Origin of the sequence: Streptomyces sp. NPDC006655, from assembly GCF_040703965.1 — a bacterium.
In the GTDB taxonomy this organism is placed as follows: Bacteria; Actinomycetota; Actinomycetes; order Streptomycetales; family Streptomycetaceae; genus Streptomyces.
The window spans coordinates 57,672-115,342 of sequence record NZ_JBEYJU010000013.1 but is presented as its reverse complement, the minus strand read 5'-3'; the positions used below and the strand labels follow the sequence as shown (position 1 = coordinate 115,342).

The 57,671-nt window shown below is 71.9% G+C and carries 47 protein-coding genes and 1 tRNA gene (2 of these 48 cut by a window edge); 20 read left to right on the top strand and 28 right to left on the bottom strand.

Annotation, left to right across the window (positions count from 1 at the left end):
* The 7 genes from AB0958_RS10780 to AB0958_RS10750 all read right to left on the bottom strand — a co-directional run.
* On the bottom strand, positions 1–974 hold the 5' portion of the coding sequence (locus AB0958_RS10780) for a cytochrome P450 (RefSeq protein WP_366890005.1). Its footprint begins 298 nt before the window's first position; only the first 974 of its 1,272 coding nucleotides appear in the window; the start codon lies at positions 972–974; the stop codon falls past the left edge of the window.
* Between the two features lie 3 nt (positions 975–977).
* Positions 978–1,979, bottom strand: coding sequence for a nucleoside triphosphate pyrophosphohydrolase (locus AB0958_RS10775; protein ID WP_366890004.1), 1,002 nt, complete (start codon positions 1,977–1,979; stop codon positions 978–980).
* 104 nt (positions 1,980–2,083) lie between these two features.
* Positions 2,084–2,731 carry a SurA N-terminal domain-containing protein gene (locus AB0958_RS10770; RefSeq protein WP_366890003.1) on the bottom strand — a complete coding sequence of 216 codons (648 nt, stop codon included), beginning with the start codon at positions 2,729–2,731 and terminating at the stop codon, positions 2,084–2,086.
* Between the two features lie 171 nt (positions 2,732–2,902).
* Positions 2,903–3,727 carry a glycoside hydrolase domain-containing protein gene (locus AB0958_RS10765; protein WP_366890002.1) on the bottom strand — a complete coding sequence of 275 codons (825 nt, stop codon included), beginning with the start codon at positions 3,725–3,727 and terminating at the stop codon, positions 2,903–2,905.
* A 79-nt stretch (positions 3,728–3,806) separates the two neighbouring features.
* On the bottom strand, positions 3,807–5,294 hold the full coding sequence (locus AB0958_RS10760; RefSeq protein WP_366890034.1) for a serine/threonine-protein kinase: 1,488 nt from the start codon (positions 5,292–5,294) through the stop codon (positions 3,807–3,809).
* A gap of 38 nt (positions 5,295–5,332) precedes the next feature.
* Positions 5,333–5,926 carry a hypothetical protein gene (locus AB0958_RS10755; protein ID WP_366890001.1) on the bottom strand — a complete coding sequence of 198 codons (594 nt, stop codon included), beginning with the start codon at positions 5,924–5,926 and terminating at the stop codon, positions 5,333–5,335.
* Between the two features lie 181 nt (positions 5,927–6,107).
* Entirely contained in the window at positions 6,108–8,156 is a 2,049-nt protein-coding gene (locus AB0958_RS10750; RefSeq protein ID WP_366890000.1) for an N-6 DNA methylase, read from the bottom strand.
* Positions 8,157–8,730: 574 nt separating this feature from the next.
* Between AB0958_RS10750 and AB0958_RS10745 the strand changes: the two genes are divergently transcribed.
* From AB0958_RS10745 to AB0958_RS10735, 3 genes are all read left to right on the top strand, one after another.
* Complete coding sequence (locus AB0958_RS10745; protein ID WP_366889999.1) at positions 8,731–9,453, top strand: hypothetical protein; 723 nt, start codon at positions 8,731–8,733, stop codon at positions 9,451–9,453.
* Positions 9,454–9,549: 96 nt separating this feature from the next.
* Positions 9,550–11,337: a M48 family metallopeptidase gene (locus AB0958_RS10740; protein WP_366889998.1), complete on the top strand. Its 1,788-nt coding sequence runs from the start codon at positions 9,550–9,552 to the stop codon at positions 11,335–11,337.
* Positions 11,338–11,424: 87 nt separating this feature from the next.
* Entirely contained in the window at positions 11,425–12,543 is a 1,119-nt protein-coding gene (locus AB0958_RS10735) for a hypothetical protein (protein ID WP_366889997.1), read from the top strand.
* A gap of 6 nt (positions 12,544–12,549) precedes the next feature.
* On the opposite strand, the gene AB0958_RS10730 is transcribed toward AB0958_RS10735, so the two are convergent.
* The 4 genes from AB0958_RS10730 to AB0958_RS10715 form a co-directional block, all read right to left on the bottom strand.
* Positions 12,550–13,266: an HNH endonuclease family protein gene (locus AB0958_RS10730; RefSeq protein ID WP_366889996.1), complete on the bottom strand. Its 717-nt coding sequence runs from the start codon at positions 13,264–13,266 to the stop codon at positions 12,550–12,552.
* A gap of 173 nt (positions 13,267–13,439) precedes the next feature.
* The gene (gene mfd, locus AB0958_RS10725; RefSeq protein ID WP_366889994.1) at positions 13,440–16,973 is read right to left on the bottom strand and encodes a transcription-repair coupling factor; all 3,534 of its coding nucleotides are present in this window, start codon (positions 16,971–16,973) and stop codon (positions 13,440–13,442) included.
* A 275-nt stretch (positions 16,974–17,248) separates the two neighbouring features.
* Positions 17,249–19,828: an FtsX-like permease family protein gene (locus AB0958_RS10720; RefSeq protein ID WP_366889993.1), complete on the bottom strand. Its 2,580-nt coding sequence runs from the start codon at positions 19,826–19,828 to the stop codon at positions 17,249–17,251.
* Positions 19,825–20,613 (bottom strand): ABC transporter ATP-binding protein, encoded by a 789-nt coding sequence (locus AB0958_RS10715; protein WP_366889992.1) that lies wholly within the window; start codon positions 20,611–20,613, stop codon positions 19,825–19,827. The genes AB0958_RS10720 and AB0958_RS10715 overlap by 4 nt, the downstream gene beginning before the upstream one ends.
* 518 nt (positions 20,614–21,131) lie before the next feature.
* On the opposite strand from AB0958_RS10715, the gene AB0958_RS10710 reads away from it, so the two are divergent.
* Positions 21,132–21,542, top strand: a complete 411-nt coding sequence (locus AB0958_RS10710) for a DUF485 domain-containing protein (RefSeq protein ID WP_366889991.1) — start codon at positions 21,132–21,134, stop codon at positions 21,540–21,542.
* A gap of 26 nt (positions 21,543–21,568) precedes the next feature.
* Complete coding sequence (locus AB0958_RS10705; protein ID WP_366890033.1) at positions 21,569–23,149, top strand: cation acetate symporter; 1,581 nt, start codon at positions 21,569–21,571, stop codon at positions 23,147–23,149.
* Positions 23,150–23,207: 58 nt separating this feature from the next.
* On the opposite strand, the gene AB0958_RS10700 is transcribed toward AB0958_RS10705, so the two are convergent.
* The 3 genes from AB0958_RS10700 to AB0958_RS10690 all read right to left on the bottom strand — a co-directional run bounded on the left by AB0958_RS10700 (position 23,208) and on the right by AB0958_RS10690 (position 28,083).
* Complete coding sequence (locus AB0958_RS10700) at positions 23,208–24,095, bottom strand: cellulose-binding protein (protein WP_366889990.1); 888 nt, start codon at positions 24,093–24,095, stop codon at positions 23,208–23,210.
* Positions 24,096–24,325: 230 nt separating this feature from the next.
* Positions 24,326–27,091 carry an SUKH-4 family immunity protein gene (locus AB0958_RS10695; RefSeq protein ID WP_366889988.1) on the bottom strand — a complete coding sequence of 922 codons (2,766 nt, stop codon included), beginning with the start codon at positions 27,089–27,091 and terminating at the stop codon, positions 24,326–24,328.
* 8 nt (positions 27,092–27,099) lie between these two features.
* Positions 27,100–28,083, bottom strand: a complete 984-nt coding sequence (locus AB0958_RS10690) for an SMI1/KNR4 family protein (protein ID WP_366889987.1) — start codon at positions 28,081–28,083, stop codon at positions 27,100–27,102.
* Between the two features lie 297 nt (positions 28,084–28,380).
* Between AB0958_RS10690 and AB0958_RS10685 the strand changes: the two genes are divergently transcribed.
* Together AB0958_RS10685 and AB0958_RS10680 are read left to right on the top strand one after the other, a co-directional pair.
* Positions 28,381–28,917 carry a YwqJ-related putative deaminase gene (locus tag AB0958_RS10685; RefSeq protein WP_366889986.1) on the top strand — a complete coding sequence of 179 codons (537 nt, stop codon included), beginning with the start codon at positions 28,381–28,383 and terminating at the stop codon, positions 28,915–28,917.
* A gap of 98 nt (positions 28,918–29,015) precedes the next feature.
* Positions 29,016–29,549, top strand: coding sequence for an SUKH-3 domain-containing protein (locus tag AB0958_RS10680; RefSeq protein WP_366890031.1), 534 nt, complete (start codon positions 29,016–29,018; stop codon positions 29,547–29,549).
* 34 nt (positions 29,550–29,583) lie between these two features.
* Here AB0958_RS10680 and AB0958_RS10675 read toward each other — a convergent pair whose 3' ends face one another.
* On the bottom strand, positions 29,584–30,996 hold the full coding sequence (locus tag AB0958_RS10675; RefSeq protein WP_366889985.1) for a histidine kinase: 1,413 nt from the start codon (positions 30,994–30,996) through the stop codon (positions 29,584–29,586).
* Between the two features lie 166 nt (positions 30,997–31,162).
* Between AB0958_RS10675 and AB0958_RS10670 the strand changes: the two genes are divergently transcribed.
* The 7 genes from AB0958_RS10670 to AB0958_RS10640 all read left to right on the top strand — a co-directional run bounded on the left by AB0958_RS10670 (position 31,163) and on the right by AB0958_RS10640 (position 36,826).
* Positions 31,163–32,023: a helix-turn-helix domain-containing protein gene (locus tag AB0958_RS10670; RefSeq protein WP_366889984.1), complete on the top strand. Its 861-nt coding sequence runs from the start codon at positions 31,163–31,165 to the stop codon at positions 32,021–32,023.
* A gap of 15 nt (positions 32,024–32,038) precedes the next feature.
* Positions 32,039–32,111: transfer RNA gene (locus AB0958_RS10665), tRNA-Gln, on the top strand.
* Positions 32,112–32,225: 114 nt separating this feature from the next.
* Positions 32,226–33,674: a bifunctional UDP-N-acetylglucosamine diphosphorylase/glucosamine-1-phosphate N-acetyltransferase GlmU gene (glmU, locus tag AB0958_RS10660; protein WP_366889983.1), complete on the top strand. Its 1,449-nt coding sequence runs from the start codon at positions 32,226–32,228 to the stop codon at positions 33,672–33,674.
* A gap of 141 nt (positions 33,675–33,815) precedes the next feature.
* On the top strand, positions 33,816–34,796 hold the full coding sequence (locus tag AB0958_RS10655; RefSeq protein WP_358977031.1) for a ribose-phosphate diphosphokinase: 981 nt from the start codon (positions 33,816–33,818) through the stop codon (positions 34,794–34,796).
* 198 nt (positions 34,797–34,994) lie between these two features.
* On the top strand, positions 34,995–35,591 hold the full coding sequence (locus AB0958_RS10650) for a 50S ribosomal protein L25/general stress protein Ctc (protein WP_366889982.1): 597 nt from the start codon (positions 34,995–34,997) through the stop codon (positions 35,589–35,591).
* Positions 35,592–35,665: 74 nt separating this feature from the next.
* Positions 35,666–36,283, top strand: a complete 618-nt coding sequence (pth, locus tag AB0958_RS10645) for an aminoacyl-tRNA hydrolase (protein WP_366889981.1) — start codon at positions 35,666–35,668, stop codon at positions 36,281–36,283.
* 42 nt (positions 36,284–36,325) lie between these two features.
* Positions 36,326–36,826, top strand: a complete 501-nt coding sequence (locus AB0958_RS10640; RefSeq protein ID WP_366889980.1) for a hypothetical protein — start codon at positions 36,326–36,328, stop codon at positions 36,824–36,826.
* 64 nt (positions 36,827–36,890) lie between these two features.
* On the opposite strand, the gene ppc is transcribed toward AB0958_RS10640, so the two are convergent.
* The gene (gene ppc, locus AB0958_RS10635) at positions 36,891–39,632 is read right to left on the bottom strand and encodes a phosphoenolpyruvate carboxylase (protein ID WP_366889979.1); all 2,742 of its coding nucleotides are present in this window, start codon (positions 39,630–39,632) and stop codon (positions 36,891–36,893) included.
* 302 nt (positions 39,633–39,934) lie between these two features.
* On the opposite strand from ppc, the gene AB0958_RS10630 reads away from it, so the two are divergent.
* Together AB0958_RS10630 and AB0958_RS10625 are read left to right on the top strand one after the other, a co-directional pair.
* Positions 39,935–40,945 carry a fatty acid desaturase gene (locus AB0958_RS10630; RefSeq protein ID WP_366889978.1) on the top strand — a complete coding sequence of 337 codons (1,011 nt, stop codon included), beginning with the start codon at positions 39,935–39,937 and terminating at the stop codon, positions 40,943–40,945.
* On the top strand, positions 40,942–41,619 hold the full coding sequence (locus AB0958_RS10625) for a TetR/AcrR family transcriptional regulator (protein WP_366889977.1): 678 nt from the start codon (positions 40,942–40,944) through the stop codon (positions 41,617–41,619). Before AB0958_RS10630 ends, AB0958_RS10625 begins: the two co-directional genes overlap by 4 nt.
* A gap of 59 nt (positions 41,620–41,678) precedes the next feature.
* Here the strand turns inward: AB0958_RS10625 and AB0958_RS10620 are convergent, their stop codons facing one another.
* The 3 genes from AB0958_RS10620 to AB0958_RS10610 form a co-directional block, all read right to left on the bottom strand.
* Positions 41,679–41,852, bottom strand: coding sequence for a CsbD family protein (locus AB0958_RS10620; protein WP_366889976.1), 174 nt, complete (start codon positions 41,850–41,852; stop codon positions 41,679–41,681).
* 80 nt (positions 41,853–41,932) lie between these two features.
* Positions 41,933–42,295 carry a glyoxalase gene (locus tag AB0958_RS10615; protein WP_366889975.1) on the bottom strand — a complete coding sequence of 121 codons (363 nt, stop codon included), beginning with the start codon at positions 42,293–42,295 and terminating at the stop codon, positions 41,933–41,935.
* Positions 42,295–43,110, bottom strand: a complete 816-nt coding sequence (locus AB0958_RS10610) for a trans-aconitate 2-methyltransferase (protein WP_366889974.1) — start codon at positions 43,108–43,110, stop codon at positions 42,295–42,297. Before AB0958_RS10610 ends, AB0958_RS10615 begins: the two co-directional genes overlap by 1 nt.
* An 89-nt stretch (positions 43,111–43,199) precedes the next feature.
* Between AB0958_RS10610 and tamR the strand changes: the two genes are divergently transcribed.
* Positions 43,200–43,697: a MarR family transcriptional regulator TamR gene (tamR, locus tag AB0958_RS10605; protein ID WP_366889973.1), complete on the top strand. Its 498-nt coding sequence runs from the start codon at positions 43,200–43,202 to the stop codon at positions 43,695–43,697.
* Between the two features lie 119 nt (positions 43,698–43,816).
* On the opposite strand, the gene AB0958_RS10600 is transcribed toward tamR, so the two are convergent.
* Positions 43,817–44,590: a response regulator transcription factor gene (locus AB0958_RS10600; protein WP_366889972.1), complete on the bottom strand. Its 774-nt coding sequence runs from the start codon at positions 44,588–44,590 to the stop codon at positions 43,817–43,819.
* Positions 44,591–44,861: 271 nt separating this feature from the next.
* On the opposite strand from AB0958_RS10600, the gene AB0958_RS10595 reads away from it, so the two are divergent.
* Complete coding sequence (locus tag AB0958_RS10595) at positions 44,862–45,308, top strand: GNAT family N-acetyltransferase (RefSeq protein WP_366889971.1); 447 nt, start codon at positions 44,862–44,864, stop codon at positions 45,306–45,308.
* 3 nt (positions 45,309–45,311) lie between these two features.
* Here AB0958_RS10595 and galK read toward each other — a convergent pair whose 3' ends face one another.
* Genes galK through galT form a run of 3 tightly spaced genes read right to left on the bottom strand, consistent with a single transcriptional unit; the run spans position 45,312 to position 48,495 of the window.
* The gene (galK, locus tag AB0958_RS10590) at positions 45,312–46,466 is read right to left on the bottom strand and encodes a galactokinase (RefSeq protein ID WP_366889970.1); all 1,155 of its coding nucleotides are present in this window, start codon (positions 46,464–46,466) and stop codon (positions 45,312–45,314) included.
* A complete protein-coding gene (gene galE / locus AB0958_RS10585) occupies positions 46,466–47,437 on the bottom strand; it encodes a UDP-glucose 4-epimerase GalE (RefSeq protein ID WP_366889969.1) in 972 nt (323 codons plus the stop codon). Before galE ends, galK begins: the two co-directional genes overlap by 1 nt.
* Entirely contained in the window at positions 47,437–48,495 is a 1,059-nt protein-coding gene (gene galT / locus AB0958_RS10580) for a galactose-1-phosphate uridylyltransferase (RefSeq protein ID WP_366889968.1), read from the bottom strand. The genes galE and galT overlap by 1 nt, the downstream gene beginning before the upstream one ends.
* Before the next feature lie 125 nt (positions 48,496–48,620).
* On the opposite strand from galT, the gene AB0958_RS10575 reads away from it, so the two are divergent.
* Positions 48,621–50,321 carry a sodium:solute symporter family protein gene (locus tag AB0958_RS10575; RefSeq protein ID WP_366889967.1) on the top strand — a complete coding sequence of 567 codons (1,701 nt, stop codon included), beginning with the start codon at positions 48,621–48,623 and terminating at the stop codon, positions 50,319–50,321.
* A gap of 27 nt (positions 50,322–50,348) precedes the next feature.
* A complete protein-coding gene (locus AB0958_RS10570; RefSeq protein ID WP_366889966.1) occupies positions 50,349–50,690 on the top strand; it encodes a hypothetical protein in 342 nt (113 codons plus the stop codon).
* Positions 50,691–50,766: 76 nt separating this feature from the next.
* Here AB0958_RS10570 and AB0958_RS10565 read toward each other — a convergent pair whose 3' ends face one another.
* From AB0958_RS10565 to AB0958_RS10545, 5 genes are all read right to left on the bottom strand, one after another.
* A complete protein-coding gene (locus tag AB0958_RS10565; protein ID WP_366889965.1) occupies positions 50,767–51,459 on the bottom strand; it encodes a response regulator transcription factor in 693 nt (230 codons plus the stop codon).
* A gap of 234 nt (positions 51,460–51,693) precedes the next feature.
* Positions 51,694–53,451, bottom strand: a complete 1,758-nt coding sequence (locus AB0958_RS10560) for a PQQ-binding-like beta-propeller repeat protein (RefSeq protein ID WP_366889964.1) — start codon at positions 53,449–53,451, stop codon at positions 51,694–51,696.
* Between the two features lie 80 nt (positions 53,452–53,531).
* Complete coding sequence (locus tag AB0958_RS10555) at positions 53,532–55,271, bottom strand: PQQ-binding-like beta-propeller repeat protein (RefSeq protein ID WP_366889963.1); 1,740 nt, start codon at positions 55,269–55,271, stop codon at positions 53,532–53,534.
* A 255-nt stretch (positions 55,272–55,526) separates the two neighbouring features.
* Positions 55,527–57,329 carry an ABC-F family ATP-binding cassette domain-containing protein gene (locus AB0958_RS10550; protein WP_366889962.1) on the bottom strand — a complete coding sequence of 601 codons (1,803 nt, stop codon included), beginning with the start codon at positions 57,327–57,329 and terminating at the stop codon, positions 55,527–55,529.
* Positions 57,330–57,430: 101 nt separating this feature from the next.
* On the bottom strand, positions 57,431–57,671 hold the 3' end of the coding sequence (locus AB0958_RS10545; protein ID WP_366889961.1) for an SDR family NAD(P)-dependent oxidoreductase. Its footprint extends 710 nt past the window's final position; 241 of the gene's 951 nt are visible here — the last part of the coding sequence; its start codon lies off the right edge, out of view; it ends in the stop codon at positions 57,431–57,433.

The window sequence follows — 57,671 nt, the reverse complement described above, 5'->3', positions numbered from 1 at the left end:
GCCCCGATGTGCTGCCCGCCGATGACGAGCGGCTCGGTGGCGAACCGCCAGGTGGCCAGCTCCACCGGCCCGTCGAAGCGCAGCAGTTCCTCGACTCCGGTCTCCAGGAGGCCACGCTCTCCCGCGGCCAGGGAGTCCTGCAGGCGAGCCCGCTGCTCGGGGTGGGTGAGCAGGGCGTACGTGCCGTTGCCCACGAGGTTGACCGTGGTCTCGAAACCTGCGAACAGCAGGATGAAGGCCATGGCGGCGGCCTCGTTCTCGGTGAGGTGCTCGCCGTGGTCCGAGGCCCGGATGAGCCCGGAGATCAGGTCCTCCGCGGGGTCCGGCTCGGCGGGCAGCGCCTCCCGCTTGCGATGGATCAGCTCGGCCAGATACCCGCGCATCTTCTTCACGGACCGCGCGACACCGCCGCGGGGTCCCCCGCCGTGACGGATCATCATGCCCGCCCAGTCCCGGAAGTCGTCCTGGTCCTCGCGGGGGACGCCGAGCAGATCGCAGATGGCGTAGATGGGGAGCGGAAAGGCGAACTCGTGGATGAGGTCGGCGGATCCACGGTCCGCGAAGCCGTCGATGAGCCCGTCCGCCAGCTCCTGCACCCGGGGCGCGAACTCGGCCACCCGACGTGGTGTGAACGCCTTGCTGACCAGCCGCCGCAGCCGGGTGTGGTCCGGCGGGTCGATGTTCAGCAGGTGTGTCATCAACTCGGCCTTGCGCTCGCCGGGGATCCCGGTCTTGCCCTTGGCGTGCGCGGGCTCGTCGTGATGCGCCGGGTTCTTGCTGAGCCGCGGATCGGCGAGCGCCTGCCTGGCGTCGCCGTACCGCGTGACCAGCCAGGCCTCCACCCCGCTGGGCAGGGTGGCCCGGTGCACGGGGGCGTGCTCGCGGAGCCAGGCGTAGGCGGGATACGGATCGGTGGCGAACTCCCAGGTGAAGAGTTCCGGGGCGGTGGTGTCCCGAGGGGGCCGGCCGGTCACGCCTCAGTCCTGCCCCTCGGTCCGCCTGATCGCGTCCCGGTACGTGCGGGCCGCTGCTCTGAGGGCTGCTTCCGGGTCCACGCCCTCCGTCTCGGCGCGGGCGGCCAGGGCCAGGAGTTCGTAGCCGATGCCCTCGCCCGTCGGGAGGGGGACGTCCAGGCCCGCGGTGCGGACGCGGGAGGTGAGTTTGGCGGCGAGGGCGAGGCCGGGCTGGCCGAGGGGGACGCCGTCGGTCACCGACTTCCGCTGCTTCTCCGCCGCCTTGGTCCGCAGCCAGTGCTCCTTGACCTCCTCCGGCGTCGACGCGGTCTCGTCGCCGAAGACGTGCGGGTGGCGGTGGATGAGCTTGGCGACGATGCCGCCGGCCACGTCGTCCACCGAGAACGGGGCCTCGGGGTCCTCCTCCGCTATCCGTGCGTGGAAGACGACCTGGAGGAGGACGTCGCCCAGTTCCTCGCGCAGTTCGTCGCGGTCGCCGGCCTCGATCGCCTCGACCAGTTCGTAGGCCTCCTCGATGGCGTACTTCGCCAGGCCCTCGTGGGTCTTGCGGGAGGACCAGGGGCACTCCTCGCGGATGCGGTCCATGACCTGGACGAGGTCGAGCAGGCGGGCGCCCGGCAGGTCGTAGGAGGCGGGGAGCAGCTCCAGCTCGGGCATCCGGACCCGGCCGGAGCCGGCGAGGCGGGCCAGGCCGTCGGTGAGAGCGGGTTCGCCCTCGCCCGTCGCGACGACCACCACGGTGCGGCCGCCGGCGCAGGCGTCGACCAGTTCCCCGGCGGTGGGGGCGGCCTCGTCCACGGCCGTCCCGGCCTCCCGCAGGTAGGGCAGCTGCGGATGCGCGCCGTCGGCGCACAGCACGCGGTCCGCGGTGCGCAGTGCCTGCCAGGCGGGCCAGGACAGCAGGCCGGGCGCGACCCGGTGGCTGGTGGTGAGCAGGACGATGCGGCCGGGGTCGGTGCCGGTGCCGGTTTCCGGGGTGGGGGGTTCGGGGCTGGTGGTGTTCACGCTCCGAACGTAACGCACGGCCGTCGCCGACCTCGCGCTTTGTCCACAGCCCCAGAGTGATCAAGAGATCGTATGACCGCCATCTCGCCCGGGTGTCGGCCGCCCTACGCCGACACCCGGGTCCCCGCCGAGGTGACCTCCCGTACCCACGGTGTCTTGGCGTCCACCCGGCTGCTCTTCTGGACGTCCCAGGCGCCGTAGCGCGGGTTGAGGTCGACGTGGAGTTCCTCGGAGGCCCGGGAGAGGGCCTTCCAGAAGGCGGGCTGCGAGGTGTCGGTGCCGAGGACCTGGGCGAGCTTGTTGGCCTCCACCTGGAAGCGGAGGTTGTCGTCCAGCTGCCGGGGGGCGATGCCGTACTTCTGCAGCCAGGCGGCCTGGAGCGCCTTGGCGCCGCCCGCCTGCCGTTCCAGGCGGGCGCGCATCTCCTCGACGTCCTTGCGGGAGACGGTGACGCCCGCGTCCTGGGCGGCCCGGTGCAGCACCCGGTCGAGGACCATGTTGTAGAGGGTGTCCCGGGTGAGGCTGCTGGTGGCGGAGAGGACCTGCTGGTACTGCGCCTGGTCCGGCACCGCGGCCCGCTGGGCCCGGCGCACCTCGTTCACGCGGTTCTCCAGCTGCGCGACGGTGATCCGCTGCCCGCCGACGACGGCCGCCGCGCCCGGGTGCGCGCCGCCCGAGCAGGCGGTGAGGAGGGGGGCCGCGGCGGCGATCGCGGCGGACAGGACGAGCGCGGTGCGACGGCGGCGGTGCAAGGAGGCCTCCCGAGGAGATTGTGCGACGGTGCACAAGGTCTTGCGGTGATCGATGGTAGGCAGTGGGCAGGCTCTGGCCAACCCATTCGACCAACGATTCACACACGCATCCGGCACCGCCGCGCCACCCCCCGGAAGGGTTTGCGGGTCGTCCCTCCCCGTGAACCGGGCTCAGCCCGTGATCGCCACCGGGGCGTCCCACGCGTCGCGGTCCACGGTGATCGTGTAACCGCCGCGGCTCTCCTTGCTGTTGACCATGTACTGGTGCGCCCGGCTGTGCCCGGTGAACTGGGTCGAGCCGAACGGCCAGTCCGCGGTGGTGGTGTTCTGCTTGTCCCACAGCGCGTACCAGAGGTTGCCCGGCAGGTCCGTCTTGTCCGTGGCGTTCGCGATCGCCTTGGCGCTGGAGCTGGTGAAGCCGTAGAGGCCCGCGCGGTAGGTCTTGGCGCGCAGTTCCTTGTCGAAGGCGCGGACGTACGTCAGCACGGCGTTGTTGCACGACGTGTTCGTCGTGTCGTACGCCTCCATGTCGAGGTAGATCGGGCTGCCTGCCTTCATCCCGAGGGCGGCGGCCTTGGCCACGGCGTCGTCCGCCTCGGACGTGCCCACGGCGGCCGCGGTGGAGGCGCTGATCTTCACGGAGCCGCCGGATCCGCAGGACGGCTGGGAGCCGACGTAGAGCGGGACGAGCTTCCAGCCGAGCGTGGAGACGGACTTGACCCAGGAGGCGGTGAGGTTGGGCTGGTTGCAGCCGCGGTTCTTGCCGCCGATGTAGACGGCGGCGGCGCCGTAGAAGCCGGTGTTCCAGGCTTTCATCGCGGCGAGGGAGGGCGCGGCGCAGGTGTCGAAGGCGCGGCCGGTGAACGTCTTCTGGGCGGGCCAGGTGGTGGCGGCCATGGAGGTCTGGGCGGTTATCCCGGCTCCGGCGGCGACGGCGGCGCCCGCGACGCCCCAGGTGATGTATCTGCGCTTCTTCGACTGGCGATGGCTGGACATACCGGATCCCACCCCTGTGTGTGCACTATGCAAGAAAGTCCTGAGGAAAACGGACGGCAACCTATCAGGCGCGGTGGGGCTAGCCGCGCACCTGCCCCAGCCACTGCAGCGTCCGCCGGACCTCCGCCGCCATGGGGTGCCCGGGTCCGTGCAGCCGTTCCACGTCGAAGAGCAGCCGGGTGAGGGTGTCGTGGGCGGCCGGCCGGTCGCCGAGGGCGAGCAGCAAATGTCCGATCCGGCGGCGCACGTCGTGGGCGAGCTGGGGGTCGCCGGCCACGTACTGGTTCTCGTAGTAGGGCAGCAGCGCGCGGTACTCCGCGAGTGCCGCCGCCGGTTCGCCGAGTTGTTCCAGGCACTGGGCGATCTCGTAGCGGAAGCGCAGGGACTGCGGGTCGGCCTGGCCGGCCTCGGCGGCGCGTTCGTCGGCGAGCCGGCGCAGTTCGGGCAGCGCGCGCCGGTACTGCCCGTCGTCCATGAGCGTGGCCGCGTACTGCTTGCGCAGGGTCCGTACGACCGTGGAGCGCTCCCCGTGCTGGTCGGCGGCTACCGGCAGGATCGCGCCCAGGATGTCGACGGCCTGGGTGATCCGCCCCTCTCCGAGCAGCCGTTTGACCTCGTCGACGGCGGTGACGACGTCGGGTCGGCCGGGGACGGCGGCCACGGGGGCGGCGGGCTGCGGCGCGGGTGTGCGGGCGCGGTCCGGCCAGGGGGCGTGCGGGCGCAGGAAGGGGCGCGTCGGGTCCAGGGGCGCCCCCGAGGGCGTCCCGCGCGCGGGCAGGAGGGGCGCCAGGTCCTCGTAGACCTCCTGCGCGGACTCCGGCCGGTGCTGCGGGTCCTTGGCCAGCAGGCGCAGGACGAGGTTTTCGAGCAGCTCCGGGACCTCGGGGCGGGTCCGGCGCACCGGCACCGGCGGTTCGTACAAGTGACGGTGCAGCACGCCGAGGGCCGTGGAACCCGCGAACGGCACCTCGCCGCTGAGCAGTTCGTGCAGCAGTACGCCGAGTGCGTACAGGTCGGTGTACGGGCCGACCGCGCCGCCCATCGCCTGCTCGGGCGCCATGTAGGCGGGTGAGCCGATCGGGGAGCCGGTGTGGGTGAGCCGGGTGGTGTCCGTGTCCATGACGGAGGCCACGCCCAGGTCGAGGACGGTGACCGTGCCGTCCTGCTTCACCATCACGTTGCGGGGCTTGAGGTCGCGGTGGACGATCGGCACCGCGTGCACGGCGCTCAGCACGGCGCACAGTTGCGCGGCCACCGCCACCGCCCACTGCCACGGGTAGGGCTCGTGTTCCGCCAGGTGGTCGGAGAGGTCGGCGCCGTCCACGTACTGCATGACGAGGAACAGTTCCTCGCCCTCGCTGCCCGCGTCGTGCACGGTGACCAGGCCCGGGTGGTCGACCTGTGCGGTCACCCGGCACTCGCGCAGGAACCGCCGGCGCAGCTCCTCCGCCTCCGCGCCCGCCACCTTGTCGGGGCGCAGCAGCTTCACCGCCACCCGCCGGTCGAGCCGCTGGTCGTACGCCGTCCACACCTGGCCCATGCCGCCCTGCCCGATGAGCGTGGACAGTTCGTAGCGGCCGGCGACGAGCCGTCCCGTCGCCACGGTCACCTTCCGCTCTCGTGGTGGCCGTCGTGCTTGCGCAGGTAGTCACTGAGTTCGTCGAGTTCGGCGCGCACCTGCTCGATGCGGGCCGGTGCCGGACGCTGGGGCGGGGCGGGTATCGGGGGGTGCGCCGGCGGCTGCCGGAGGACCGGGGGCGGGGTGTGCGGCGGCCGCGTGTCCGGGGGCACCGTCCCCGTGGTGTACGGCGAGGCGGGGGGCGCGTACGCGTACGTCTGTGCCGCGTACTGCGCGCGCCGGCGCTGGAAGTGGCGTACGTCCGCGGCGAGGTAGTAGACGACCGTGGCCAGCAGCGTGCCGAACAGCAGGGTGATCCCCAGGTAGCCGCCGGGGGTGTGCACGTCGTCGCCGGGTTCGCTGCCCAGCAGCACGAGGCTGAGGACGTCGGCCGCCGCGACCGCCACCAGCAGGCCGTAATCCACCGACCTGCGGGTCACGACGGCCAGCCGCAGCATCATCACCCACGTCAGGAAGCCGAGGCTGAACAGGCCCGTCGCCACGAACACCACGCGCCACAGGACCAGTACCGCGTCGTGCGGCGGCCGCTGCACCGGCTGCGCATGGCCCTGGCCTTGCATGATCGCTCCTGTGTCGCCGGGAAAAGGGGCGTACGTGCCCGTCCGGTGCGGCCCGCTCACGGAGGCACCGGTCGTACGGTGGTCGTCCCGAGCATATGGCCCGGCACGGACATACGGTCGGGGTTGTACCGAACCGTTGTGCGCGGCCCGGCCGGGGGCCGCGTCCCGCCCGGGTGGTGGCTCAGTCGGGTGCGACCGTGCCGACGGTGAGACCGTCGTACATCCCGCGTACGAGCTGTTCCCCGAGTCGGCTCGTGTGGCGCAGCGCCCGCTCGAACTCGTCGAGCGCGCGGAACCGCGCGCCGTAGCGCCGCTGTTCCTCCAGGGGGAGCCGCGGCAGTTGCAGCCGGCGCACGTCCAGCCGGGTCGCGGTGGAGGCGTAGCTGCTGGCCTGCCGGTTGTTGGCGCTGCCCCGCAGGAAGCCGGCGAGGAACCAGGGGTCGAGCGCCGTGCGGTCGGGGCGCAGCAGGACGAGGTTGCGGCCCAGGGCGGCGCCCGCCGTGGCGTCGTCGATGACGCGCGCCACCGAGCCCCCGCCGAGGACCGGCACGACGACGTCGCCCGGCTCGGTCAGCACGGCCGCCTCCTCGCTCTCGGGAAGCGTGCCGGAGGGCGCCGTGCCGGCGAGGACGTCCTGGTCGGTGAGGACGGGCACGCGCGCGTGCCCGCCGTGTCCGCCGGTGCGCAGCACCAGGGCGCCGCCACGGGCGAGTTCGCCGACGGTGGTGAGCGGCCAGCGCGCGGGCGACGCCTGGCCGGCCGGGGGCGGGGTGAGGTCGGCGGTCAGTCGCAGGGTCTCGCCGAGCCGTTCGCGGACCGCCGTGAGCTGCTCCGCGCCGTCGGCCGCGGGCTCCGGCGGCAGGTGGCGGGCGGGTGCGAGGTCCACGTCGTCGTCGAGGAGTTCGATGACCGGCACCACCCGGGCCAGTCCGGGCCGTTCCCCCGTGCCCCCGCCGCGCTCGAAGGCACGCCAGGCGTCCAGCACGGCGTCCCGTACCGCCGCCCGGTCGGGGCCGCCCCGCCCCTCCCCCGCGAACCTCCCGGTGTCCACGAGCAGCACCTCCGGCGCGGCCGGGGTCCGGTCGGGTCTGCGCAGCACCCACAGGTGCAGCGGGATGTTGTACGGCGGCGCCGTCCCGACCGGCAGCGCCACCACCGCGCGCAGGGCGCCCCGGCGCAGCAGGTCGGCGCGGATCCGGCGGCCGGAACGGCGGGACGCGGCGGCCGGCGGCATCAGCAGGACCGCGGTGCCGCCGTCGGCGAGCCGGGCGAGGGCGTGCTGCACCCAGGCCAGCTCCGACTCGGTGCGGGCCGGGAAGCCGTACTCCCAGCGGGGGTCGTAGGCCAGTTCGTCGTGGCCCCAGTTGCGCTCGTTGAACGGCGGATGGCACAGCACGGCGTCGGCGCGCAGCTCGGGGTGGGCGTCGGCGCGCAGGGTGTCGCCGGTGGCGGCGTGCACGCGGGCCCGGGAGTGCAGCGCGAGGCGCAGCGCGGTGAGCGCGGCGAGGTCGGGGGCGCTGTCCTGGGCGTACAGCTGCCGGTCGGGACCGGTGGGCACGGCCCGCAGCAGGGCGCCGGTGCCGCAGGCCGGGTCCAGGACCGTGCGGGCGGGCCCGGCGAGGTCGGCCATGAGACCGGCGAGTTCGGGCGGGGTGAGGGTGTACTGGCGGGGGTTGGCGTCGAGGTACCGGCCCAGCAGGAACTCGAAGCACTGCCGGGCCCCCGAGTCGGCGGCCAGTTCGGCGACCCCGCGCAGGAGAGGGACGGAGGGCAGCAGCTGCGGGCCGGTGGGGGTGCGCGGTTCGACGTTCACGGCCCTGGCCGCCGCCTCGCTGCCGCCGAAGCGGGAGGTCAGCACCTGCTCCAGCGTGCCCGGCAGCATCGCGGCCAGGCGTTCGTCCGAGCCGGCGCTCACGTCGAGCCAGGCGGTCGGGCGCTCATGGATCAGCAGCAGCGCGCAGCCGGCGTGCACCAGCGCGGTGAGCGGGCCGCCGGGGTGCCCGGCGAGTTGCTGCCAGACCCGTTCGCGCAGCGGGACCTCGGCGAGTTTGCCCTGGCCCCGCAGCCAGGCCTCGACCTCGGCGAGCGCGAACGAGGGGCTGGTCTCGGTGCCGCCGACCGGCTTGGGGAAGTCGGCGTGCCGACGGCGCCAGTTGCTGACGGCGGCCCGGCCCACTCCGGCGAGTCGTGCGATACCGGCCGCGGTCACCTCTGTGGCGTTGTCCTGCACGCGCCCCCGCTTCCCTCGTTCCGTGGTGCCGCGAGCATACCGGCGTACACAAGATCCATCGATTCACGTCGTGTACGTGGCACACCCAAGTCGTCGTGTTGACTCGGTTCACAGGCTCTGCTCTCATTGACCCCGCGAACAACGGCGGCCGGAGGGGTGGCCGCCGCGGGAAGGGGATTCCGCCATGGGCATGAAAACCAGGATGGGACTGAGCGCCCTCGTGGGATTCGTCATCATCGGCTCCGTGTCCGCCAACGCCGACAGCGGCGCCGCGGGCGGCGCTCCGGGCGGCGCGTCCAACAGGACTTCAGGCGGCGCACCGGCCTCCGTCGGCCGTGCCCCGGACGCAGGGAAGACCCCGGCCCCGAGAGCCCGCGGCCTGCCTGCGCCGGACCCGACCTCCGCCGGGCCGACCCGGCGATGAAACCGGCCCGGCGATGAAGCCGACCCCGCGATGAAGCCGACCCCGCGATCAAGCCCGCCCCTCGATGAAGCCCGGCCCCGCGATGAAACCCCGCCCCGGCCGCGAGGCCGTCGCGCACACCACCGTTCCACCCACCCGAGAAGGACTCCGATGCGTCTCCCGTCCCGCGCCGTCGTACTGATGGCCGTCGCCGCACTCCCGCTGGCCCTGTCCGCCTGCTCCTCCGGTTCCTCCTCCGACTCCGGTACCGGCGCGGGCACCGGCAGCGGCGCGAGCGCCGAACCCGCCAAGGCGAAGGACCCCAACGCCGCTCTGCTCACGGGTACGCAGCTGAAGAAGGCGCTCGCCCCCGCCTCGGCGTTCCCGGCCGGGCTCACCCTGGAGTCCGACGGTTCCGCCGACAGCGGTGGCCGGTTCCTCTCCCCGGCCGCCCGGAAGACCGGCAAGCCGGACTGCACCCGGCTGGAGACCACGTCCTGGATCCAGGTCTCCGGGTACAAGGGCGGGGTGTCGTTCGCGCAGAACGGCTACGCGAACCAGACCGAGGAGGTGGACCAGGAGATCGACGCCTTCCAGGGCACCACGGCGACCGAGGTGATGAAGGCCCTGCGGTCGGTGGCCGCCGCATGTGCCACGTTCACGGACACCGACGCGCACGCCAAGGTGAAGCTCACCGGCACCGCCACGCCGGGACTCGCCGACGAGGCCTACACGATGACGCTGACGAGCGGCTCCTGGGAGAACGGCACCACGCTGATCGCGGCCCGTTCCGGGAACTCCGTGGTCACCGTGCTGTCCACGGCGGGTGGCGACGACGGCGCCGCGTCGGCGAAGAAGGTGACGACAACGGTCCTGGCGGCGCTGAAGAAATAGCCGGGGCGTGACGTCCCGGCCCCACGACCGTTCCGCCGCCCTCAAACACCCCTGAATCACCCCTGAAGAGCCCTGAAACACCCCTGAAGGATGCCGATGCGCCAGTCGTCCCGCGCCGCCGGCCGGGCAGCGGCCGTACGGGCTCCCGCGCGGCGGCCCGCCGTACCCGGAACAGCCCTGCGCGCCGGGCTCGCTCTCGCCCTGCTGATCGGGTTCTACGTGCTGGCGCTGCTCGTCGTCGTCGTGCTGGCACTCCTGGACGTGTTCCTGGCCCGCGGCCCGGGCGTCACGGTCATGACCGTCGAGGGCTGGCTCGGCTCGCTGGCCGTCGCCTGGTGCGTGGTGCGGGTCGTCCTGCTCAGCCTCCGCCCCGGCGACGGCGAGGACGAGATCGCCGGTGTGCCGGCGACGCCGGTGGAGCAGCCCGAGCTGTGGCGGCGCGTGGGCGAGCTGGCCGAGCGGGTGGGCACGCGGCCGCCCACGGAGATACGGGTGATCCCCGGAGCCGGCGCCATGGTGCAGGAGGAGGCACGGTGGCTGGGGCTGGTCACCGGCGAACGGCGGCTCTTCCTCGGCGTGGCCCTGCTGATCGGTCTTCCGGAGAACGAACTGGACGCCGTGCTCGTCCACGAGCTGGGCCACTACGCCCGGAGCGACACCCGTCTGGGCGCTCTGGTGTGGGCGCTGCACCGCAGGCTGCTCGGGACCGTGCGCACGTTGCGGCAGCGGGCCGCACGCGAGGAGGCGCAGGAGCAGGCGGCGTCCGCCGCACGGGCCGCACGGCGCCGGGCGGCCGGCAAGCCACCGCGGCCGAAGCGGGAGCCCACCCGGGGCCCGGACCACTATCTCGCCGTCGTCTTCTCCGCGTACGCCGGGCTGTGCCTGCGCCTGACCGAGGCCGTCAGCCGCCGGCAGGAGTACGCGGCCGACGACCTGGCCGCCAGGATCGCCGGACGGGACGCCATGGTCGCCGCGCTGCGCCGCGTCCCCGCTCTCGAAGCCGTGGACGACCTCTACCTGCGCGACTACGCCCTGATGGGCCGCAAGGCACACCTGCTGCCGCCCGAGGGGCAGTTCCACGGCGGGCTCTGGCGCCTCCTCGCGGACGACCACCGCCGTGCCGGCCTGGAATCCTGGCTACGGACGCCGTCCCCCGAGGACCCGCACGAGGAGCGGTCCCCCTACGACAGTCACCCGCCCACCGCCGACCGCATCGCGGCGCTGTCGGCGCTGCCCGACGACGGGCGCGGCACCGCGTCCGTACGACGCCCCGCTCTCGCGCTGCTCCGCGCGCCGGACCGCCTTCTCGCCGCACTCGAAGAGCGGGTGCTGGGCGAGGAGATGCTCTCCTGGCGGCGGGTGCCCTGGGCCGAACTGCCCGCCCGGGTCCGGCACGAGAGCTGGACACGGGAGGCGGCACCCCTGTGCGAGGCCATGGCCCGGGTGACCGGACCGGGCGTCCTGGCCGCGCCCGCGGCCGCCCAGCTCGGCCACCTCATGGACCTGCTCGACCACGGCCTGCTGTACGACATCGCGGACCGGCTGCCCCGGTCGGAGCGGGCCGCCCTCAGCAGCGGGCGTGCGGCACGCGAGTTCACCCGGACGGCCTTCCGTTCCGCCCTGCGCCGACTGGCCCTGCTCGCCGCGCTGGAGACGGGGCTGTGCCGTTGGGAGCTGTGCTGGTCGGGGCCCGCGGTGCGCACGGCGGCGCCCGAACGGTTCATCGAGGCGCTGGAGGAGACCCTGGACCACGCGGTCGCGGAGCCGCCCCGCACGGCGCCCCTGCGCGCCCTGCTGCTGCCCGGCGGGGGCGGTCACCCGGCCGGGGGCGCGGCACCGCAGCCCGCCGCCCGGCCCTGGCCGCCGCCCCCCGTCCCGTACTGACGGACCGCCAGTTCTCCGCCTCCCCCGGTCGCTTCGACCGCCTTCAGAACCGCCACCTCAAGCGGCCCCGACCCCGAAAGACCCGTCATGAACGTCCTGATCGACATAGCCGGTGCCGGCGCCCTCGCCTACGCGGCCGTCACCGTTCCGCGCAACGCCCGCAAGGCGCGGGCGATGCGGGCGGAGGCGAAGGCCGCGGCGCCGGTCACCATCGACCCCGCCACGTACGGGCTGGTGCCGGCCGCTCAGCTCGACAGCCGGTTCGCGGGGCCGGATCCCGAGGCGGACGCGGTCGCCGCGGCCGCCCTCGCCGGTGACTGGCGGCGGGCCGCCGGCTACCTGGCCGCGGCGGGCCGCGACTGGGACCTGCGGTGGTACCGGCTCGGCATCCTCGTGCACGCCGCCGCCGAGGACGACGCCTGGGTCACGGCGTGGCGCACCGAGTACCCGGGCGACCCGTCCGCCGCCCTCGTGCACGCCGACGGGCTCGTCGTGCTCGCCGGCAAGGTGCGCGGCGCGAAGTCGGCCAAGCACACCACCGCCGAGCAGTTCGAGGGCTTCCACCGGCTGCTCGCGGAGGCGCTGCCCGCCTGCCAGGAGGCCGCCTGGATGGCGCCCGAGGACCCCAGCCCCTGGGTCGCGCAGCTCACCATCGCCCGGGGGCTCGGCTGGTCGAACGACGACTTCCGGGCGCTGTGGGCCGAGGTCACCGCGCGCGACCCGTACCACTTCGGTGCCCATGCCAGTGCCCTGCAGTACTGGTGCGCCAAGTGGCAGGGGTCGCACGAGCTGATGTACGCGTTCGCCGAGCAGGCCGCGGCCTCGGCACCGGTGGGGAGCCTGCTGCCGGTACTGCGCCTGGAGGCGTTGATGGAGCACGCGTGCCGCGAGCCTCAGGCGCCGGTCTACGACCAGCCGTTCGCGCACGCGGCCGTGGACGCCACCCTGGACGCCGTGGACCGGGTGCCGGCCGGGCACCACCGGCTGCCGGCGGTACGGCACCTGCTGGCGGACGCGCTGTTCCGGACGAAGCGGTACGCGGAGGCGGTGGAGCAGTTCAGGGCGGTCGGCGGCTACGTCGGCAGCGCGCCGTGGACGTACTCCGCCAACCCGGTCAAGGCGTTCGTCTTCGCCCGTACCCACACCTTCGTCGCCTGGGAGAAGGCGGGCCGCCCCGCCCCCGGGCCGCGCGGCGGGGCGCGGTGAGCCGGGTCAGCGTGCCGTGAACCGCGAGGGTGCCTTCGTCGGGTTGCCGCCCGTGGGGAGCTTCTGGCCGGGGCAGGTGGCGAGGACCTTCTTCATGGCCGCCTTCTCGGCGGCGGTGACCCACAGCCCGTACTTCTTCTTCACGGCGATCTGAGCGGCGACATAGGTGCAGCGGTAGGACTTGTTGGGCGGCAGCCAGGTGGCCGTGTCGCCGTCGCCCTTGCCGCGGTTGGCGCTCGCGCCGACGGCCAGCAGGTTCAGCGGGTCGTTGGCCAGGGCTATCCGCTTGCCCGCGTCCCAGTACTTGGCGCCCTTCTGCCAGGCGTCCGACAGCGCGACGAGGTGGTCGATGTCGACCAGGCTGTGGCCGCGCCGGTAGGTGACCTCCTTGCCCGAGTAGGGGTCCGGGTCCAGGACCCCGTAGGAGACCTTGCAGTCGCCGTCCGTGAACTTCACGCTCTCCAGGTCGCGCTTGAGTATGTCGCTCCGGGTGTCGCACGAGTTGGAGTCGGTGTCCGCCCAGGCGGAGCCGAACCTGGCCCGGGTGTAACCGGTCTTCGGCGCCCGCCCCTTGACGGTGAGCGAGTCGGCGGCGGTCATGGCCGCTCCCCCGCTCGCGGTGCCCGGGGCTCCGGACGTCCCTTTGTCCTGAAGGTCCTTGCATCCGGTCACCGCGAAGATCATGACGACAGCGGTGACCGCCCCGCCCCTGAGCCGCGCCACGTGCGCCCCCTCGTACTTTCCCTCTGCCGCCGCTGGACGGGCGGATCTCTGCCGGCCCCACCGTAACCGGCCGGGTGGCCCGGGCCGGGCCTCGGAGGACGGATGCCCGCAACCCCCTCGGGTAGTCGGGGCGGTCAGGCGACGAGGGGCCGGTGCGAGGGGGCGCCCGCCGGTCAGGACCCCAGCACCGACGCTAGGAACTCCCCGACCCAGCCCAGCAGTTCCCGGCCGACCAGCGGCTTGCCGCCCACCTTCGCGGTCTTCGGGCGCGGCACCAGCACCTGGTGGACCGTCGGCTTGATGACCGTCCCCGGGTACAGCCTCTTGAGGCGCAGCTCCTGCGACTCGCGCAACTCCACCGGCGCGAACCGGATGTTGGTGCCCTGGAGGACGATCTCGCCGACCCCGCAGGCGCGCGCGAGCATCCGCAGTCCGGCGACGAGCAGCAGGTTCTCCACCGGCTCGGGCACCTTGCCGTAGCGGTCGGTGAGTTCCTCGCGGACCGCCCGGATGTCCTCCTCCGAGTTGGCGGAGGCGATGGCCCGGTAGGCCTGGAGGCGCAGCCGCTCGCCGGGCGCGTAGTCGTGCGGGACGTGCGCGTCGACGGGCAGCTCGATCTTGACCTCGAGCGGCGGCTCCTCCTCGATCTCCCCGGTCTCCAGCTGCCGCCGGTAGTCCGCGACGGCCTCGCCGACCATGCGCACGTACAGGTCGAAGCCGACGCCCGCGATGTGCCCGGACTGCTCGCCGCCGAGCAGGTTTCCGGCGCCGCGGATCTCCAGGTCCTTCATCGCCACGTACATGCCGGCGCCCATCTCGGTGTGCTGGGCGATGGTCGCGAGCCGCTCGTGCGCGGTCTCGGTCAGCGGCTTCTCCGGCGGGTACAGGAAGTACGCGTAGCCGCGCTCGCGGCCGCGGCCGACCCGGCCGCGCAGCTGGTGCAGCTGGGACAGGCCGAAGGTGTCGCCGCGCTCCACGATCAGGGTGTTGGCGTTGGAGATGTCGATGCCGGACTCGACGATCGTGGTGGAGACGAGGACGTCGAACTTCTTCTCCCAGAAGTCGACGACGACCTGTTCGAGCGCCGACTCCGACATCTGGCCGTGGGCGGTCGCGATGCGCGCCTCGGGGACGATGTCGCGGAGTCGGGCCGCCGCGCGGTCGATGGACTCCACCCGGTTGTGGATGTAGAAGACCTGGCCCTCGCGCAGCAGTTCGCGGCGGATGGCGGCGCCGATCTGCTTCTCCTCGTACGGCCCGACGAAGGTGAGCACCGGGTGCCGCTCCTCGGGGGGAGTGGTGATCGTGGACATCTCGCGGATGCCCGTCACCGCCATCTCCAGGGTGCGGGGGATCGGGGTGGCCGACATCGTCAGCACGTCGACGTTGGCGCGCAGCTTCTTCAGCTGCTCCTTGTGCTCGACGCCGAAGCGCTGCTCCTCGTCGACGATGACCAGGCCGAGGTCCTTGAACTTGGTCTCCGAGGAGAACAGCCGGTGGGTGCCGATGACGACGTCGACCGCGCCCTCCCTGAGGCCCTCCAGGGTGGACTTCGCCTCGGTGTCGGTCTGGAAGCGGGAGAGCGCCTTCACGCTGACCGGGAACTGCGAGTACCGCTCGGAGAACGTCCCGAAGTGCTGCTGCACCAGCAGGGTCGTGGGCACGAGGACGGCGACCTGCTTGCCGTCCTGGACGGCCTTGAAGGCGGCCCGCACCGCGATCTCCGTCTTGCCGTAGCCGACGTCGCCGCAGATCAGGCGGTCCATCGGGACCGACTTCTCCATGTCCTCCTTGACCTCGGCGATCGTGGTCAGCTGGTCGGGGGTCTCGGCGTACGGGAACGCGTCCTCCAGCTCGCGCTGCCACGGCGTGTCCCCGCCGAACGCGTGCCCGGGGGCGGCCATGCGCGCGCTGTACAGCTTGATCAGGTCGGCGGCGATCTCCTTGACGGCCTTCTTGGCGCGCGCCTTGGTCTTCGTCCAGTCCGCGCCGCCGAGGCGGTGCAGGGTGGGGGCCTCGCCGCCGACGTACTTGGTGATCTGCTCCAGCTGGTCCGTCGGGATGTACAGCCGGTCGCCGGGCTGGCCGCGCTTGGCGGGCGCGTACTCGACGACCAGGTACTCGCGGGTGGCGCCCTGGACGGTGCGCTGCACCATCTCGATGTAGCGGCCGACGCCGTGCTGCTCGTGGACGATGTAGTCGCCCGCCTCCAGAGTGAGCGGGTCGATGGTCTTGCGGCGGCGGGCCGGCATCCGGGCGCCGTCCTTGCCCGCCGCCTTCTGGCCGGACAGGTCGGTCTCGGTGAGGACGGCGAGTCTGAGCGCCGGGTCGACGAACCCGTAGTCGATCGAGCCGCAGGACACGTGCACGACCGAGGGGGTCACCTCGCCGAGGTCGACGTCCAGGCGGGCCGCGACGCCCTCGCCGCCGAGCACCTCGACGGTGCGGGCGGCGGGGCCGTGGCCCTCGGTGACGAACACCGTGCGCCAGCCGTCGGCGAGCCAGCCCTTGGTGTCGGCGAGGGCCTTCGCGGTGTCGCCGCGGTAGGTCTCCGGGGCGTGCATGCCGAGCTTGAGGGTGTCGGCGGACAGCTCCTCGTCCGCCGCGAACGGCGACACCGACCACCACATCATGTCCAGCTCGCGCGCGCGGTCGCGGACGTCGGCGATGGACCACAGGGAGGCCGCGCCGACGTCGATGGGCGCCTCGCCGCCGCCCGCGGTGGCCGCCCAGGACGCCTGGAGGAACTCCAGGCTGGTGGCCACCAGGTCGGCGGCGCGGGTGCGGACCCGCTCCGGGTCGCACACGACGGCCATCGCGCCCTTGGGCAGCACGTCGAGCAGCAGCTCCATGTCGTCGACCAGGACCGGCGCGAGGGACTCCATGCCCTCGACCGCGATCCCCTCGGCGATCTTGTTGAGCAGTTCGCCGAGCTCCGGGTGCTCCTCGGCGAGGGCACGCGCGCGTGCGCGGACGTCCTCGGTGAGCAGCAGCTCGCGGCAGGGCGGTGCCCACAGGCCGTGCTCGGCGACTTCGAGGGAGCGCTGGTCGGCGACCTTGAAGTAGCGGATCTCCTCGACGTCGTCGCCCCAGAACTCGATGCGCAGCGGGTGTTCCTCGGTGGGCGGGAAGACGTCCAGGATGCCGCCGCGCACGGCGAACTCGCCGCGCTTCTCGACGAGCTCCACGCGCGCGTAGGCGGCCGCGGCGAGGGCTTCCACGACCTCGTTCAGGTCGGCGCTCTGCCCGGTGCGCAGGGCCACGGGTTCCAGGTCGCCGAGGCCCTTGACCTGCGGCTGGAGCACGGATCGCACGGGTGCCACGACCACGGAGACCGGGCCGGTCTCGGGGTCGTCGGGGCGGGGGTGGGCGAGGCGGCGCAGGACGGCGAGGCGGCGGCCGACGGTGTCGCTGCGCGGGCTGAGCCGCTCGTGCGGGAGCGTCTCCCAGGAGGGGTACTCCACGACGCCCTCGGAGGGCAGCAGGGTGCGCAGGGCGGCGGCCAGGTCCTCGGCCTCGCGGCCGGTGGCGGTGACCGCGAGCACCGGGCGGCCGGTCTCGCGGGCCAGGGCGGCGACCGCGAAGGGGCGGGCCGCCGGGGGGCCGACCAGGTCGACGTGCATGCGGTTGCCGTCCCCGGCCGCCTTGATCGCTTCCGTGAGGGCGGGGTCCTTGACGACGGCGTCGAGCAGACCGTGCAGGCTCATTCTGGGCGGCTTTCGTCCGGGGGCGGGCAACGCGAACGGCCCGGCGCGGGGTGCGACCGGGGGGTGTCCAGCCTACGACGACGGGGGCGCGTGTGCCGGGGGCTGTGGACAACCCCCGGTGAGCCGACGGAAGGACACGGCACACGTGCCCGGCGCCGGGAAGTCCTGGGACTCCCCGGCGCCGGGCCTTTCCCCCGCAACCCCCGTATGCGGTGGTCTGTGTCTGCGTCGTCCGCGTCTGCGTCGTCTGCGTCGTCCGCGTCGTCTGCTTCCCGTCAGTCCGTCGCGATGGCGTTCAGGACGTTCATGCGGCCCGCGCGGAACGCCGGGACCAGGGCGGCGAACAGGCCCACGAAGGCCGAGCCGACGAAGACCCCGATGATCGTGGGCCAGGGGATCTCCAGGACCTTCAGGCCCTGCAGGGCGAGCAGCTGCTGGGCGGTCGCGCCCCAGCCCATGCCGAGTCCGAGGCCCAGCAGGGCGCCGAACAGGGCGATCACCACGGACTCCATGCGGATCATGCGGCGCAGCTGGCGGCGGGAGAGTCCGATGGCCCGCATGAGGCCGATCTCGCGGGTGCGCTCGACGACCGACAGGGCCAGGGTGTTCACGACACCGAGGACCGCGACGATGATCGCCAGGGCGAGCAGGCCGTAGATCAGGTTCAGCAGCTGGCCGATCTGGTCCTTGAGCGCCTGCTTGTAGTCGGTCTGGTCGCGCACGGTGTACTGCGGGTAGTCGTGCAGCGCGGTCTTGAGCGCCTTGTAGGCGCTGTCCTGCCGGCCGTCCTTGGCGGTGGCGAAGACCAGTTGGTCGAGCGGCATCCGGTCGGCCGGGACGTACTTGGCCAGGGTGGCGATGGAGGTGTACTTGGCGCCCTGGTCGATGACGACGTCGCTGCTGGTGATCGCGCGGACCGTGAGGTGCGCGGTGCCGCCGTCCTTGAACCTGACGGTGATCTTCGAGCCGAGGTGGATGCCGTGGGCCTCGGCGAACTTCTGGTGCACGGACATCGAGTCGGGCAGGTAGGCGTCCTTGAGGTCGCCGGCGACCGTCTTGGTGCGCAGGTCGGTCGCGTAGGTCGGGTCGGCCGCCGTGATGTCGGTGTCCTTGAGCGTCCTGCCGTCGGGGGTGGTGTAGTCGGCGGTGGTGGTGCGGTACTCGGTGACCCGGGCGAGGCCGGGTACGTCCTTGACGGCCCTGACCGCCTGCGGGGTGACCCGCTGGCCGCTGTCGGACTGGATGATGAAGTCGGTGCCGACGGTCTTGTCGAGCTGGTCGGAGGCGGAGGCGACCATGGAGGAGCCGACCACCGAGAGGCAGGCGACCAGCGCGAGGCCGATCATCAGGGCGGCGCCGGTGGCGCCGGTGCGGCGCGGGTTGCGCAGCGCGTTGCGTTCGGCCAAGCGTCCGACGGGGCCGAACATCCGCAGCAGGACGGCGCCCAGGACCCGTACGACACCGGCCGCGAGCAGCGGGCCGACGACGACGAACCCGATGAGCGAGGCCACGATGCCGAGGCCCAGCCAGAGCGAGCCCTCCTTGGCCTGGTCGGCGGTGGAGGCGAGCCACAGGCTGTAGCCGCCGCCCGCGGTCAACAGGAGGCCGACCAGGGCGCGTACGACGCCCGCCCTGGCGTCGGCGGGGGCGCCCGCGTCGCGCAGCGCGGCCATCGGCGAGACCTTGCCGGCGCGGCGTGCGGGCAGGTAGGCGGCGAGGACGGTGACGACGACGCCGAGGACGAGGCCGACCACCGGGGTCGTCCAGGCGACCGTCAGGTCACTGGTGGACAGGTGCATGCCCATGGAGCCCATGAGCTTCATCAGGCCGATCGCGATGCCGACGCCCGCGCCGACGCCCAGGACCGAGCCGACCACGCCGAGCAGCAGTGCCTCGACGAGCACGGAGCGGTTGACCTGGCGGCGGCCGGCGCCGATGGCCCGCATCAGGCCGATCTCGCGGGTCCGCTGGGCGACCAGCATGGAGAAGGTGTTGATGATCAGGAAGATGCCGACCAGGAAGGCGATCCCGGCGAAGCCGAGCATCGCGTACTTCATGACGTCCATGAAGCTCTCGACGTCCTTCTGGTTGGCGTCGGCGCTCTCCTTGGCGGTCTGCACCTTGTAGGCGGTGCCGAGTTCGGCGAGCACGTTCCGCTTCAGCTGCGGGTCGGTCACGCCGGGCGCCGCGGTCACGTTGACGTTGGTGAAGACACCGGTCCGTCCGACGAGCGTCTGCTGCGCGGTCCTCGTGTCCAGGTAGAAGATCGCGGCACCGGGGTTGGTGACGGTGAAGTCGGCTATGCCGGAGATCCTCGCGGTGTGGGTGCCGACCGCGCTGATCACGCCGATCGCGTCGCCGAGCTTCAGGTGGTGCTTGTCGGCGGTGTCGGCGTCCACCATGACCTGGCCGGCGTTCTTCGGCGCCGTACCGGAGGTGATCTTCATGGTGCGGGCGTCGTTGGAGTTCCAGCTGCCCACGATGGTGGGGGCGCCGCTGGACGGCGACAGGCTGTCCTTCCGGGCGTCGATGACGGTCACGGACGTCGAGAAGACCGTGCCCTCGGCCGCCTCGACACCGCGTGCCGCGCGGACCTTCGCCACCACCGAGGCGGGCATGACCGGCGGCCTGCCGTTGTCGGAGGTGGTCTGACCGGTGTCGGAGGCGCTCTCGGCACTGACCGTCACGTCGGACGAGGTGGCCGCGAAGAGCTTGTCGAACGTCGTGTTCATCGTGTCCGTGAACACCAGCGTGCCGCACACGAACGCCACCGACAGCAGCACGGCGACCGCCGACAGGGCCATGCGCCCCTTGTGCGCGAAGAAGTTGCGCATCGAGGTCTTCAGGACGGTCATGACGTACGCCCCCGGGCGTCGAAGTCCTTCATGCGGTCGAGGACGGTGTCCGCGGTCGGCTCGAACATCTCGTCGACGATCCGGCCGTCGGCGAGGTAGAGGACGCGGTCCGCGTAGGAGGCGGCCACCGGGTCGTGGGTGACCATGACGATCGTCTGGCCCAGTTCGTCCACGGAGCGGCGCAGGAAGCCGAGGACCTCCGCGCCCGCGCGGGAGTCGAGGTTTCCGGTCGGCTCGTCGCCGAAGATGATCTCCGGGCGGGCGGCCAGGGCGCGCGCCACGGCCACCCGCTGCTGCTGACCGCCCGAGAGCTGGGTGGGACGGTGCTTGAGCCGGTCCGCGAGCCCCACGGTGGTGACCACGCGCTGGAGCCACTCCTTGTCGGGCCTGCGCCCGGCGATGTCCATGGGCAGCGTGATGTTCTCCAGCGCGTTCAGGGTCGGCAGCAGGTTGAACGCCTGGAAGATGAAGCCGATCCGGTCCCGGCGCAGCTTGGTGAGCTTCTTGTCCTTCAGGCCGGTGATCTCGGTCTCGTCCAGGTAGATCTGACCGCTCGTCACGGTGTCGAGCCCGGCGAGGCAGTGCATCAGGGTGGACTTGCCGGACCCCGAGGGGCCCATGATCGCGGTGAACTGCCCCCGCGCGATGTCCACGTCGACATGGTCCAGGGCGACGACCCGGGTCTCCCCGGACCCGTACGCCTTGACGACCTGCCGCGCCCGCGCGGCAACGGCCGTACGCCCTCCAGTACCCCCGTGCCTGGGAATGGTCACAGCCGATGTCACGGTATGTCTCCTAAGTCGGTCAGCGAGCGGGCAGCACGGTGCCACCCTTTGCTGTGCGCGTTTCGGTACGACGATGAGTCTCGCGGTCGGCGGGGTCCCTCCGCGCTGGTGCGAAGCCCCGTCTCGCCCGGGGGAAAACCCCACCTCCGCGGGTTCGGTCAACCGCCCCCCGGCGGCGTAAAGCCAGGTTAAGGACGACCGGGGCGCCGTCTCGTCCTCCGGGGGTACGACCCCGCCCCGAGCCGTGGTACGGAGAACCCCCTAGGGGTCCTCCACCGCCGGGTGGAGACCTTCTAGGGGTCCGGCTCCACCCTTGCCCCCGGGAGCCGCCTCCCACGTCAGGGTTAACGCGGGTAACACCCGAGGTCAGACACGTTCTGATGAAGCAAGCGCATACCGACCGGCCAGTTCGGGGAAAACTGCGCGCACTCCGGATCCCTCCGAGTAACGTGCGTGCCCCGCTCCCCCTCTCCCTGCGGTCCGCCGCCACGGACCCGAGCCACGCAAGGAGCACCGGGATGTCCCACGACCCCTGCCCACCGGACCCGCCCCACCACACCTACCCCTGGCGGCCGGTGCCGCCGCAGCCGGCGCAGCCCCGGCACGTGCCGCACCGGGAGCCGGTCGGCCACCACAGCGACCTGCGCGTGCTGCGCGGCGCCTACCGCCTCCAGCGGCGCGCCGCGACCCTCACCGCCCTCGGCTACTTCACGCTGTTCCTGCTGCTGTCGGCGTTCGCCCCGCGCGTGATGACGCGCACGGTCGCCGACGGCGTGCCCGCGGGCCTGCTGCTCGCCCTCCTGCAACTCCCCGTCACCTGGCTGGCGATCGTCCTGTACGAGCGCACCGCGCGCCGCCACGTCGACCCCCTCGCCGACCGGATCCGCAGAGCCGCGGAACTGGACGCCAGACGGGGGGCCGTACGGTGACCGGACTGAGCGGCTCCGCGCACTCCATGTCCCTGGTCGCCTTCACCGCCGTCGCCACGCTCACCCTGCTGCTGTGCGTGCTGGCCGGCCCGGACCGCGACGACCTCGACGAGTTCTACACCGGCTACGGCTCCCTCTCACCGCTGCGCAACGGCCTCGCCATCGCCGGCGACTACATCTCCGCGGCCGGCGTCCTCGGTACCGGCGGAGTGATCGCCCTGTGCGGCTACGACGGCGTCGTCCTCGCCCTCAGCACGGCACTGTCCCTGCTGGTGCTGATGTTCCTGCTCGCCGAACCGCTGCGCAACGCGGGCCGGTTCACCATGGGCGACGTGCTGGCCCGGCGGATGCCCGGCCGTTCGGTACGGATCGCGGCCTGCGCGGTGACCATCGCCGCCCTGCTGCCGCTGATGCTGGTCCAACTCGCCGGAGCCGGACAGCTGATGGCCTTCGTCCTCGGCTTCTCCGACAGGTCCGTGGGGACCGGCTGCGTCATCGGCCTCGGCACCCTGATGATCAGTTACGCGGCCATCGGCGGCATGAAGGGCACCGCCCTCATCCAGATCCTGAAGATCGTCATGCTGCTCGGCTCCGGCACCGTGGTCGCCCTGCTGGTCCTGCGCCGCTTCGACTGGGACCCGGGCGCCCTGCTCACCGCGGCGGCCCGGGGCAGCGGCGCCGGTGACGCCTTCCTGCACTCGGGCCTCCAGTTCAGGGGCGGTCCCGCACCCCGGCTGGACATGATCAGCTCGGAGCTGACCATCGTCCTCGGCGGCGCCTGCCTGCCGCACGTCACCATGCGCATGTACACGGCCTCCAGCGCCCGCCAGGTACGCCGCTCGATGTCCTGGGCCGTGTCCTGCGTGGCCCTGTTCGCGCTGGTCGTCAGCGTCGTCGGGTTCGGCGCCACCGCCCTGGTCGGCCGGGCCGCCGTCGCCGCCGCCGACCCGCAGGGCAACACCGCCTACCTGCTGGGCTCCCGCGCCGCCCTCGGAACCGACGTGTCGACCGCGGAGACCCTGCTCTTCACCACCGTCACCACGGCGCTCTTCCTGACCCTGCTCGCCTCCGTCGCCGGCATGATCCTCGCCTGCGCCAACTCCCTCGCCCACGACGTGTTCGCCACCCGCGCCCGGGAGATGCCGGCCCGCCGCGAGATGGGCCTGGCCCGCGTCTGTGCGCTCGCCATCGGAGTCCCCACGATCCTGCTGGCGACCCTCGTGCAGCACCACAGCCTGCAGCCCCTGGTCACCCTCTCCTTCTGCCTCGGCGCCTCCGCCCTCGCCCCCGCCCTGGTGTACGGCCTCTTCTGGCGCCGCTACACCCGCACCGGCCTGCTCTGCACGCTCCTCGGCGGCAGCCTCACCGTGCTGGTGTTGATGCCCGGCACCAACCTGGTCTCGGGTTCACCCGGCGCCGCCTTCCCGGACGCCGACTTCAACTGGTTCCCCTTCACCACCACCGGGATCGTCTCCATCCCGGCCGGCTTCCTGCTGGGCTGGCTCGGGACGGTGGCCTCCGGCCGGCGCGGGGCCGCGGAACAGCGGCGGCAGTACGAGGCGGTCGAGGGCTGGATCCTGGCGGGCGTCGGCCGCCGGGGGCCGTGAGACCGTCTGGGGGTGCGAGGCCGCCTGGGGGTGCGAGGCCGTCTGGGGCGGGAGCGCGCTACTCCGCCGCCGCGCGCCCCGTCAGGGTCATGAGGCTGTCACGCATGTGGTCCATGTGCGCCTGGACGTCGTCCCAGGTCTCGCCGTGCTCGCGCAGCACCCGTTCGGTCTCCCGCGCGATACGTTCCTCACGCAACCGCGCCTCCGTGAGGATCTCGGCGGCCCGCGCGTGCGCCTCCTCCTCCGAGCGGCGCGCCGACTCCTCCGCCTCCTCCAGGGCCCGCTCCGCCTCGGCGAGGGCCGCCTCCGCACGGGCGATGCGCTCGGCGTTGTGCGCGTCGACAGCGGCGGCGCTCGCGACCTCCTCACGCTCCGCCTCGGCCCACCGCTCGGCATGCTGCTTGGCCTGCTCGGCGAGCATCGCCGTGGTGCGCTGCCGCACCTCGCGCAACGCCGCCAGGGCCTCACCCCGCCACTCCTTCACGTCGAGCCGGGCGCCGATACGGATGTCGTCCGCCTCCGCCCGCGCGGCGAGGAGCAGCTGACGGGCGCGTTCCTCGGCGTCCGCGCGGAGCGCGTCGGCCTGCTCCTGGGCCGCCCGCAGCGCGTTCTCGACGCTCTCCTCGCACTGCGCGGCCCCGTCCGTCAGCGCCCGCCGGGCGTTGTCCCGCAGGGCCGCCGCCTCGTCCTGCACCAGCCGGAACACCCGCTGCGCGCGGTCCCCGAGAGCCTCGTAGGACTGGGGCGGGAGCTGCTCGACGGCGACGCGCAGCCGCTCGGCCTCCGCGCCCATGTCCTTGGCGAGCACGGTGAGCCGCGCGGCACGCTCCCAGGCCGCGTCCCGGTCCTCGCAGAGCGCGGCCAGGAACGAGTCGACCTGCTCGGGGCGGTAGCCACGCCCTCGGACGGTCGCGAAGCCGTACGGCGACATCGATGCGTTGCTCACCCTGGGAACCCCTCTCCACCGGACCGCGACAAATGATGATTTCGCGCACATCTTGATGGATGGGACGTAAGTGTTCATAACGCGACACTCCGCAGAGATGTCACGGCCGAAGCACCCCACCGCACACCTGGGCACACCTGGGCACACAAGCGCACCGGAGGGCGCACGGCTTCAGCCGTGCGCCCTCCGGTAGCGGGTCAGCGCCTCCGCGCCGGGCCGGTCGCCGCCTCCTACAGCAGCCCGTCCCACATCTGTTCCAGCAGCACCGACCACCAGCTCTCCGGGGATCCCAGCGCCGCCGGGTCCAGGGAGGCCAGCTGAGCCTGGAAGTCGACGGTCCAGCGGCCCGCCTGCTCCTGGTTCAGACCGAACCTGAGCCGCCACATCCGGCCCAGCAGCGCCAGGCAGCGGGCGAACTCCGGCAGCCCGGTGTTGACGAACTGCGGCGGCACGGACGCCCCGCCCGGACCGGCCTCCACCGGTACCGCCACGATGTTCGCAGTGCCGTACTGCACACAGACCGCCTTGCCGAAGTCGGTGCCCATGACGAGGTACGACCCCGCGTCCGGCGCCGGCCGCAGCCCGCGCTCCTGCGCCAGCTCCGCCAGCGTCGGCACCGGACGGCCCGGCTGGGCCTGCGCCCAGAAGAACGGCCCCATGTCCAGCGGCAGCCCCGCGGCCACCAGCGTGTGCGCCACGATCGGCGGGACGCCCTGCCGCGACACCGCCGCCTGCTCGAACCGGAACACGCCGGGACCGAACGCCGCGCCCAGTTCCTGGGCGATCGCCTCCGGCGGGATCGGCGGCGCCGCCTGCACCTGCGGCAACGGCGCCCGCACCGGCGCGGGCCGCGCGGGACCCGCGGCCACCTGGTGCAACTCGCCCTGATGCGCCAGCAACTGCCGCATCCCCTGCTGCCGGCTCGCGTGGTCCGTGCCGTACGGCGCGATGCTCGCCAACCGGGCCTGCGGCCACTGCTCCCGGATCATCCGCGCGCAGTAGGCACCCGGCAGCTCGCACGACTCCAGCTCCGTGTGCAGCTCCAGCACCTGGTCCGGCGGCACGTTCATGGCCCGCAGCTCGTGGTAGATCTGCCACTCCGGGTGCGGTGTGCCCGGCGCCGAACGCCTGATCAGCTGCTGCTCCGAGCCGTCCTGCGCCCGGTAGCGCAGCACCGCCTGGTAGCCGGGACCGACGGTCGGCTGACCCTGCTGCGGGTAGCCGTACGCGGGCGGCGGCCCACCGGGCACCGGCTGCCCGGACGGCGGCGGCATGGCACCGGCCGGCATCGGCGGCGGCACGGCACCGGCCGGCATCGGCGGCGGCATCGGCGGGGCAACCGGCGGCGTACCGGGGGCGCCCACCGGGGGTGCGGCGAGCACGGTCTCCGCATGGTGCACCGCTCCGCGGGAACCGCCGGGGGAGCCCTGCCCAGCAGGCGCGGGGGGCATGCCGGGGGCGCCCGGCGGTTGCGGAGCGCCGGGGGCGGCCGGTGCTCCGGGAGCGCCGGGCGGGTTCGGCGCACCGGGGGCCGAGGCGTTCGGCGCCCCGGGCATGCCGGGGGCGGCCGCCGGCCGCTGCGCGCCCATGCCGCCCGGGTCGGCCAGCATCGTGGCCGCGTGATGAACATCGCCCGGCGGCCTGCCGCCCGGGTTGCCCGGCGCACCGGGCACCTGCCCCTCGGGTCCGCCCGGACCCGCCGAGGGCACCATCTGCGTCGGCGCGTAGCCATCCGCCGGCGCGGACGGCTCAGGCACGCCACCAGGACGGGCACCCGGCGCTCCCGGAGCGCCCGGCGGCGGAGGCGGCGCACCGGCCGCACCGCGTCCCCTGCGGGGCGGAGGCGCCGCCTTGCTCGTCGCGGCCTCGGCTATGTCACCCGCGTTCGGCGCGAGCGACCGCCCCGGCGCACCCGGACCCACGGGAGGCTGGGGCGCGTGAGGAGCCCCGGCGGGCGGCTGCGGATAGCCGTAACCGGGGCCAGCCGGGGCCGGTGCCGGTGCCTGGGCCTGGGCCTGGGCCTGCGGGTAACCGTAGGAGGAACCGGCGGACGCCTGCGAAAAACCGGCCCCGCCCGCCGCCTCCGGACCCTGCGGGGGCGTCCCCGAAGCCGCCGGCCGCCCCTGCGGGGCATGGCCCGGAGCCGCCGGGCCCTGGGGGTAGCCGTACGACGGGGGCCCCTGCGGGGGTGGCGGAGTCGTGCCGCTGCCGGCGGGTGCAGTCGCGGGAGTTCCCGGGGCTCCAGGGGCGCCCGGTGCAGCGGGCGTACCGGGTGGCCTCGGAGCGCCACCCTCAGCTCCAGGCGCCCCCTGGGCACCACCCCGCGCGCCCAGCGTGTTCGGGTCGTCGAGCGCCGGGGACACCGCCGTCGGCGGCAGCTGACTGCCGCCCGCCATCAGCGCCGTCTCGGCATCGCCCAGCGCGCCGTCGCCCGCGTCGCTCAGCGGCGGCGCGAACACCGTCGCGGGCAACGGGACGGAACGGTCGTCACCGGCGTCCGCATTCGTGTCGGTACCCGCCCAAGGAGTCGCCCCGGCACCAGAACCGGCCGCCGGCGCCCCCACGCCCCCCGAGCCCCCCGAACTCTCGGAACGCTCGGAACCCTCCGACCGCCGGTCCGGAATTCCCAGCTTGTCCGCCGCGTCCTGGAGCCACTCCGGCGGGCTCAACAAGAACGACGTCTGATTCAGGTCCACCCGGGCGGCCGGCGCCGGCACCGCGTCGGCGACCTCCGCCTCCCGGCCGTACTCCTCCTCGAACCGGCGGATCACCTCCCCCACCGGCAGCGCGGGCCACAACGTGGCCTCCCCGCTGTCCCGGGCGATGACCAGCCGCTGCCCACCCGCGTCGGAACGCGGACCCTCCGCGCGGTCCTCGCCCCACACCACGAACCCGAGCCCGAACTCCCGCACCCGCACCTCACGGTGCTGGTACCCGGGCACGTCCCCGTTGATCCACTCTTCCGCGCGCTCCTGCGCCTGCGCGAACGTCACCATGCCGAAACTCACTCCCCCGAGCCGACCGGGACGGCATGCGCGAAACCGCCGTCCACCATCAGGTTCGCCACCGTCTCCAACTCCGGCGGAGATCCCGCCAGCCGGGACAGGAACACGTCGAAGTCCTCACCGCACGGCAGCAACAGCCGCTCCACGCGCTCCGCCGGCGGCCACGAGGGATCCACGTCACGCACATCGTCGTACGCGCAGAACCACACCGAACCCGGCCGGTCGCCCCGCACCTTCACCGCCACCAGACCGCCCTGCACGAAACAGACCCCGAGGTAGTCCTTGGTCAGGTGGTCGCGCAGGCACTTGTTCACGTACACGAGGTCGTTGACCGCCGCCTCGTCCCGCACCGTGAAGAACGGCTGGTCGACCAGCAGCCCCAGATCGGCGAGCAGCGCCGTGCCCACCGGCGCACAACCGCCCGCCGCCTTCAGGAAGGAGCGGTAGGCGCCGGGCAGCCGGTACCCCAAGTCCTCCTCGACGCCCTGGACCTGCGACTCCGACACCGCCACACCCGACTTCGGCAGCCCGAAGTGCGCCGGACGCGTCTCCTGCAACGGCCGCGTCCCCCGCTTCCCCTGGTCCACCCGCGCCGTCGCCACCCCGCCGTGATGCCGCAGCAGCGCCTTCACCTCGACCGGTACCAGTTCGAGGCGCCGCGACCCCACCACGTGGTGCCAGGTCCAGCCGTGCGGCGTCGCCACCGCCGGCACCGTGTCCCACAGTTCGTGACCCGAAGCCGCCAGCACCGCGTTCGCGGACACGAAGTCCGTCAGCCGCAGTTCGTCGACACCGAAGCCCTCCGGCGGATCGGCGATCTCCGCCACCGCACGCGCGTAGGGCGAGAAATCGGGGTAGCCACGCTCGTCGACACGTACCCCTCTCGGGTGACGTGCCGCCCGGACCGGATCCGGGAAATGCACGACCTGCCCGGCATAGGCCGCGTTCGGCGGCGCGGCCTGCCCGAGCCGACCTGTCGTCATGACGGTTGCCCCCTGCGGCACTCTGTACGAGTCCGGACCACACCCCTGCGGCGCGCCACGGCCCGTATCCGGCTGTCTCTCCCACGTCCCAGACGCGTCGACCGCGCCCATCGCGGTGCCGACAGCCTATGCGGTACGCGAACCCCGGTCACCGGCCCTCCGCTTCGTGACCAGCCGTCACCCCGCCGTGACAGCACGCCCGGACCCGGGCGTGTCGTGGCGCCCCAGCTACCGCACCCGCCACGGGATTTGGCAGTCTGTGACTTTCGGGGGGATGCCCGGGAGGGGAAGACGATCATGAACGCCACACAGACGGGACCTCACAACGCCGTACCCGGCGCAGCCGACAGCGCCTTCACCGGCGACCCGCGCATCGGCTGGAGCAGCACCGGGACACCGTCCGCGCCCACCCTCCAGCACCGCCGTGACGGCATCCTGCCCACCGTCGCCGCCGCCCTCTCGGTGCGCGGCGCCACCCTCACCGGCACCGCCGCCCGAGGTGACCAGCCGCCGCCGCTGCACCCCCTGGTCCAGGAGTTCCTCGACACCCTCCCCAGCGGACAGCGCGACCGCTTCACCGGCCGCTGCGCCGAGGCCATCCTCATCTCACGGCACATCACCACCGCCGACGCCGCCCGCAGCAAACGCGCCCTGCGCAGACCCATGACCAACGGCGAGGCCCGCAGAGCCCTCAAGCAGGCCAAGCTCACCGCCCGCCGGATACGCGAGGACGGCGACCCGCTGCACGGCAGCTTCGCCCCGCCCTGCCGGGCGTGCACCGCCCTCACCGCACACTTCGGCGTCCGCGTCGTCGACCCCACCCACGACGACTGACCCACGCCCACACACCACACACCACACACCACACGACACACCCGCACCCGCACCCGCACCCGCACCCGCACCCGCACCCGCACATGAACGAAGGGCAGATGCACGCCGACCGCACCACGTCCCCCGGACTCGGCCTCACCCGCCCCGGGACACCCCCGTCGCGCTTCCCCGCGCCCGTCGACACCGCCCTGCGCACCGCCGGCTGGCAACCCGGACGCTGGGACATAAAACAGGCCGAGTTCTGGGCCGACGCCCTGCGCGACCACGTCTCACCCGCCGGACACCGGCACGCCGTCTTCCCCGCCGCCGTGGAGGCCTGGGCCGAGTTCGGCGGCCTGCACATCAAGCCCGCCACAGCGGGCCGCCAGGTCGCCCCCGCCACCCTCCACCTCGACCCGCTGCACGGCCTCCACCTCGCCCGCACCCTCGGCGACCTGGGCCGCGCCCTCGACACCGAGGTCTGCCCACTCGGCGCGGAGACCGACACCCACGCCCTGCTGGCCGTCGACGCCGAAGGCCGCGTCTACGCCCTCGACCACACCGGCGACTGGTACGTCGGCCCCGACATCGACCACGCCCTCGCCACCCTCATCACGGGCATCGAACCCCAACGCCTCACCACCCACGGCTGACCACCCCCACCCGCAGCAGGAAGACCGCGCCCCCTCAAGCCGCCGGAATCACCGCCGACACCCGGAAACCCCCCGCGTCCGTCGGCCCCGACACGAACACCCCTCCCAGCCCCAGCACCCGCTCCCGCATCCCCACCAGACCGTTCCCCCCGGACGGCAGCCCGGCCGACGCCGCCGACGCCGGCTCCGGCGGCGGCTCGTTCTCCACCTGCATCGCGATCTCCGCCACCCGGTGCGCCAACCGCACATGGGTCTTCGCGCCCGCCGCATGCTTGTGGACGTTGGTCAGCGCCTCCTGCACCACCCGGAACGCCGTCTGCTCGATCTCCGCCGCGTACGACCGGACATCCCCCTCCACCGACAGATCCACCACCATCCCCGCCGCCGCCGACTGCCCGATCAGCACATCGAGCTCCGACAGCCACGGACCCTCCTCCTCGGCCACCCGCGAAGCAGCCGCCGCGGCCGCCACCCCCACCGCCGCCAACGGCACCGCACCCGGCGCCGTCGACACAGCCACCGAAACCGCAGCCGAACCCGAACCCGACACCGAGACCGAAGCCGAAGCGGAAGCCGAGCCCGACGCCGACGCCGACGCCGACGCCGACGCCGTACGACGCTGAGCGCCCTCCCCCGAACGCAGCACCCCCAGCATCTCCCGCAACTCCGTCAGCGCCTGCCGCCCCATGTCCCCCACCAGCGCCGCGTTCCGCACCGCCTTCTCGGGGTCCTTGCGCGCCACCGCCTGCATCGCCGCCGCATGCACCACCATCAACGACACCCGGTGCGCGACCACGTCATGCATCTCCCGCGCGATCCGCGTCCGCTCCTCACCCCGCGCCCACTCCGCACGCTCCTCCGCGCGCTCCGCGAGCAGCTGCAACTCCCGCTCCAGACTGTCCGCCCGCTCCCGCAGGCTCTCCATCAGCCGGCGCCGCGCACCCACGTACAACCCGAGCAGCAACGGCGGCGCCGTCAGCCCGAGGGACGTGGTGACCGCCGCGAACGGGACGAACCAGTCCCCCAGCGTCAGATCCCCCCGCGCCATGTCCTGCCTCACCCGCACGAACGTCACGATCATCGTGCCGACCAGCGACATCCCGGCCAGCGCCACGATGATCCGGCGCGGCAGCTCCGCCGCGGCCAGCGTGTACAGGCCGACGATGCCCATCAGGAAACCCATCTGGGCCGGCGTGACAGCGATCGCGACCAGGACGACGGCGATCGGCCACTTCCTGCGCAGCAGCAGGACGGAACCGGCCAGCAAACCGAACACGATCCCCGCCGACAACGGGATCCCCGCGTCCCGCGCGAACGGGATCCCCTCCGCGCCGCACTCCAACGCCGACACCAGGGCGAGCGCCCCGTCCAGCACCGCACTACGCCACCGCGACCACCACCACGGCCCGGTCACGGCCGTCGCGTGGTCTGCCCCCGTCGTGGTCATGCGTCCAGCCTACGGGCGCGGGGGTGGGCTTTTCCGGTGAGTTTCGTCTACTGCCCTACACCACACTCCGTAACCGAACAACACCGAAACCCCCCGGAAACCCTCGAACTGCTGAACCACCCCCGTTCGACTCCGGAACCCCCCATTCCACCCGGACGGTATGCCTATGGCACATCCACTCAGCAAGTACCAGAACTTCGAGCAACTGCGGGAACAGGCGGTGGCGCTCCGGCGCGGCGGCTACAGCCTTCGACAGATCCGGGACGAACTGAAGATCTTCAACAACGACATCCTCAACCAGCTGGTGAAGGGGGAACCGCCGCCAGAGTGGACGAAGCGCCCGAACGCCAAGGACGACCTGCGGGCAAGGGCGCGGGAGCTGCGCCTGCAGGGCTGGACGTACGACCGCATCGAGGCAGAACTGGGCTGCTCACGAAGCTCGGTCTCCCTATGGGTCCGAGACCTGCCGCGCCCGGAACGCCGCTCCCCGAGCGAGCAGGCGAAGCTGGCGGCCCGGAAGAGGTGGGAGCACGAACTGGCCATCCGCGACACGGAACGCCAGGAGACCAAGGCAGCCGCGGCGCGCGAGATCGGCGGGCTGACCGACCGGGACCTGTTCATGGCGGGAGTTGCCTTGTATTGGGCCGAGGGATCCAAGGACAAGCCGTACGACCGCCGCGAGAACGTGATCTTCGTTAACAGCGATCCGGGAGTCATCGAGCTCTACCTGGCATGGCTGGACCTGCTTGGCATCGAGCGCGAGCGCCTTCGCTTTACCGTGATGATCCACGAGACCGCAGATGTGATCGGCGCCGAACAGTACTGGGGCGGCCTCGTCGGCGCAGACCGTTCCGCCTTCCACAAGACGACCCTCAAGAAGCACAACCCGAAGACCGTGCGCAAAAACGTCGGCAGCGATTACCGAGGCTGCCTCGCGATCCGCGTGAGCAAGGGAGCCGATCTGTACCGACGGATCGAAGGCTGGTGGAAGGGAATGGTGGCTGAGGCCTCAGCGCGACTCAGGTAAGGTCTGACGCAGCCATCCGCCATGGGGTAACTGGTAGCCCGCGGGCCTTTGAAGCCCTGTAGTGCTGGTTCGAATCCAGCTGGCGGAGCTGCTCGGTTCGGGCCCTGACAGCACCGTCAGGGCCCGCTCTCATGTCGCCCGGTAAACGCCCCGGTATCCTGCGGATGTCACCCCCACCCGTCCAAAGCCGAAGGGCACATCCGTGAGCGCCATTCGCCCGGCAGCCGTCGTCGTTCTCGCAGCGGGTGAGGGCACCCGTATGAAGTCGGCCACACCCAAGGTCCTGCACGACATCTGCGGCCGTTCCCTGGTGGGTCATGTGCTCGCCGCCTCCCGTGAGTTGGACCCGGAGCACCTGGTCGTCGTCGTCGGGCACGCGCGCGAGCAGGTCGCCGCGCATCTCGGTGAGGTCGACGCGGCCGTCCGTACCGCCGTGCAGGAGCAGCAGAACGGCACCGGGCACGCCGTTCGGATGGCGTTGGAGGAGCTGGGCGGGGCGGTCGACGGGACCGTGGTCGTGGTGTGCGGGGACACCCCGTTGCTGACCGGGGAGACACTCACGCGGCTCGCCGAGACCCACCACGCCGACGGCAACGCGGTGACCGTGCTGACGGCGGAGGTGCCGGACGCGACGGGGTACGGCCGTATCGTGCGCGACGCCGGTTCGGGTGCCGTGACGGCGATCGTGGAGCACAAGGACGCCTCGGCGGAGCAGCGGGCGATCCGGGAGATCAACTCGGGTGTGTTCGCGTTCGACGGCCGGTTGCTGGCGGACGCGTTGGGGAAGGTGCGCACGGACAACAGTCAGGGTGAGGAGTACCTGACGGACGTGCTGGGGATCCTGCGGGAGGCCGGGCACCGGGTGGGTGCTTCGGTGGCGGCGGACCACCGGGAGATCGCGGGGATCAACAACCGGGTGCAGTTGGCGCAGGCGCGCCGGATCCTGAACGACCGGTTGCTGGAGCGGGCGATGCTCGCCGGGGTGACGGTGGTCGACCCGGCGACCACGTGGGTGGACGTGACGGTGACGTTCGGGCAGGACGTGGTCGTGCATCCGGGTACGCAGTTGCTCGGCACCACGCAGGTGGCGGAGGGTGCGGAGGTCGGGCCGAACAGCCGGCTGCGGGACACGCGGGTGGGTGCGGGGGCGCGGGTGGACAACACGGTGTCGGAGTCCGCGCACATCGGTGCGGAGGCGTCGGTGGGGCCGTACGCGTATCTGCGGCCGGGGACCCGGCTGGGGGCGAAGGGCAAGATCGGCACGTACGTGGAGACGAAGAACGCCTCGATCGGCGAGGGGACGAAAGTCCCGCATCTGTCGTACGTCGGTGATGCGACGATCGGGGAGTACTCGAACATCGGTGCGGCGAGTGTGTTCGTCAACTACGACGGTGAGAACAAGCATCACACCACCGTCGGGTCGCACTGCAAGACGGGGTCGGACAACATGTTTGTGGCTCCTGTCACGGTGGGGGACGGCGCGTACACCGCCGCCGGGTCCGTGATCACGAAGGATGTGCCGCCCGGTTCGCTGGCCGTGGCCCGCGGTCAGCAGCGGAATATCGAGGGTTGGGTGGCTCGGAAGCGGCCGGGGAGCGCGGCGGCGAAGGCGGCCGAGGCGGCTTCCCGGCGGGGCGCGAGCGAGGACTGACCGGAAACAGGTGCGCCGAAGACGTCGTACCGTGATAAGTGCACACCCGCACCTAACCAGCTGATTCGGCCCTCCGCGTCCGGCGTGGAGGTCACCGCACATGCAGCTGTACGGCTGAGACACCTCTGAGGAGACAGTGCTGTGACCGGGATCAAGACGACCGGCGAGAAGAAGATGATGTTCTTCTCCGGCCGCGCCCACCCCGAGCTTGCCGAGGAGGTCGCCCAGCAGCTGGGTGTCGGGGTCGTCCCGACGAAGGCCTTCGACTTCGCGAACGGCGAGATCTACGTCCGCTACCAGGAGTCGGCGCGCGGTGCCGACTGCTTCGTGATCCAGAGCCACACGGCTCCGATCAACCAGTGGATCATGGAGCAGTTGATCATGATCGACGCGCTGAAGCGTGCGTCGGCCCGCTCCATCACCGTGATCGTGCCGTTCTACGGTTACGCGCGGCAGGACAAGAAGCACCGGGGTCGTGAACCGATCTCGGCGCGGCTGATCGCGGATCTGATGAAGACGGCGGGTGCGGACCGGATCCTCACGGTGGATCTGCACACGGACCAGATCCAGGGTTTCTTCGACGGTCCGGTGGACCACCTGTTCGCGCTTCCGCTGCTGGCGGACTACGTGGGCAGGAAGGTGGACAAGGACAAGCTGACGATCGTGTCTCCGGACGCCGGCCGGGTGCGGGTGGCGGACCGTTGGTGCGACCGGCTGGGTGCGCCGCTGGCGATCGTGCACAAGCGGCGTGACAAGGACGTGGCGAACCAGGTCACCGTCCACGAGGTCGTGGGTGAGGTCGAGGGCCGGGTGTGCGTGCTGGTCGACGACATGATCGACACGGGTGGCACGATCTGTGCGGCGGCGGACGCGTTGTTCGCGCACGGTGCGGAGGACGTCATCGTGACGGCGACGCACGGTGTGCTGTCGGGTCCGGCGGCGGACCGGCTGAAGAACTCCCGGGTGAGTGAGTTCGTGCTGACGAACACGCTGCCGACGCCGGGTGAGCTGAGCCGTGATCTGGACAAGATCACGGTGCTGTCGATCGCTCCGACGATCGCGAGCGCGGTGCGTGAGGTGTTCGAGGACGGTTCGGTGACGAGCCTGTTCGACGAGCAGTGAGCTGTAAAAACGCTTCTGCATGATCGCCCGCACCGGCGGGCGGCGATGATCGATTTTTCCGTGGCCTCCCGCGCCGAGTAGACTTCCCCAGTTGCTCGGCGAGGGAGGCCACGCCTCCGTTATCGACGCGCTCTTCGTAGCAGGCCGTTCGTGGCCGGGTGACCACGTCCGCATCTATCTCTACGAGGAGTGATCCGCATGTCCGAGGTGAAGCTCACCGCCCAGACGCGCACCGAGTTCGGCAAGGGTGCCGCGCGTCGTATCCGCCGCGCCTCCCAGGTCCCGGGTGTCCTGTACGGCCACGGTTCCGACCCGATCCACCTGACCCTGCCGGGCCACGACCTGCTGCTCGCGCTGCGTACGCCGAACGTCCTGATCTCCCTGGACATCGACGGCAAGAGCAACGAGCTGGCGATCCCGAAGTCCGTGCAGCGCGACCCGATCAAGGGCTTCCTGGAGCACGTCGACCTGCAGCTGGTCAAGCGGGGCGAGAAGGTCACGGTCGAGATCCCGGTGCACACCGAGGGCGAGCTGGCCCCCGGCGGCAACCTGCTGGAGCACGTCCTGAACGCGCTGCCGGTCGAGGCCGAGGCCACCCACATCCCCGAGTCCGTCACCGTCTCCGTCGAGGGTCTGGCGGCCGGTGCCTCCGTCCTCGCCAAGGACATCACCCTGCCGTCCGGCGTGACCCTGACCGTCGAGGAGGACGCGGTCGTCCTCCAGGTGCTGGCCGCGCAGGCCGAGGAGGCCGCGGAGGGCGAGGCCGCCGAGGGCGACGAGGCCGCCGAGGCCTGATCCTCACCTTCGTTTCATCGTTCGTCAGCCGCTGCTTCCTCCCGGGAGCGGCGGCTGGCGCGTATCAAGGAGACATGGACGTGACCACCCCCACCGGGGCCTCCCCCGCCAACGCCCCCTGGCTGATCGTCGGTCTCGGTAATCCCGGGCCCGAGTACGCCGCGAACCGGCACAACGTCGGGTTCATGGTCGTGGACCTGGTCGCCGACCGGATCGGCGGCAAGTTCAAGCGGGCCGGGAAGGCGCAGGCGCAGGTCGTGGAGGGGCGGATCGGGGCGCCGGGGCCGGCGAACCGGCGGGTGATCCTGGCGAAGCCGATGTCGTTCATGAATCTGTCCGGCGGTCCGGTGAACGCGCTGCGGGACTTCTACAAGGTGCCGCTCGCCCACGTCGTCGCGGTCCACGACGAGCTGGACATCGACTACGGCACCCTGCGCCTGAAGCTGGGCGGCGGCGACAACGGCCACAACGGGCTGAAGTCGATGACGAAGGCGATGGGTGCCGACTATCACCGGCTGCGGTTCGGGATCGGGCGCCCTCCGGGTCGTATGCAGGTCGCGGACTTCGTGCTGAAGGACTTCTCGTCGGCCGAGCGCAAGGAGCTGGACTACTTCGTGGACCGCGCGGCCGACGCGGTGGAGGCGCTGGTGACGGAGGGTCTGGAGCGGGCGCAAAGCTCGTACAACTCCTGACTTGTCCGCTGCGGAAGTTGACCGGCCGTAGGGACATGGCCAATGATCCCGGCCATGCCTGCTGCCTCCGCGACCTCCTCCCGTACGGCTGCGGTCGACGCGCTGCGTGTCGTGACGATGGGCGCGGTCGCCGTGCTGATCCTGGTCGGCGGGGTGTGGGGCTCCTGGGGCACCGCGCAGCACGTGATGCTGACGAAGGGCAAGGAGCGGGGCACGGTCAGGGTGACCTCGTGCGGTGCGGACGTCTGCTCGGGACCGTTCACCCCCGTCTCGCCCGGTGCCTCGGCGCGCCCCGGGGTCGTCATCGACAGGTCGGTCGCGGTGCGCAAGGGGCAGACGTACGACGTGATCATGAAGCCCGGTACCGACGAGGTGGTCCGGTCCGGTCCCGCGGGGTTCCTGTACTCCTGGGTGCCGTTCGGCGGGGCGTTGCTGCTGGCGTCGGTGGTGGTGGCCGGCGGGCTGCGACTGAGCCGGGTGGCGTGGGCGCTGGGGGTTTCGGGGCTCGTGCTGCTCACGGCGGCCTTCGTCACGACGCGGTAGCCACGCACGGCTGTGCCCCGGGGTACGGACGACCCCGGGGCACAGCCGTGTCCGAAGGCGGCGGTCAGCCGGTGTTGCGCAGGCCCGCCGCCACGCCGTTGACGGTGAGGAGGAGGGCGCGGGCGAGGAGCGGGTCGGGTTCGGCGCCCGCCGCGGCCGCGTCGCGCTGGCGCTTGAGCAGGGTGACCTGGAGGTAGGAGATCGGGTCCAGGTAGGCGTCGCGGATGGCGAAGGTCTGCTTGAGGACCGGGGTGGCGTCGAGGAGTTCGGACTCACCGGTGATCTTCAGGACCTCGGCGACGGTCAGCTCGTGCTCGGCCTTGATGGTGTCGAACACGTGCTTGAGCTCGTCGGGGACGAGGGAGTCGACGTAGTGCTGGGCGATCCGCAGGTCGGTCTTGGCGAGGGTCATCTCGACGTTGGAGATGAAGTTCCGGAAGAAGTGCCACTGTCCGTGCATCTCGTCCAGGACGGTGTCGAGGCCCGCCTCGCGCAGGGCCTTGAGGCCGGAGCCGACGCCGAACCAGCCGGGGACGATCTGCCGGGACTGGGTCCAGCCGAACACCCACGGGATGGCGCGCAGGCCGTCGAGCGAGACGCCGGAGCCCGGTCGGCGGGAGGGCCGGGAGCCCAGGTGCAGGTCGGCGAGCTGGTCCACCGGCGTCGACGCGAGGAAGTACGTCGGCAGGTCCGGGTCCTCCACGAGGCGGCGGTAGGCGGCGTGGGCGGCGTCGGAGACGACGTCCATGGCGGCGTCCCAGCGGGCGAGGGCTTCCACGGACTGGCGGGGGGCCGTGTGCAGGGCGGAGGCCTGGAGGGTGGCCGCCACGGTCAGTTCCAGGTTCTCCCTGGCGAGGGAGGGGATGAGGTACTTGTCGGAGATGACCTCGCCCTGCTCGGTGACCTTGATCTCGCCTTCCAGGGTGCCCCACGGCTGGGCGAGGATCGCGTCGTGCGAGGGGCCGCCGCCGCGGCCCACGGTGCCGCCGCGGCCGTGGAAGAGGCGCAGCCGGACCCCGTAGCGGTGGGCGACGTCGCGCAGCCGGCGCTGGGCGCGGTGGATCTCCCACTGGGAGGTGGTGATGCCGCCGAACTTGGAGGAGTCGGAGTAGCCGAGCATGACCTCCTGGACGTCCCCGCGCAGGGCCACCAGCCGGCGGTACGACGGGTCCGAGAGCATGTCCTCCAGGATGGTGTCGGCGGCCTTGAGCTCGTCGGTGGTCTCCAGGAGCGGCACGATGCCGATCTTCGCCCAGCCGGCGTGCAGGTCGAGGAGTCCGGCCTCGCGGGCCAGCACCGCGGCGGCGAAGACGTCGTCGGCGCCCTGGCACATGGAGATGATGTACGACTCGACGACCTCGGGTCCGAAGACCTCCAGGGCCTTCTTCACGGTCTGGAAGACGCCGAGGGTCTTCTCGCCGGCCGCGTCGACGGGCGCCGGGGTGGGCGCGAGGGGCCGGCGGGAGCGCAGTTCCTTGGCGAGGAGCTTGGCGCGGTACTCGCGGGGCATGTCGGCGTAGCGCCAGGACTCCTCGCCGAGGCGGTCGAAGAGCTGGCCGAGGGCGTGGTGGTGGGCGTCGGCGTGCTCGCGGACGTCCATGGTGGCGAGCTGGAGACCGAAGGCGGCCAGGGTGCGGATCGTCCGGGCGAGGCGGCCGTCGGCGAACAGGCCGCCGCGGTGGGCGCGCAGGGAGGTCTGGATGACGCGCAGGTCGGCGAGGAGCTCGGCGGTGCCGAGGTAGTCGTGGCCGGTCTCGTGCGGGGTGCCGGTGGCCAGGCGGCGCTTGGTGTTCTCCAGCTTCTGCCGGATGCAGGTGGCCTTGAGCCGGTAGGGCTCCTCGGCGTTGAGCCGCTTGTAGCGGGGGCTGATCTCGGGGAGCCGCTCCAGGTCGGCGCGGAGGGACTCCAGGAGTTCCTCGGTGGCACCGGTGTAGCGGATGGAGTTGGAGAGGAAGCCGCGCAGTTCGTCGATCATCTCCAGGGCGTCGTTGATGCCGTGCTCGTGCTGGAGGATGAGGACGTCCCAGGTGACCTGGGGGGTGACGTTGGGGTTGCCGTCGCGGTCGCCGCCGATCCAGGTGCCGAAGGTGAGCGGGCGGGTGTCGTCGGGGAGCTTGACGCCGACCCGTTCCAGCTCCGCGGTGAGGTCCTCCAGGACGTCGCCGACGGCGTCGGCGTGCAGCTCGTCCAGGTAGTAGATGGCGTTGCGGGCCTCGTCGGCGGGTTCCGGGCGTACGACGCGCAGCTCGTCGGTCTGCCAGACGAGGTCGATGTTCTCGGCGAGGCGGACGTCGGTGCGGCGGCGGTCGGACTCGATGACGGGGGTGTCCAGGAGCGCGGCGATGCGCCGGAGCTTGTTGAGGACGGAGCGGCGGGCGGCCTCGGTGGGGTGGGCCGTGAACACCGGGCGCACGTTGAGGTTCTGGACGGTCTGGCGCAGGTGGTCGGGGTCGGCGTCCTTGAGCCGGTCGGCGGTGCGGGCGAGCAGGCCGCCCTCGGCGCCGCGGCGGGCGCGCAGCTCGCGGCCGCGGTGCACCTGTTCGGTGACGTTGGCGAGGTGGAAGTAGGTGGAGAAGGCGCGGACCAGCTTGGCGGCGGTCTCCAGTTCGATGCCGCGCAGCAGGTCGGCGGCGGCCTCGCCGTCCTCGCGGGTCAGTCGGCGGACCCGCTCGACGAGGTCCAGGAGTTCGGGGCCCTCCTGCCTGACGAGGGTCTCGCCGAGGAGGTCACCCAGTCGCCGGATGTCGGCGCGCAGCTCACTGCTGGTCGTCGTGGCACTGGTAGTCAGGTCGTCGGCACTGCTCACAGGTGCGGCTCCTTGCAGTGTTGAAGCTCGTCTGGAGGGGAACCCGTCCGTCGGCCGCGGCGGGCGTGCCCCGCATACGGGCCGGACATCCGGGAAGGAAACAGAGCGGACCGCGCTGTCCGACCGACTCAAGGATAGGTGTCCATGAGGACGCGCAGGCTGTCGGGCTCTTGCTGTGAGACGCCTCGCTGCCATACTTACGTCGCCGTAGGTTACGGAACCGTAGGGAATGAGTCCTAGAGTCCCGTGCGGTGGCCGCGGATCGGCACCTGTCTCAACCCTCGACCCCACAGGGGACGCGCATGACCTCGTCTGGTTCCGATGTGATCGAAGAAGCCCAGCAGCCCCCCACCGCCTCGCCCTCGTCCGCCACCCTGGGCGGCGAGCAGAAGGGTTCGCTCGAGCAGATCACCCTTCTGCTCTTCATCGTCGTCCCGTTCCTCGCGCTGCTGGCGGCGGTGCCGCTGGCGTGGGGCTGGGGCGTGAGCTGGCTCGACCTGGGCCTGCTGGTGTTCTTCTACTACCTGGGTTGTCACGGCGTGACGATCGGTTACCACCGGTACTTCACGCACGGGTCGTTCAAGGCGAAGCGGCCGCTGCGGATCGCGCTGGCCGTCGCGGGCTCGATGGCGGTGGAGGGGCCCCTGGTGCGGTGGGTGGCGGATCACCGCAAGCACCACAAGTTCTCCGACGCGGAGGGCGACCCGCACTCCCCGTGGCGGTACGGGGAGACCGTGCCGGCGTTGATCAAGGGCCTGTGGTGGGCGCACATCGCCTGGATGTTCGACGAGGAGCAGACCGACCAGGAGAAGTACGCCCCCGATCTGATCAAGGACCCGGCCATCCGGGCGATCTCGCGCCAGTTCATCTACTGGACGATGCTGTCGCTGGCGCTGCCGCCGCTGATCGGCGGTCTGGCGACGATGTCCTGGTGGGGCGCGTTCACCGGGTTCTTCTGGGGTTCACTCGTGCGGGTGGCGCTGCTCCACCATGTGACGTGGTCGATCAACTCGATCTGCCACGCGGTGGGCAAGCGGCCGTTCAAGTCGCGGGACCGCTCGGGCAACGTGTGGTGGCTGGCGGTGCTGTCCTGCGGCGAGTCCTGGCACAACCTGCACCATGCCGACCCGACCTCCGCGCGGCACGGTGTGGAGCGCGGACAGCTGGACTCGTCGGCGCGGATCATCCGCTGGTGCGAGCAGCTGGGCTGGGCGTACGACGTGCGCTGGCCGTCACGCTCGCGTATCGATTCGCGCCGTAACACCGGGGACGGCGGCTCCCGGCAGGGGGCGGAGACCGCGAAGGCGGCATGATTGACGCCGTGGCGACCGACTCCAGCACCCCCAGTCCCGATGGCAAGCAGCGGCGCACGCGCCGTACCCGGATGACCGGGGCGGAGCGCCGCCAGCAACTGCTGGAGATCGGTCGCACCCTCTTCGCGGCGAAGGGGTTCGAGGGCACCTCGGTGGAGGAGATCGCGGCGAAGGCCGGAGTATCCAAGCCGGTGGTGTACGAGCACTTCGGCGGCAAGGAGGGGCTCTACGCGGTGGTGGTCGACCGGGAGATGCGGCGGCTGCTCGACATGGTGACCAGTTCGCTGACCGCCGGGCATCCGCGGGAGCTGTGCGAGCAGGCCGCCTTCGCGCTCCTCGACTACATCGAGGAGTACACGGACGGTTTCCGGATCCTGGTCCGTGACTCCCCCATCCCGCAGTCGACGGGGTCCTTCGCCTCGCTCATCTCGGACATCGCCACCCAGGTGGAGGACATCCTGGGCCGCGAGTTCAAGTCCCGCGGCTTCGACCCGAAGCTGGCCCCGCTGTACGCGCAGGCGCTGGTGGGCATGGTGGCGCTGACCGGCCAGTGGTGGCTGGACGTGCGCCGGCCGAGGAAGGCGGAGGTCGCCGCCCATCTGGTCAACCTGGCCTGGCACGGCCTGGACGGCCTGGAGCAGAAGCCGCGTCTGATAGGGCACCGGAAGGCGTGACGGCCCCGGTGCCCTGATATCGGCGTTTCTCGGTGCTTCTCGGCGTTTCTCGACGTTTCTCAGTGCTTGAAGACGTCCTTGATCTTCTCCTTGGCCTGCCGGGCGTCGCCCTTCGACTGCTCCAGGCGGCCCTCGGTCTCCAGCGGCACGTCGCGCACCGCGCGTCCGCCGGCCTCCTTGGCCTTGCCCTTGAGCTGTTCCTTCTTGCCCTTGGCCTTCTGGTGTCCTGACACCGTGGGTCCCTCCTGACGCAGAAAACGTGCGTGGGGTCACCGGTCCGGGTAACCGGGAGCGGGCCGGGCCAAACGGCGGCTCAGCGCACCGGTTCCAGGAACTCCAGGCGGTTGCCGACCGGGTCCTGGGAGTAGAAACGGCGGTGTCCGGGGAGTTCGTCGTCCCAGGTGACCGGGGCGCCGCCCGCTTCGAGCCGTTCGGCGACGGCCTCGATGTCCATGACCAGCAGCCCCGGGTGGGCCTTCAGGGCGGGGCGGAAGGCCGCCTCGACCCCCAGGTGCAGGTGCACGGTCCCGGCCCGGAACCAGCAGCCGCCGCGCGCCGCGAGCACGGGCGGCTTGGGGATCTCGGTCATGCCGAGGAGGTCGACGTAGTACGCGCGCACCAGGTCCTCGGAGCCGGGGGGCACGGCCAGCTGGACGTGGTCGAGGGCGGTGAGCATCAGGAGTCCTCCTTGCGGGCGACGGCGAACAGGCGGCGGAAGGGCAGGACCGTGCCGTAGGGGGCGCTCGGGTAGGCCTCCCGCAGCAGGTCGCGGTAGTCGGCGACGAAGGCGTCCCGGGCCTCGGGGTCGTCGCCGAGGGCGGTGAGGACGGGGCGCAGCCCGGTGCCCTTGACCCAGTCCAGGACGGGGTCCTCGCCGGTCAGGACGTGCAGGTAGGTGGTCTCCCAGACGTCGGTGGCGCAGCCCAGGCGGGCGAGCCTGTCGAGGTAGGCGGCGGGCGGATGGACGGAGTCCTCGTGGCGCAGCACGTCGGCGAGCCGGACCTTCCAGCGGGGTGTGGCGGCGAGCTCGCGCATCAAGGCGTGCAGGGGCGCGTCGATGTTGTCGGGCACCTGGAAGGCGAAGGTGCCGCCGGGAGCGAGCGCGTCGAGCCAGCCGGCGAAGCGGTCGAGGTGGCCGGGGACCCACTGGAGCGCCGCGTTGGAGACGATCAGGTCGTACGGCCGGTCGGGTGCCCAGGTGCGCAGGTCGGCGTGGGCGAAGTCGAGGCGGCCGCCGCCGGAGGTGGGGCCGGCGTGGTCCACCTCGGCCTTGTCGAGCATCGCGGCCGAGTTGTCGTAGCCGGTGATGTGCGCGGTGGGCCAGCGGTCGGCGAGGACCGCGGTGACGTTGCCGGGCCCGCAGCCGAGGTCGGCGATGGCCGGGGGGTCGCCTGGGAGGCCGGGGACGCGGGCGAGGAGGTCGGTGAAGGGGCGGGCGCGGTGGCCGGCGTGCCGGAGGTACTGGGCGGGGTCCCAGGCGGGAGTCGTCATGTGGTCCACCTTCCCCACGTCGGTATCTCGATGTCAAGAGACTCGACATCAAGAGACTTCATGTCGACACAACCACTACACTGATCGCCATGGAGGACGAGGTCGATCGGCTGGTGGCTGCGTGGCGCCGGGAGCGCCCGGACCTCGACGTGGAACCGCTTGAGGTGCTCAGCCGGGTGAGCCGACTGGCCCGGCACCTGGACCGGGCACGTCGGCTGGCCTTCGCGGAGCACAGCCTGGAGCCCTGGGAGTTCGACGTGCTGACCGCGCTCAGGCGCGCGGGCACCCCCTACCAGCTCTCCCCGGGTCAGCTGCTGACGCAGACCCTGGTCACCTCGGGGACGATGACCAACCGGATCGACCGGCTGGCCAAGAAGGGGCTGGTGGAGCGGTTGCCGGACCCGAGCGACCGGCGTGGTGTGCTGGTACGGCTGACCACCGAGGGCCAGGACCGGGCGGACCAGGCCCTGGCAGGTCTCCTGGAGCAGGAGCGGGCGATTCTCGCCGAGCTCTCCCGCCCGCAGCGTTCCGAACTGGCGGCCCTCCTACGCCAGCTGACCGCCCCGTTCGACAACATCCCCGGGTAGGAGCGCCCCCCAGGGGCGCTGGGGGTCCCCCCGGCCGAAGGCTGGGGGAGGAACTGCGCGACCAGCCACCACGGCGCCGCAGTCAACATACGGCACAGGGCGGCACTCCCAGCGGAGCGCTAGGCGCTGCTGCTTGCCTCCGGCATGATCTGGCCGGTGGGTCCCAGGTCCGCCGGTCCGACACCGGCCCGCCGGGCCAGGGCGACCGCGGCCAGGGTGCTGTGGACGCCGAGTTTGCCGAGGACGTTCTGCATGTGGGTGCGGACGGTGTGCGGGGACAGGAACAGGCGCTCGGCGACCGCCTTGCGCCCCAGGCCCGCCACCATGCACCGGAGCACTTCCCGCTCCCGCGGCGTGAGGGACTCCACCAGCCGTTCGCTCTCGGTGCGGTGCTTGCGCGCGGCCGTCAGCTCGCGCAGCACCCCGGTCAGCAGGGCGGGCGGCAGGTGCGTCTCGTCGCGCAGCACGCCCCGGATCACGTTCAGCAGCCGGGACAGCGAGCAGTCCTTGGCCACCCAGCCGCAGGCGCCGGCCTGGAGGGCCAGGGCCGCCCGCCGCGGGTCGTCCCGCTCGGCGAGCACGACGACCCGCGCGGCGGGATGCGCGGCGCGGACGCCCGCGACCAGCGATATGCCGTCGACCAGCCCCTCCTCGTTGGCCACCTGCACGGGCACGGCCGCCCGGCCGCCCGGCAGCCGGCCGCCCAGGTCGGCGTCGACGAGCAGCACGTCGTAGCGGCGGCCCTCGGCGACCGCGCGCTCCAGGCAGCGCAGCGCCGCCGGACCGCTGCCGGCCGCGGACACGTCGACGTCGGGCTCGGCGGCCAGTGCGGCGGCCAGCGACTCGGCGAAGATGCGGTGGTCGTCGACGACCAGAACTCGGATGCGAACCACGAAACCCCCTTCCCCAAGCTCCTCAAGAGCAGGGGATACCCCAAGGTCCGGAGAACGACGACCCATGCGGACACGACACCCGCGTGAGGAGGGAACCGCACGGCCGCCGCCGTGCCTGAACAGCTACCCCACCACGGGCGTCGTATCCGACTTGCCTCGCCCCCTGATCAGCACCGGCCCCCACCGGTACCGCTCATCAGAGTACGGCTGGGCGCCGGAAGCGGAAGGCAATTTGCAGAACTGTCCGACGGACGCGTTTATGGTGTGCCGCATGTTTCGTATTGAGGCGGAAGTCGACAAGGAACGACGTGATCTGCTCCGCGCTCGGCTGCTGGCCACCAACACCGCAGCCTCCCCCGTACTGGCGGCCCTGCGCGGCACCCCGGCGGAACGCGACGTGCCGCTGCACGTCTGGGCGACGGACGAGCGTACCGGCGACCTCGGCGGCGGCCTCGTCGGGCACACCTGGGCGTCCTGGCTGCACGTCACCTACCTGTGGGTGGACGCCCGCCGACGCGGCTCGGGGCTGGGCGGCCGGCTGCTCGCCGAGGCGGAGCGCATCGCCCGCACGGACCGCGCCTGCACCGCCGCCCGCCTGGAGACCTGGGACTTCCAGGCCCCGGGCTTCTACCGGAAGAAGGGGTACGACGTGGTGTGCGCGATCCCCGACTACCCGCCGGGGATCACGGAGTACACCCTGATCAAGCGGCTGGCCTGAGGCTCAGCCCGCCTTGCGGGCCCCCGCCGACGGCACCGCCTCGAAGACCCGCGGCGCCTTGAAACCGGCCGCCGCGAAGGCCTCCTCGACCGCCTTGGTGACCGTGTCGACGTCGGCCGTCTCGGCGAGGACGATCGCCGAGCCGCCGAAGCCGCCGCCGGTCATCCGGGCGCCCAGCGCACCGGCCGCGTTCGCCGCCTCGACCACCAGGTCCAGCTCCGGGCAGGAGACCCGGAAGTCGTCGCGCAGCGAGGCGTGGCCCTCGGTGAGGACCGGTCCGATCGCCCGGGTGTCGCCGGCCTCCAGGAGGGCGACGACGCGTTCGACGCGGTGGTCCTCGGTGACGACGTGGCGGACCAGGCGGCGTACCTCCTCCTCGTCGCCGAGGCGGTCGAGCGCCGCGTCCAGTTCGCCGTAGGGAACGTCCCGCAGGGCGTCCACCCCGAGCAGGGCCGCACCCTTCTCGCAGCCCGCGCGGCGCTTGCCGTACTCGCCGTTGCTGTGCGCGTGCTTGACCTGGGTGTCCACGACCAGCAGCCGCATGCCCTCGGCCGCCAGGTCGAAGGGGATCTGCTTCTGCGAGAGGTCGCGGGTGTCCAGGAACAGGGCGTGCCCGGCCTCGCAGCAGGCGGACGCCGTCTGGTCCATGATGCCGGTCGGCGCCCCGACGTAGACGTTCTCCGCGCGCTGGCACAGCCGGGCCAGCTGCCAGCGGTGCAGGCCGAGTTCGAAGAGGTCGTTGAGGGCGAGGGCGATCACCACCTCCAGGGCCGCGGAGGAGGACAGGCCCGCGCCGGCCGGAACCGTCGAGGTCAGGTGGACGTCGGCGCCGGTCACCGGGTGGCCGGCCTCGCGCAGCGCCCAGACCACGCCCGCCGGGTACGCCGTCCACTCCTGGTCGGTGCCGGGCTCCAGGGCGTCGAGGGAGAGTTCGACGACGCCGCCCTCGATGTCCGCGGAGTGCAGGCGCAGCACCCCGTCGGTGCGGCGGGCGACCGCGGCCGTCGTCACGTGCGGCAGCGCGAACGGCATCACGAAGCCGTCGTTGTAGTCGGTGTGCTCGCCGATCAGGTTGACCCGGCCGGGCGCCGACCAGACGCCGTCCGGTGCGGTGCCGTACAGCTCGGTGAAGCCCTCACGGACCTGCTGTGCCCCCACTACTGCTCCCTTGCCGCGCGTGCGATGGTCTGTGCGAACTCCCAGGCGTCCGCGACGATCCCCGCGAGGTCCGCGCGGGTCGGGTGCCAGCCCAGCTGTTCGCGGGCGGCGGCCGCCGAGGCGACCAGGACGGCCGGGTCGCCGCCCCGGCGCGGGGCCACGACCTCGGGGATCGGGTGGCCCGTGACCTGCCGGACGGTCTCGATGACCTGGCGGACCGAGAAGCCCTCGCCGTTGCCGAGGTTGCAGATCAGGTGCTCGCCGGGCCGTGCGGCCGTGAGCGCCAGCAGATGGGCGTCGGCGAGGTCGGCGACGTGGATGTAGTCGCGGACGCAGGTGCCGTCGGGCGTCGGGTAGTCGTCGCCGAAGACCGAGATGGCCTCCCGCTTGCCCTGGGCGACCTGGAGGACCAGGGGGATCAGGTGCGACTCGGGGTTGTGCCGTTCGCCCTGCGCGCCGTACGCGCCGGCCACGTTGAAGTAGCGCAGGGAGACCGCGCCCAGGCCGTGGGCGGCGGCCTCGCCGGTGATCATGTGGTCGACGGCGAGCTTGGTGGCGCCGTACGGGTTGGTCGGCTTCGTCGGGGCGGTCTCGACGATGGGGACCTGCTCGGGCTCGCCGTAGGTGGCAGCCGTGGAGGAGAAGACCAGCTTGCGCACGCCCGCCTCGCGCATCGCGCCGAGCAGCGCCATGGTGCCGCCGACGTTGTTGTCCCAGTACTTCTCGGGCTTCACGACCGACTCGCCGACCTGGGAGAACGCGGCGAAGTGCAGGACCGCCTCGTAGGAGGAGTCGAGCCACTTGGCGGCGTCGCGGATGTCGCCCTCGACGAAGGCGGCGCCCGCGGGGACGCCCTCGCGGAAGCCGGTGGAGAGGTTGTCGAGGACGGTGACCTCGTGGCCCGCCTCCAGCAGGTGCTGGGCGACCACACTGCCGACGTAACCCGCTCCGCCCGTCACCAGGTACTTCATCAACTCGCTACCTCTCGCAGTCGCTCGGCCGCGCGCTCCGGCGGCACGTCGTTGATGAACACGCTCATGCCGGACTCGGAACCCGCGAGAAACTTCAGCTTGCCGGACGTTCGGCGGATGGTGAAAAGCTCGAGGTGGAGCGCGAAGTCGTCGCGCGTGACCCCTTCGAACTCCTCCAGCGTCCCGAACGGCGCCTGGTGCCAGGCGGCGATGTAGGGCGTGGGAGGTTCACCCTCACCGAAGATACGGTCGAAGCGCCTCAAGAGTTCCAGATAAACCTGGGGGAACTCTGAGCGGGCCGCCTCGTCGAGGGCGAGCAGGTCGGGGACGCGGCGCTTCGGGTAGAGGTGGACCTCGTAGGGCCAGTGCGCCGCATAGGGCACGAAGGCGACCCAGTGTTCACCCTCAAGGATGATCCGCTCGTCGGCGAGTTCACGCTCCAGGACGGTGTCGAAGAGGTTCTCGCCGCCGGTCGCCTCCTTGTGTGCCGCGAGTGAACGCAGCATCAGGGCGGTGCGCGGGGTGGTGAAGGGGTAGGCGTAGATCTGCCCGTGCGGGTGACCGAGCGTCACGCCGATCTCCTCGCCGCGGTTCTCGAAGCAGAACACCTGCTCGACGGAGGGGAGATGCGACAGTTCCGAGGTCCGGTCGGTCCACGCGTCGAGGACCAGGCGGGCCTGCTCCTCGGTGAGGCTCGCGAAGGAGGCGTCGTGGTCCGAGGTGAAGCAGACCACCTCACAGCGTCCGGAATCGCCGGCCAGCGAGGGGAAACGATTCTCGAAGACCACCACGTCGTACGACGAGTCCGGGATCTCGCTCAGCCGGTCGCCCTCGGTCGGGCACAGCGGGCACTGGTCGGCCGGCGGGTGGTAGGTGCGGCCCTGCCGGTGCGAGGCGATGGCGACCTGGTCGCCGAGCAACGGGTCCCGGCGGATCTCCGAGGTGGTGTGCGTCCGCTCCAGCGGCCGGCGGTCCACCGCGTCCCGCACGGTGTCGTCACGCAGGTCGTAGTAGATGAGCTCGCGACCGTCGGCCAGCCGGGTCGAGGTCTTCTTCACTGCGGACTCCCGTTGATCGAGTCATCCAACCTTCAAACAGAACCGAACACACCAAAACACAACTCACCACGCCAGTCAACATCGGAATCAATCAAGGTGAGACAACGAAAGTGTTGAATTACTGGGTGCAGAACCCCACAAACGCCCCGTACTCCCCCACATACCTCGCGGCCGGGCTACGGCTCCCCACCAACGGCCTCGACTACACGATCCTGGCGATCTACTTCGTCGTCGTCCTGGGCATCGGCTTCGCGGCCCGCCGCTCGGTGCGGACGAGCCTCGACTTCTTCCTCTCCGGCCGGTCGCTGCCCGCCTGGATCACCGGCCTCGCGTTCATCTCGGCGAACCTGGCCGCGACCGAGATCCTCGGCATGGCCGCCAACAGCGCGCAGTACGGCGCGTACACCGTGCACTGGTACTGGATCGGCGCCATCCCCGCCATGGTCTTCCTCGGCCTGGTGATGATGCCCTTCTACTACGGCAGCAAGGTCCGCTCGGTCCCCGAGATGCTGCTGCTCCGCTTCGACAGAGCGGCGCATCTGCTGAGTTCGATCCTGTTCGCCTTCGCGGCCATCCTCATCGCGGGCGTCAACCTGTACGCCCTCGCGATCGTCGTCGAGGCGCTGCTCGGCTGGCCCCAGTGGGTGGCGATCGTGGTCGCCGGCGCGTTCGTGCTGGCGTACATCACCCTCGGCGGCCTCTCCTCGGCCATCTACAACGAGGTGCTCCAGTTCTTCGTGATCCTGGCCGCCCTCATCCCGCTGTCCGTGCTCGGCCTGAAGAAGGTCGGCGGCTGGAACGGCCTGGTCGACAAGCTCACCGCCACCCACGGCCACAACTTCACCACCGCCTGGGGCGGCACCGGCATCGGCTCCGCCAACCCGCTCGGCGCGAACTGGCTGACCATCGTCCTCGGCCTCGGCTTCGTCCTCTCCTTCGGCTACTGGACGACCAACTTCGCCGAGGTGCAGCGCGCCCTGTCGGCGAAGAACCTCTCCGCCGCCCAGCGCACCCCGCTGATCGCCGCCTACCCGAAGATCTTCATCGTCTTCCTGGTGATGATCCCGGGGCTGGTCGCCGCCGCGCTGGTGCCGAACATCGGGACCGCGAAGTCCGGCCTCCAGTACAACGACGCGATCCCCTACCTCATGTCGCAGCTGCTGCCCAACGGCGTGCTCGGCATCGCGGTGACCGGTCTGCTGGCCGCCTTCATGGCGGGCATGGCCGCCAACGTGTCGTCCTTCAACACCGTGTTCACCACCGACATCTGGGCGAAGTACGTGGTGAAGGGCCGCGAGGACGGCTACTACGTGCGCTTCGGACGGCTCATCACCGCGATCGGCGTCTGCGCGTCCATCGGGACGGCGTTCCTCGCGTCGTCGTTCTCGAACATCATGAGCTATCTCCAGACGCTGTTCTCCTTCTTCAACGTGCCGATGTTCGTCGTCTTCATCGTCGGCATGTTCTGGAAGCGCGCCTCGGCGAAATCCGGCTTCTGGGGGCTGCTCGCGGGGACGGTGACCGCGATGGTCAACTACTTCGTCCTCTACAAGCGGCACATCATCGACATCCCCTCCGACCAGGGCGCCAACTTCGTCTCCGCGATCGCCGGGTTCGTCGCCGGCGCGGTGGTGATGGTGATCGTGTCCCTGTTCACCGCGCCGAAGCCGGAGGAGGAGCTGGCCGGGCTCGTCTACGGCACGAGCTCCCCCGGCATGGCCGAGCCGCCCGCGCCCGGGGACGAGGCCTGGTACCGGCGGCCGGCGCTACTGGGCTGGGGTGCGGTGGTCCTCGCCGCGCTCTGCTACATCCCGTTCTCGTTCTAGTCCCGGTCGCGGGAGGATGGAGAGACCATGACCGACGACTTCGGGCACCCGGAGCGGACCGGGTTCCACTACTCCGAGCAGGACGTCCAGCGTGAGGTCACCGAGCTGGAGGGGCGCTCCACGACCGCCGCGCGGATCTTCGACCTGCGGCGGATCATCGGCGGGTTGTTCGTGCTGTACGGGATCATCGTCACGATCACCGGGATCACGGACTCGCAGGCCGAGATCGACAAGGCACAGGGGATCAACATCAACCTGTGGACGGGGATCGGGATGCTGTTGCTGGGGGTGTTCTTCCTGGTGTGGCTGTGGCTGCGGCCCACTCCGCCGCCGGTGCCTCCGGTGGAAGGAGAGGATAAGGCGGAGTAGGTCGTATTTCGGGTGCGGGTGGTGGGGGCTGGTCGTGCAGTTCCTCGCGCCCCTGGGTGGGTTCGGTGACCGCCGGCTAGAAGTCCGGCCCCGCCGAATTGTTCAGTGGGCCGGCCCTGTCCAAAAGTCCTGTTCGTGCCGCCAGTGCCGCCGCTTCCAGGCGGGACCCCACGCCCAGCTTCATCAGGACCCGCTGGACGTGGGTGCGGGCGGTGCTGGGGGCGATGTTCATGCCGGCGGCGATGAGGCGGGTGTCCTCGCCGTCGGCCACCCGGACCAGGACCTCGACCTCCCTCGGGGTGAGCATCTGCAGCAGGCGCTGGCCCTCGTCGTCGGGCTGGGCGGCGGGGTTGAGGAGTTCGCCGAACGCGCCCTGGAGGAGGGCGGGGGCCACGGCCGCCTCGCCCGCCCGCGCCTTCATGATGGCCCGCTCGACGCCCTCTATCCGCTCGTCGTGCCGTACGTAACCGGAGGCGCCCGCCGCGAAGGCGGCCGCGATGCCCCGCGGGGACGGCACCGGGCCCAGCACCAGCACCGCGACCTGCGGGCGCTCCTTCTTGATCCGCACCACCGGGTCGAAGATGCCGGGCTCGGCCGGGGTCGCCGTGCCCAGCAGGCACACCTCGGGCGCTCGTGTGATCACCAGCTCGGCCGCGCCCGCCGCCGGTGCCGCCGCCGCGAGCACCCGGTGGCCGCGCAGTTTCAGCGCAGACGCCAGCGCCTCGGCGAGCAACCGGTGATCGTCGACCACCATGAGCCGCACTCCCATAGAGCAACCCCCCAGTCCCCCCAATGGATGCCCCACTATGGATGCCCACTGGTCCGCATGGACAGAGGGCCCCCCGGCACCCCGTCCTTTCATGCCCCCGGAAGCTACACGCTTGTTCGACGTTGCGCTGCCCCTACTGATGAGAAGTGCCCCGGATCGGAGGAATCTCAGGCTTTTCTCGTATTCGCGGGTGACGTGCGGGTGTGGTGCGGTAAGCGCCCACTTGACCGGGCCTCAGCCACCCGCGCCGAACGCGGTGACCAGGTACTCCTTCCCCGACGTCGACGAACCGACGGCGTGGGCGTACACCGCGGACAGGTAGAGCCGGCCCTGTGCGTAGAGGACCTCCGCGTACTGGGGTGACATGCTCGTCTCCACCGCCTTGACCGCCGTGCTCACCGGATTCTCCAGCAGCCTGGTCTCCTTGAACGAGCCACCGTCGATACTGACGACCTGAGCACCCTTGTTGTACGGGGCGCTCTTGTACGCGATCACATTGGTGCCGTCCATGCGCAGCGGCGTGATCGTGTAGTTGTTGCCGGCGTCGGCGCGCTGGCCGGTCTGCTCACCGGTGGCGAGGTCGAAGGCGACGATCTCGTTGGTCTTCGCGAAGGCCCCGCTGCCGTCGTGCTCCTCGGTGGCCAGGTACAGCCGGTCGTTGCCGACGACGACGCCCTTGCACTTCTCCACCTCGTAGATGCCGTCGCAGCGGACCGCGTACGAGCTGCCGGGGGTGGAGATCCGGGTGCGCAGCTTCCCGGTGGCGTTGTCGAGGGAGAAGACGTCGGAGAAGCCGCTGCCGTCGCCCGCGCTGTCGTTGACGTCGGCGGCCACGACGAGCGGGTCGGTCGACACGACGCTGGCGTATTCGATGCCCGAGGTCATTCGGTACTCGGACACCACCTTGCCGGAGACCGGGTCGATGGTCTGGATGTGCAGCTGGGCGGAGTCGCCGCTGCCGCACCTGCGGACCGCGACCAGTTTGGTGCCGCCGCCGTACCCGGCGTCGTAGCAGGTGTCGGCCGGCTTCGGCTGCCAGCGCACCCTGCCGGTGGCCAGGTCGAAGGCGGCGCCGCCGCTGGTGCCGCCGACCGCGACGGTCCCCTGGGCGACCGTCACGTTGTTGAAGTTGACCGGAACGTCACCGGACTTGACGGACTTGGTCCACAGCTTCTTGCCGGCCTTCAGATCGATCGCGGCGACCTGGGAGCAGCCCGTGCTGGAGCCCTTGGGGGGCGTCTTCGGCTGGAAGACGACCGCGGTCCTGCCGTCGGTGCTGACGTGGCCGGTGGCGTAGCAGACCGGGCCGGGCAGCGGGACCGTCCACAGCCTGGCACCCGACTGGGGGTCGTAGCCGGTGATCCCGGCGACGCCGGTCTTCGCGTACACCTGGTCGGTGAGCCAGGAACCCGCGGTGACCGTGGTGTCGTTCGCCGCGGGCATCGGGACCTGGAAGAGGACCTTGGAGGTGGGGTCGGCGGGGACCTTCTCGGTGCCCGTGCCGCTCTTGCCGCCGCCGGTGCGGCCGCCCGCGGAGTTCGCGGAGTCGTCCTTCTTGCCGTCGCCGCCGGAGGACCGGGCGTACCAGATGCCCCCGCCGACGATCAGTGCGATGGCGACGACCGCGGCGGTGACGATGAGCAGCACGGCGTTGTTCCGGCCGGGACCGGAGGGGCCGGGCCCGGCGCCGGGGCCGCCGGGGTGGCCGTGACCGGGCTGCTGGGCGTAGGGGTTGGCGCCCGCCGGGGGCTGGGCCGGGTAGCCGTAACCGGGCTGCGGGGCGGGAGGCTGCTGCGGATAGCCGTAGCCCGGCTGCGGGGCCGGGGGCTGCTGCGGGTAGCCGTAGCCCGGCTGCGGGGCCGGGGGCTGCTGCGGGTAGCCGTAGCCCGGCTGCGGGGCCGGGGGCTGGTGCGGGTAGCCGTAGCCCGGCTGCGGGGCCGGGGGCTGGTGCGGGGGCTCGTTGGGGGGTGGCGGTGGGGGCGGCTGGGTCATGGTGGGTGTACCTCTGGGGACGGCGGTGAGGCGGCGGCCGGGACGGTGCCTGGGGCTGGACGGGAGGGGGCGGGCCCCGCTCAGTTGCCGAAGGCCATCATCAGCTTCTCCTTCGCCTGGTCACTGCCGGTCAGCCGGCTGGAGGAGAGGTAGAAGCGGCCGTCGACCCAGTCGACCGCGCCGTCGTAGAAGCCGTCCTCGATGTCGGCGGTGTGCTGCGGGTTCTGCAACAGCCTGGCCGGGGTGTGGGTGGCGCCGGTGGTCGGGATCGACACGACCCGGCCGCCCGCGTCGTACGACGGCCGGACGTAGGCGACGAGCCGCCCGCCCTCGACCTTGACGGGGGACATCGGCTCGTCCGTCGGGGACTTCACCCGCCACTTCGCCTTGCCGTCGGTGAGGCTGATCGCGACGATCTCGTTGGCGCCGCCGCTCACGTCCGTCGGCAGGTAGAGGGTGTGCGCGTCGGCGGCGACGCCCTGGCAGCCCTGGAGGTCGCTGTTGAGGAGCGCCCAGCCGCACCGGGGGGCGAACTTCTCGTCGACCTTGACCTCCGAGCGGAACGTGCCCTTGCCGTCCAGCGTCGAGATGTTCCAGGCGTTCTTCGCCTCGTTGGTCATGTAGACCACGAGCGGGTCGACGGAGTAGGTCCGCCCGACCTTCCAGCCCTTCTTGACCGGCCGCGTCCACTTCACCTTGCCGGTGGCCGGTTCGAGTTCCGAGATCTCGTCGTGCTCGTTGCTGCCGCCCGCGGCGCAGGACGCCACCTCGACCAGCCGGTCGGTGCCGCCCGCGAAGCCCGACGGGAAGCAGGCCGCGCCGTACTTCTCCTTGTCGTACAGCTTCTTGCCGCTGCCGAGGTCGTACGCCGTGCCCGACTGGGAACGGCCCACCATCAGCGTCCTTCCGCTGATCGTCAGCTCGATGCTGATGGCGCTGTCGAACAACCCGCCGTCGGCGACGGTCGCGGTCCAGCCCTTACGGCCCGTGTCCAGGTCGATCTCCTGGAGCTGGTTGCACTTGGCCCGGTCGCTGGTGCCGCTCATGGAGGCGACGACGACCTTGTCGTCCGCGGACTTGGCGGAGGTGACCGCGCAGATCTTCTGCGGGAACGTGATCGGGCCCCACGCCGGATCGCCGTTGCCCACCTTGTAGGCGAAGACCTGCTTGTACGCCGCCTTGACCGCCGTCCTCCCGGTGATCCACATGCCGGGGGCGTCGGCGCCGCCGGCCGGTGCGTCGGGGGCCGACTTGTACCAGAGCACCTTGGCCTCGCCGGACTTGCGGCCCTCGTTGAGGTTCTCCGGGTCGGCGCCGCCGTTGCCGCTGCCGTCGCCCGGGTTGACCGGGTCGGCGGACGTCCCGGAGCCCTGCGCCGGGTGGGCGACCGGCTTCTTGCCGTCGTTCCCGCCGCCGGTCACGGCGTACACCGTGCCCCCGACGACCAACAGCCCGGCCACCACCGCCGCGACGACCAGCGCGGTCCTCCCCTTGAACGGGCCGCCGCCCGTACCGCCGGGAGGTGGGGTGACCCCGGGGCCGCCCGGGTACGGCGGCTGCTGGGGGTGGCCGTAGCCGGGCTGCGGGACCGTGGGCTGCTGCGGGTGGCCGTAGGGACCGGGCGCGGCGTACGGGCCGGGCTGCTGCGGGTAGCCGTAGCCCGGCTGGGGCGGCTGGGCAGGAGGCGGAGGAGTGCCCTGGGGGGCGCCGAACCCTCCCTGCGCGGGCGGTTGGTGCGGGGCGCCGAAGCCACCGGCCGGCGGCTGGTCCAGTGGTGGTCCGAAGCCGCCCTGCGGCGGCTGGTGCGGTGGCTGAGTCATCAGCGCGCTTCCCCCGTTCACTGATTTTTAGCCACGTCCCGGGATCCGTGCCGGGCCCGGGACGCTCTCAGACTGCTCTCAGAGCGACCTTTCTATCACCCGTCACCGACAGGCCCCGGGGCCGTGTCACCCACCGTCCCCAAGGCAGAACCGCCCCGTGATGCCACCGTTACGCGCCTTCACGCCCCCTTCACCGGGCGCACGCAAGGGAGTTGTGCGCCCGGTGGTGCGCGGCTGATTCACGCCGGTGGAGTGCTACGCGTCCTCCGCCAACTCCAGCCAGCGCAACTCCAGTTCCTCACGCTCACCGGCCAGGTCCCGCAGCTGGGCGTCCAGTTCGGCGACCTTGGTGAAGTCCGTGGCGTTCGCGGCGATCTGGTCGTGGAGCTTGGTCTCCTTCTCGGAGATGCGGTCCAACTGACGCTCGATCTTCTGGAGTTCCTTCTTGGCGGCACGCTGGTCGGCGGCGCTGCGCTCGGCCGAGGGGGCCTTCGGGGCGACGGCGGTGGCGGCGACCGCCTCCTCCATGCGCTGCCTGCGCTCCAGGTACTCGTCGATGCCGCGCGGCAGCATCCGCAGGGTGGCGTCGCCGAGCAGGGCGAAGACGCGGTCGGTGGTGCGCTCGACGAAGAACCGGTCGTGGGAGATGACGATCATCGAGCCGGGCCAGCCGTCGAGGACGTCCTCCAGCTGGGTGAGGGTCTCGATGTCGAGGTCGTTGGTGGGCTCGTCCAGGAAGAGGACGTTCGGCTCGTCCATGAGCAGGCGCAACAGCTGGAGGCGGCGGCGTTCACCGCCGGAGAGGTCACCGACCGGCGTCCACTGCTTCTCCTTGCCGAAGCCGAACGTCTCGCACAGCTGACCGGCGGTCATCTCGCGCCCCTTGCCGAGGTCGACGCGCTCGCGGACCTGCTGAACCGCCTCCAGGACCCGGGTGTTCGGGTCGAGTTCGGCGACCTCCTGGGAGAGGTAGGCGAGCTTCACGGTCTTGCCGACGGCGACCCGGCCGCCCGCCGGCTGTGCCTCGCCGTCGGTCCGCGCGGCCTCGGCCATGGCGCGCAGCAGCGAGGTCTTGCCCGCGCCGTTGACGCCGACCAGGCCGATGCGGTCGCCGGGGCCGAGCTGCCAGGTGACGTGCTTGAGCAGCACCTTGGGGCCGGCCTGGACGGTCACGTCCTCCAGGTCGAACACGGTCCTGCCGAGCCGCGAGGAGGCGAACTTCATCAGCTCGGAGCTGTCGCGCGGCGGCGGCACGTCCTTGATCAGCTCGTTGGCCGCCTCCACCCGGAAACGCGGCTTGGAGGTACGGGCGGGGGCGCCCCGGCGCAGCCAGGCCAGCTCCTTGCGGACCAGGTTCTGCCGCTTGGTCTCCTCGGTGGCCGCGATCCGCTCGCGCTCGGCGCGGGCGAAGACGTAGTCGGAGTAGCCGCCCTCGTACTCGTAGACGGCGCCGCGCTGCACGTCCCACATGCGGGTGCAGACCTGGTCGAGGAACCAGCGGTCGTGGGTGACGCAGACCAGCGCCGAGCGGCGCTCGCGCAGGTGCCTGGCCAGCCAGGAGATGCCCTCGACGTCGAGGTGGTTGGTGGGCTCGTCCAGGACGAGCAGGTCCTGCTCCTCGATGAGCAGCTTGGCGAGCGCGATGCGCCGCCGCTCACCGCCGGACAGCGGGCCGATGACGGTGTCCAGGCCCTTGGGGAAGCCCGGCAGGTCCAGTCCCCCGAAGAGGCCGGTGAGGACGTCCCTGACCTTGGCGTTGCCGGCCCACTCGTGGTCGGCCATGTCGCCGATCACCTCGTGCCGGACGGTGGCGGCCGGGTCGAGGGAGTCGTGCTGGGTGAGGACGCCGAGGCGCAGTCCGCCGGAGTGCGTGACCCGTCCGGTGTCGGCCTCCTCCAGCTTGGCGAGCATCCGGATGAGGGTGGTCTTGCCGTCGCCGTTGCGGCCCACCACGCCGATGCGGTCGCCCTCCGAGACGCCGAGCGAGACACCGTCCAGCAGGGCACGGGTGCCGTAGACCTTGCTGACGTTCTCGACATTGACCAGGTTGACGGCCATTTCACTCCTGCGCACGGGGACGGTCAGCCTCCCAGCGTAATGCGCGCGGGGAGGCCGCCCGGCCGGGAGCCGCTTTCCGCGTGCCCGTGGCCGGGGGCGCCCTAGCCGATGGCGGTATCGGGGTCGGTGCCGGTCAGGTCGCGGCTGGCGTCCCACAGCCGGGCCGCGGCACGCGGGTCGGCGAGGTGGTCCCACAGGGGTTCGGGGCGGGGCTCGCCGCGCAGGCCGAAGACGCGCGGGGCCCAGAGCAGGCCGCCGTGCACGGCCGGGTCGAGCACCGCCCGGACCGCCGGCCACGCGCCCGCGTGCTTGCCCTGGACGAGGAGGGCGGCGGGTGCCGCG

Coding starts and splice junctions, on each gene's coding strand:
- AB0958_RS10765 (WP_366890002.1), bottom strand. CDS start 3,727: ATGTCCAGCCATCGCCAGTCGAAGAAGCGCAGATACATCACCTGGGGC.
- AB0958_RS10755 (WP_366890001.1), bottom strand. CDS start 5,926: ATGCAAGGCCAGGGCCATGCGCAGCCGGTGCAGCGGCCGCCGCACGAC.
- AB0958_RS10745 (WP_366889999.1), top strand. CDS start 8,731: ATGCGTCTCCCGTCCCGCGCCGTCGTACTGATGGCCGTCGCCGCACTC.
- AB0958_RS10740 (WP_366889998.1), top strand. CDS start 9,550: ATGCGCCAGTCGTCCCGCGCCGCCGGCCGGGCAGCGGCCGTACGGGCT.
- AB0958_RS10735 (WP_366889997.1), top strand. CDS start 11,425: ATGAACGTCCTGATCGACATAGCCGGTGCCGGCGCCCTCGCCTACGCG.
- mfd (WP_366889994.1), bottom strand. CDS start 16,973: ATGAGCCTGCACGGTCTGCTCGACGCCGTCGTCAAGGACCCCGCCCTC.
- AB0958_RS10720 (WP_366889993.1), bottom strand. CDS start 19,828: ATGACCGTCCTGAAGACCTCGATGCGCAACTTCTTCGCGCACAAGGGG.
- AB0958_RS10710 (WP_366889991.1), top strand. CDS start 21,132: ATGTCCCACGACCCCTGCCCACCGGACCCGCCCCACCACACCTACCCC.
- AB0958_RS10705 (WP_366890033.1), top strand. CDS start 21,569: ATGTCCCTGGTCGCCTTCACCGCCGTCGCCACGCTCACCCTGCTGCTG.
- AB0958_RS10695 (WP_366889988.1), bottom strand. CDS start 27,091: ATGGTGACGTTCGCGCAGGCGCAGGAGCGCGCGGAAGAGTGGATCAAC.
- AB0958_RS10690 (WP_366889987.1), bottom strand. CDS start 28,083: ATGACGACAGGTCGGCTCGGGCAGGCCGCGCCGCCGAACGCGGCCTAT.
- AB0958_RS10685 (WP_366889986.1), top strand. CDS start 28,381: ATGAACGCCACACAGACGGGACCTCACAACGCCGTACCCGGCGCAGCC.
- AB0958_RS10680 (WP_366890031.1), top strand. CDS start 29,016: ATGCACGCCGACCGCACCACGTCCCCCGGACTCGGCCTCACCCGCCCC.
- AB0958_RS10675 (WP_366889985.1), bottom strand. CDS start 30,996: ATGACCACGACGGGGGCAGACCACGCGACGGCCGTGACCGGGCCGTGG.
- AB0958_RS10670 (WP_366889984.1), top strand. CDS start 31,163: ATGGCACATCCACTCAGCAAGTACCAGAACTTCGAGCAACTGCGGGAA.
- AB0958_RS10650 (WP_366889982.1), top strand. CDS start 34,995: ATGTCCGAGGTGAAGCTCACCGCCCAGACGCGCACCGAGTTCGGCAAG.
- pth (WP_366889981.1), top strand. CDS start 35,666: ATGGACGTGACCACCCCCACCGGGGCCTCCCCCGCCAACGCCCCCTGG.
- AB0958_RS10640 (WP_366889980.1), top strand. CDS start 36,326: ATGATCCCGGCCATGCCTGCTGCCTCCGCGACCTCCTCCCGTACGGCT.
- AB0958_RS10630 (WP_366889978.1), top strand. CDS start 39,935: ATGACCTCGTCTGGTTCCGATGTGATCGAAGAAGCCCAGCAGCCCCCC.
- AB0958_RS10625 (WP_366889977.1), top strand. CDS start 40,942: ATGATTGACGCCGTGGCGACCGACTCCAGCACCCCCAGTCCCGATGGC.
- AB0958_RS10615 (WP_366889975.1), bottom strand. CDS start 42,295: ATGCTCACCGCCCTCGACCACGTCCAGCTGGCCGTGCCCCCCGGCTCC.
- AB0958_RS10610 (WP_366889974.1), bottom strand. CDS start 43,110: ATGACGACTCCCGCCTGGGACCCCGCCCAGTACCTCCGGCACGCCGGC.
- tamR (WP_366889973.1), top strand. CDS start 43,200: ATGGAGGACGAGGTCGATCGGCTGGTGGCTGCGTGGCGCCGGGAGCGC.
- AB0958_RS10595 (WP_366889971.1), top strand. CDS start 44,862: ATGTTTCGTATTGAGGCGGAAGTCGACAAGGAACGACGTGATCTGCTC.
- galE (WP_366889969.1), bottom strand. CDS start 47,437: ATGAAGTACCTGGTGACGGGCGGAGCGGGTTACGTCGGCAGTGTGGTC.
- AB0958_RS10570 (WP_366889966.1), top strand. CDS start 50,349: ATGACCGACGACTTCGGGCACCCGGAGCGGACCGGGTTCCACTACTCC.
- AB0958_RS10565 (WP_366889965.1), bottom strand. CDS start 51,459: ATGGGAGTGCGGCTCATGGTGGTCGACGATCACCGGTTGCTCGCCGAG.
- AB0958_RS10560 (WP_366889964.1), bottom strand. CDS start 53,451: ATGACCCAGCCGCCCCCACCGCCACCCCCCAACGAGCCCCCGCACCAG.
- AB0958_RS10555 (WP_366889963.1), bottom strand. CDS start 55,271: ATGACTCAGCCACCGCACCAGCCGCCGCAGGGCGGCTTCGGACCACCA.
- AB0958_RS10550 (WP_366889962.1), bottom strand. CDS start 57,329: ATGGCCGTCAACCTGGTCAATGTCGAGAACGTCAGCAAGGTCTACGGC.